Origin of the sequence: Chryseobacterium lactis (genome assembly GCF_003815875.1) — a bacterium.
GTDB classification, from domain to species: domain Bacteria; phylum Bacteroidota; class Bacteroidia; order Flavobacteriales; family Weeksellaceae; genus Chryseobacterium; species Chryseobacterium lactis.
The window spans coordinates 4,728,830-4,786,500 of sequence record NZ_CP033924.1 but is presented as its reverse complement, the minus strand read 5'-3'; the positions used below and the strand labels follow the sequence as shown (position 1 = coordinate 4,786,500).

57 protein-coding genes and 1 tRNA gene (1 of these 58 cut by a window edge) are annotated in these 57,671 nt (G+C 36.2%); 49 read left to right on the top strand and 9 right to left on the bottom strand.

The features are described 5' to 3' along the window. Positions 1-132: 132 nt before the first annotated feature. Complete coding sequence (locus tag EG342_RS21395; RefSeq protein ID WP_103289696.1) at positions 133-1,161, top strand: LamG-like jellyroll fold domain-containing protein; 1,029 nt, start codon at positions 133-135, stop codon at positions 1,159-1,161. A gap of 246 nt (positions 1,162-1,407) precedes the next feature. Continuing rightward, on the top strand, positions 1,408-1,533 hold the full coding sequence (locus EG342_RS25650) for a hypothetical protein (protein WP_260232360.1): 126 nt from the start codon (positions 1,408-1,410) through the stop codon (positions 1,531-1,533). Positions 1,534-1,625: 92 nt separating this feature from the next. On the opposite strand, the gene EG342_RS21390 is transcribed toward EG342_RS25650, so the two are convergent. Then, the gene (locus tag EG342_RS21390) at positions 1,626-2,267 is read right to left on the bottom strand and encodes an isochorismatase family protein (RefSeq protein WP_103289693.1); all 642 of its coding nucleotides are present in this window, start codon (positions 2,265-2,267) and stop codon (positions 1,626-1,628) included. 194 nt (positions 2,268-2,461) lie between these two features. Here EG342_RS21390 and EG342_RS21385 point away from each other — a divergent pair, with 194 nt between their 5' ends. The 5 genes from EG342_RS21385 (at position 2,462) to EG342_RS21365 (ending at position 6,028) form a co-directional block, all read left to right on the top strand. Further along, on the top strand, positions 2,462-3,343 hold the full coding sequence (locus EG342_RS21385; RefSeq protein ID WP_103289690.1) for a pirin family protein: 882 nt from the start codon (positions 2,462-2,464) through the stop codon (positions 3,341-3,343). Between the two features lie 32 nt (positions 3,344-3,375). After that, positions 3,376-3,936 (top strand): YceI family protein, encoded by a 561-nt coding sequence (locus EG342_RS21380; RefSeq protein ID WP_103289687.1) that lies wholly within the window; start codon positions 3,376-3,378, stop codon positions 3,934-3,936. A 118-nt stretch (positions 3,937-4,054) separates the two neighbouring features. Beyond that, a complete protein-coding gene (locus EG342_RS21375; RefSeq protein WP_103289684.1) occupies positions 4,055-4,636 on the top strand; it encodes a Crp/Fnr family transcriptional regulator in 582 nt (193 codons plus the stop codon). Positions 4,637-4,678: 42 nt separating this feature from the next. Beyond that, a complete protein-coding gene (locus EG342_RS21370; RefSeq protein WP_103289681.1) occupies positions 4,679-5,551 on the top strand; it encodes an AraC family transcriptional regulator in 873 nt (290 codons plus the stop codon). A 96-nt stretch (positions 5,552-5,647) separates the two neighbouring features. Then, positions 5,648-6,028, top strand: a complete 381-nt coding sequence (locus tag EG342_RS21365; protein ID WP_103289678.1) for a nuclear transport factor 2 family protein — start codon at positions 5,648-5,650, stop codon at positions 6,026-6,028. 94 nt (positions 6,029-6,122) lie between these two features. On the opposite strand, the gene EG342_RS21360 is transcribed toward EG342_RS21365, so the two are convergent. Further along, positions 6,123-7,160, bottom strand: coding sequence for an Atu2307/SP_0267 family LLM class monooxygenase (locus tag EG342_RS21360; RefSeq protein ID WP_103289675.1), 1,038 nt, complete (start codon positions 7,158-7,160; stop codon positions 6,123-6,125). A gap of 386 nt (positions 7,161-7,546) precedes the next feature. On the opposite strand from EG342_RS21360, the gene EG342_RS21355 reads away from it, so the two are divergent. Together EG342_RS21355 and EG342_RS21350 are read left to right on the top strand one after the other, a co-directional pair. Continuing rightward, positions 7,547-8,422, top strand: a complete 876-nt coding sequence (locus EG342_RS21355; protein ID WP_103289672.1) for a helix-turn-helix domain-containing protein — start codon at positions 7,547-7,549, stop codon at positions 8,420-8,422. A gap of 119 nt (positions 8,423-8,541) precedes the next feature. Beyond that, entirely contained in the window at positions 8,542-9,774 is a 1,233-nt protein-coding gene (locus EG342_RS21350; protein WP_103289669.1) for a TCR/Tet family MFS transporter, read from the top strand. Positions 9,775-9,896: 122 nt separating this feature from the next. On the opposite strand, the gene EG342_RS21345 is transcribed toward EG342_RS21350, so the two are convergent. Further along, positions 9,897-9,970, bottom strand: a tRNA-Arg gene (locus EG342_RS21345). A 59-nt stretch (positions 9,971-10,029) separates the two neighbouring features. Here EG342_RS21345 and EG342_RS21340 point away from each other — a divergent pair. From EG342_RS21340 to EG342_RS21330, 3 genes are read left to right on the top strand one after another with little or no spacing between them, the layout of a single operon-like run. After that, a complete protein-coding gene (locus EG342_RS21340; protein WP_246008680.1) occupies positions 10,030-11,076 on the top strand; it encodes an ABC transporter substrate-binding protein in 1,047 nt (348 codons plus the stop codon). A gap of 41 nt (positions 11,077-11,117) precedes the next feature. Then, a complete protein-coding gene (mtgA, locus tag EG342_RS21335) occupies positions 11,118-11,762 on the top strand; it encodes a monofunctional biosynthetic peptidoglycan transglycosylase (RefSeq protein WP_103289667.1) in 645 nt (214 codons plus the stop codon). A gap of 13 nt (positions 11,763-11,775) precedes the next feature. Further along, positions 11,776-13,806, top strand: coding sequence for a recombinase (locus EG342_RS21330; RefSeq protein WP_103289664.1), 2,031 nt, complete (start codon positions 11,776-11,778; stop codon positions 13,804-13,806). 92 nt (positions 13,807-13,898) lie between these two features. Here EG342_RS21330 and EG342_RS21325 read toward each other — a convergent pair whose 3' ends face one another. From EG342_RS21325 to EG342_RS21310, 4 genes are all read right to left on the bottom strand, one after another. Further along, positions 13,899-14,057: a bacteriocin gene (locus EG342_RS21325; RefSeq protein ID WP_103289661.1), complete on the bottom strand. Its 159-nt coding sequence runs from the start codon at positions 14,055-14,057 to the stop codon at positions 13,899-13,901. A 66-nt stretch (positions 14,058-14,123) separates the two neighbouring features. Further along, entirely contained in the window at positions 14,124-14,417 is a 294-nt protein-coding gene (locus EG342_RS21320) for a hypothetical protein (protein ID WP_103289658.1), read from the bottom strand. A gap of 211 nt (positions 14,418-14,628) precedes the next feature. Then, on the bottom strand, positions 14,629-15,708 hold the full coding sequence (gene recF, locus EG342_RS21315; protein ID WP_103289655.1) for a DNA replication/repair protein RecF: 1,080 nt from the start codon (positions 15,706-15,708) through the stop codon (positions 14,629-14,631). A gap of 3 nt (positions 15,709-15,711) precedes the next feature. Continuing rightward, a complete protein-coding gene (locus EG342_RS21310) occupies positions 15,712-16,467 on the bottom strand; it encodes a UbiA prenyltransferase family protein (RefSeq protein ID WP_103289652.1) in 756 nt (251 codons plus the stop codon). An 18-nt stretch (positions 16,468-16,485) separates the two neighbouring features. Between EG342_RS21310 and EG342_RS21305 the strand changes: the two genes are divergently transcribed. The 21 genes from EG342_RS21305 to EG342_RS21205 all read left to right on the top strand — a co-directional run bounded on the left by EG342_RS21305 (position 16,486) and on the right by EG342_RS21205 (position 39,125). Beyond that, positions 16,486-22,392, top strand: coding sequence for an alpha-2-macroglobulin family protein (locus tag EG342_RS21305; RefSeq protein WP_103289650.1), 5,907 nt, complete (start codon positions 16,486-16,488; stop codon positions 22,390-22,392). A 43-nt stretch (positions 22,393-22,435) separates the two neighbouring features. Beyond that, entirely contained in the window at positions 22,436-22,924 is a 489-nt protein-coding gene (locus EG342_RS21300; protein WP_103289647.1) for an ecotin, read from the top strand. A 414-nt stretch (positions 22,925-23,338) separates the two neighbouring features. Next, entirely contained in the window at positions 23,339-24,757 is a 1,419-nt protein-coding gene (locus EG342_RS21295) for a TolC family protein (RefSeq protein ID WP_103289645.1), read from the top strand. 11 nt (positions 24,758-24,768) lie between these two features. Further along, complete coding sequence (locus tag EG342_RS21290) at positions 24,769-25,725, top strand: HlyD family secretion protein (RefSeq protein WP_103290475.1); 957 nt, start codon at positions 24,769-24,771, stop codon at positions 25,723-25,725. 10 nt (positions 25,726-25,735) lie between these two features. Beyond that, positions 25,736-26,944 (top strand): ABC transporter permease, encoded by a 1,209-nt coding sequence (locus tag EG342_RS21285; RefSeq protein ID WP_103289642.1) that lies wholly within the window; start codon positions 25,736-25,738, stop codon positions 26,942-26,944. A 306-nt stretch (positions 26,945-27,250) separates the two neighbouring features. Then, complete coding sequence (locus EG342_RS21280) at positions 27,251-27,706, top strand: DUF1569 domain-containing protein (protein ID WP_103289640.1); 456 nt, start codon at positions 27,251-27,253, stop codon at positions 27,704-27,706. Positions 27,707-27,716: 10 nt separating this feature from the next. Then, positions 27,717-28,187 (top strand): hypothetical protein, encoded by a 471-nt coding sequence (locus EG342_RS21275; RefSeq protein WP_103289637.1) that lies wholly within the window; start codon positions 27,717-27,719, stop codon positions 28,185-28,187. A 48-nt stretch (positions 28,188-28,235) separates the two neighbouring features. Next, positions 28,236-28,607: a VOC family protein gene (locus EG342_RS21270; RefSeq protein WP_103289634.1), complete on the top strand. Its 372-nt coding sequence runs from the start codon at positions 28,236-28,238 to the stop codon at positions 28,605-28,607. 53 nt (positions 28,608-28,660) lie between these two features. After that, complete coding sequence (locus tag EG342_RS21265) at positions 28,661-29,110, top strand: VOC family protein (RefSeq protein WP_103289631.1); 450 nt, start codon at positions 28,661-28,663, stop codon at positions 29,108-29,110. A 132-nt stretch (positions 29,111-29,242) separates the two neighbouring features. After that, positions 29,243-29,635 (top strand): DUF1398 domain-containing protein, encoded by a 393-nt coding sequence (locus EG342_RS21260; RefSeq protein WP_103289628.1) that lies wholly within the window; start codon positions 29,243-29,245, stop codon positions 29,633-29,635. A gap of 133 nt (positions 29,636-29,768) precedes the next feature. After that, a complete protein-coding gene (locus tag EG342_RS21255) occupies positions 29,769-30,446 on the top strand; it encodes a DUF2490 domain-containing protein (RefSeq protein ID WP_103290472.1) in 678 nt (225 codons plus the stop codon). A gap of 82 nt (positions 30,447-30,528) precedes the next feature. Then, the gene (locus tag EG342_RS21250) at positions 30,529-31,533 is read left to right on the top strand and encodes a bestrophin family protein (RefSeq protein ID WP_103289625.1); all 1,005 of its coding nucleotides are present in this window, start codon (positions 30,529-30,531) and stop codon (positions 31,531-31,533) included. A gap of 119 nt (positions 31,534-31,652) precedes the next feature. Next, on the top strand, positions 31,653-33,269 hold the full coding sequence (locus EG342_RS21245) for a Na+/H+ antiporter (RefSeq protein ID WP_103289623.1): 1,617 nt from the start codon (positions 31,653-31,655) through the stop codon (positions 33,267-33,269). 167 nt (positions 33,270-33,436) lie between these two features. Continuing rightward, the gene (locus tag EG342_RS21240) at positions 33,437-33,862 is read left to right on the top strand and encodes an SRPBCC family protein (protein WP_103289620.1); all 426 of its coding nucleotides are present in this window, start codon (positions 33,437-33,439) and stop codon (positions 33,860-33,862) included. Positions 33,863-33,864: 2 nt separating this feature from the next. Beyond that, positions 33,865-34,368 carry a GNAT family N-acetyltransferase gene (locus tag EG342_RS21235; protein WP_103289618.1) on the top strand — a complete coding sequence of 168 codons (504 nt, stop codon included), beginning with the start codon at positions 33,865-33,867 and terminating at the stop codon, positions 34,366-34,368. Next, on the top strand, positions 34,365-34,745 hold the full coding sequence (locus tag EG342_RS21230) for a VOC family protein (protein ID WP_103289615.1): 381 nt from the start codon (positions 34,365-34,367) through the stop codon (positions 34,743-34,745). Before EG342_RS21235 ends, EG342_RS21230 begins: the two co-directional genes overlap by 4 nt. A 35-nt stretch (positions 34,746-34,780) precedes the next feature. Further along, positions 34,781-35,803, top strand: coding sequence for a glutaminyl-peptide cyclotransferase (locus tag EG342_RS21225; protein WP_103289613.1), 1,023 nt, complete (start codon positions 34,781-34,783; stop codon positions 35,801-35,803). Positions 35,804-35,898: 95 nt separating this feature from the next. Then, the gene (locus EG342_RS21220) at positions 35,899-36,924 is read left to right on the top strand and encodes a glutaminyl-peptide cyclotransferase (RefSeq protein WP_103290470.1); all 1,026 of its coding nucleotides are present in this window, start codon (positions 35,899-35,901) and stop codon (positions 36,922-36,924) included. Positions 36,925-37,156: 232 nt separating this feature from the next. Continuing rightward, positions 37,157-38,047, top strand: coding sequence for a hypothetical protein (locus EG342_RS21215; RefSeq protein WP_246008679.1), 891 nt, complete (start codon positions 37,157-37,159; stop codon positions 38,045-38,047). A 24-nt stretch (positions 38,048-38,071) separates the two neighbouring features. Next, entirely contained in the window at positions 38,072-38,686 is a 615-nt protein-coding gene (locus EG342_RS21210; RefSeq protein ID WP_103289609.1) for a deoxynucleoside kinase, read from the top strand. 88 nt (positions 38,687-38,774) lie between these two features. Continuing rightward, on the top strand, positions 38,775-39,125 hold the full coding sequence (locus tag EG342_RS21205) for an ArsC/Spx/MgsR family protein (RefSeq protein WP_103289608.1): 351 nt from the start codon (positions 38,775-38,777) through the stop codon (positions 39,123-39,125). A gap of 151 nt (positions 39,126-39,276) precedes the next feature. Here the strand turns inward: EG342_RS21205 and EG342_RS21200 are convergent, their stop codons facing one another. Then, positions 39,277-39,582, bottom strand: a complete 306-nt coding sequence (locus EG342_RS21200; protein WP_103289606.1) for a DUF493 family protein — start codon at positions 39,580-39,582, stop codon at positions 39,277-39,279. Positions 39,583-39,622: 40 nt separating this feature from the next. Continuing rightward, on the bottom strand, positions 39,623-40,294 hold the full coding sequence (locus EG342_RS21195) for a DUF4197 family protein (RefSeq protein WP_103289603.1): 672 nt from the start codon (positions 40,292-40,294) through the stop codon (positions 39,623-39,625). Between the two features lie 349 nt (positions 40,295-40,643). On the opposite strand from EG342_RS21195, the gene EG342_RS21190 reads away from it, so the two are divergent. The 16 genes from EG342_RS21190 to EG342_RS21140 all read left to right on the top strand — a co-directional run. Beyond that, positions 40,644-43,484, top strand: coding sequence for a SusC/RagA family TonB-linked outer membrane protein (locus EG342_RS21190; protein ID WP_103289600.1), 2,841 nt, complete (start codon positions 40,644-40,646; stop codon positions 43,482-43,484). A gap of 4 nt (positions 43,485-43,488) precedes the next feature. Further along, positions 43,489-44,940, top strand: coding sequence for a RagB/SusD family nutrient uptake outer membrane protein (locus EG342_RS21185; RefSeq protein ID WP_103289599.1), 1,452 nt, complete (start codon positions 43,489-43,491; stop codon positions 44,938-44,940). 69 nt (positions 44,941-45,009) lie between these two features. Next, positions 45,010-46,401, top strand: a complete 1,392-nt coding sequence (locus EG342_RS21180) for a glucoamylase family protein (protein ID WP_103289597.1) — start codon at positions 45,010-45,012, stop codon at positions 46,399-46,401. Between the two features lie 219 nt (positions 46,402-46,620). After that, positions 46,621-47,316 (top strand): carboxylesterase family protein, encoded by a 696-nt coding sequence (locus tag EG342_RS21175; RefSeq protein WP_103289595.1) that lies wholly within the window; start codon positions 46,621-46,623, stop codon positions 47,314-47,316. A gap of 221 nt (positions 47,317-47,537) precedes the next feature. Beyond that, the gene (gene bglX, locus EG342_RS21170; protein ID WP_103289592.1) at positions 47,538-49,865 is read left to right on the top strand and encodes a beta-glucosidase BglX; all 2,328 of its coding nucleotides are present in this window, start codon (positions 47,538-47,540) and stop codon (positions 49,863-49,865) included. A 96-nt stretch (positions 49,866-49,961) separates the two neighbouring features. Next, on the top strand, positions 49,962-50,351 hold the full coding sequence (locus EG342_RS21165; protein WP_103289589.1) for a hypothetical protein: 390 nt from the start codon (positions 49,962-49,964) through the stop codon (positions 50,349-50,351). 176 nt (positions 50,352-50,527) lie between these two features. Beyond that, positions 50,528-50,941, top strand: a complete 414-nt coding sequence (locus EG342_RS21160) for a hypothetical protein (protein ID WP_103290468.1) — start codon at positions 50,528-50,530, stop codon at positions 50,939-50,941. A 266-nt stretch (positions 50,942-51,207) separates the two neighbouring features. Then, positions 51,208-53,613 carry an outer membrane beta-barrel family protein gene (locus EG342_RS21155; protein WP_123868148.1) on the top strand — a complete coding sequence of 802 codons (2,406 nt, stop codon included), beginning with the start codon at positions 51,208-51,210 and terminating at the stop codon, positions 53,611-53,613. 140 nt (positions 53,614-53,753) lie between these two features. After that, positions 53,754-53,924, top strand: coding sequence for a class I lanthipeptide (locus EG342_RS25265; RefSeq protein ID WP_164465216.1), 171 nt, complete (start codon positions 53,754-53,756; stop codon positions 53,922-53,924). A gap of 89 nt (positions 53,925-54,013) precedes the next feature. After that, on the top strand, positions 54,014-54,184 hold the full coding sequence (locus EG342_RS25260; RefSeq protein WP_164465216.1) for a class I lanthipeptide: 171 nt from the start codon (positions 54,014-54,016) through the stop codon (positions 54,182-54,184). A gap of 89 nt (positions 54,185-54,273) precedes the next feature. Continuing rightward, positions 54,274-54,444: a class I lanthipeptide gene (locus EG342_RS25255; protein WP_164465216.1), complete on the top strand. Its 171-nt coding sequence runs from the start codon at positions 54,274-54,276 to the stop codon at positions 54,442-54,444. A gap of 89 nt (positions 54,445-54,533) precedes the next feature. After that, the gene (locus EG342_RS25250; protein WP_164465216.1) at positions 54,534-54,704 is read left to right on the top strand and encodes a class I lanthipeptide; all 171 of its coding nucleotides are present in this window, start codon (positions 54,534-54,536) and stop codon (positions 54,702-54,704) included. An 89-nt stretch (positions 54,705-54,793) separates the two neighbouring features. Beyond that, the gene (locus EG342_RS25245) at positions 54,794-54,958 is read left to right on the top strand and encodes a class I lanthipeptide (protein ID WP_164465215.1); all 165 of its coding nucleotides are present in this window, start codon (positions 54,794-54,796) and stop codon (positions 54,956-54,958) included. Positions 54,959-55,021: 63 nt separating this feature from the next. Further along, complete coding sequence (locus EG342_RS21150; RefSeq protein WP_103289571.1) at positions 55,022-56,191, top strand: lanthionine synthetase LanC family protein; 1,170 nt, start codon at positions 55,022-55,024, stop codon at positions 56,189-56,191. Next, on the top strand, positions 56,181-57,341 hold the full coding sequence (locus EG342_RS21145; RefSeq protein WP_103289570.1) for a lanthionine synthetase LanC family protein: 1,161 nt from the start codon (positions 56,181-56,183) through the stop codon (positions 57,339-57,341). The genes EG342_RS21150 and EG342_RS21145 overlap by 11 nt, the downstream gene beginning before the upstream one ends. A 3-nt stretch (positions 57,342-57,344) precedes the next feature. Beyond that, on the top strand, positions 57,345-57,671 hold the start of the coding sequence (locus tag EG342_RS21140; RefSeq protein WP_103289569.1) for an LLM class flavin-dependent oxidoreductase. Its footprint extends 627 nt past the window's final position; 327 of the gene's 954 nt are visible here — the first part of the coding sequence; its start codon is at positions 57,345-57,347; its stop codon lies off the right edge, out of view.

The window sequence follows — 57,671 nt, the reverse complement described above, 5'->3', positions numbered from 1 at the left end:
CCTATATTTTTTTACAAATGTATCAATTTATAATATTGAAAATTATAGAACCTTCAATTCAGGGGTTTACCCTTGTATGAATCTCCGGAAGAATGACACAATTTTGTGAGGTAATTAATAAAAATTATTATTATGAAAAGAAAAGTACTTTTAACGCCTTTGAAACTGAATTTTCAAAAAATCTGGTTGGCCTCTTTTTTTATTATTTTCCAATTTGGATTTTCTCAGCAAGGATCAGCGCTGGATTTTGATGGCGTAAACGACTATGTAAATTGTGGGAACATTTTACCTGCAAGTTATACCAAAGAAGCGTGGATCTATGTGAAAAGTCTAAGCACCCAAAACAACATTATCTCTGGTGGTGATTCAGATGCACAGCACGCTTTCTGGATACCCAATAGTTCCGGTAAACTTACTGCGGGGCATAATGGCGCTTGGTTCAGCGTAGAAGACTCTGTCCCATTGTCTATCAATACCTGGTATCATGTTGCCGTAACTTATGATGCTGCTACTACCACACTGAAATTGTACAAAAATGGAGAATTGGTAGATACTAATACTGATGTTGATCCGGTTGATGGGGGAAATATGGTTAGATTAGGCGCTTTTAATAATGCTGCCAATAGTTTTACAGGAACTATGGATGAAGTAAGAATCTGGAATAGAGCTTTGTCTCCCGGTGAAATAGCAAGCCATATGAACTGTGAGTTGCTAGGTCCTGAAGCAGGATTAATTGCGTATTATAAATTTAATCAGGGTATCGCTAATGCGAATAATGCCTCCGTAACAACTTTGCAAGATAGTAGTGGAAATAATTATAATGGAACTCTTAATGGTTTTGCTTTAAACGGAACCTCCTCTAACTGGGTCGGTAATAGTGTTATAAATACCGGAACTATTTGTTCTACTTTAAATGTATCCTCAGTAGAAAAAACGAAATTTAAACTCTTTCCCAACCCTGCTACAAACAAGTTGTTCCTGAGATCCGAACAACCCATTTTACATGTTGAAGTAATTAACTTTCTAGGACAGACTGTTATAAAACAAGAAATAAATAGCGTTGAAGCAGAAATTAATTTGTCATCTCTTACTCCAGCATCTTATTGGGTTAAAGTAAAAACTAAACAAGATCTTGAAACCATAAAAGTCATTAAAAAATAAAGACGGTAGAACTGGAAATTTATTAGAAGTATCTTTAAAAAAATGGCGTCCACTATCTGTAGTTGGCACCATTTGGCTTTTGTGAACTTGACAATATTATTCAAATACTTTTTTTGAAGATCTTGAAGATATTTTAGATGTATGTGCTTGGAAAATAAATGTTTATATGGATGTTGTTTTGGTTTGAATCCTGTTGCGTATTTCATGTTGCCACTGTAGTAAGCGGCTAATCCTGATTTCAAGCGAATGAATTTAGTGGAACGGATTGCAGAGTGGGCAAAACAATATGGATTGGAAAATGATAAAGCCTTTGTCCACATGGATACTGTCGGAAATAATACAGTCCTTATTTCCTATTCATATTGGGAATAAAAGGTATTCCTGATTAAGCTTATGAATAGATAAATATCAGAATCCATCTGACAGTTGTGAGACGGATTCTGATATTTAGTTATAAAATCGAATTATGCACCATTTTCCTTTGCCCATGCTGGTAGTGGCTGTCCTCTCAATTTAGCGGATTCAGTGAGGAATGGAGGATAAATCTCTCTGGCATGTTGCGCTATGGGCGAAGCCCAATCCCGGAACCATTCTGCGGTAAGTGCAATGCTGGAAGTGGGAACTGCACCCGCCTGGATAAGTCTGCGAACAGCATTTTCATGCTCTTCTTTTGATTTATCGCCTACCGCATCTTCTATGAACATGACATCATAACCTTCGGAAAGAGCGTGCAGTGCTCCAAATGTCAGGCAGGTGGAAGTAACGATTCCTGCCATCACAAGTTTCTTTTTTCCGGTGGCCTTAACTGCATTCACCAGCGTTTCGTCTTCCCAGGCATCCATCGATGTTCTGTCGATTTCCTCTATTCCCGGAAGTGCCTCTTTAAGTGCTGCTATTGTTGGAGTACCAACACCCATTTTTACTGCCACGGTACTTAAAATTACTGGGATATCTAGTTTTACAGCCATTTTTGCTACAGTAATAGCGTTCAATTCTACCAATTTTCGATCTTTATCATGAATAAAGTCCATTACTTCTTCCTGGAAGTCAATAAGGATCAGAACAGAGTCCTCGGCGTACCAGATGTATTTTGATTTTGTGTACATAATTTTTGATTTTAATGTTAATATTGAAATTCAGATTTTTATATACCGTAAAATTATCAAGAGGAAAGACTTCAATAGGTTGACCTTCATTAAGAAAAACCATTGACCTATATCATCATTTTTTTATATCCTTTGTCATCGCTTTCTCCTTACCCATGACACGATCTTTGTACCATAATATCAATAAAAAAGTCATGGAAAAACAAATCAATTTTGCCATACACGGACACAGAGCTGATGTAGGCGAGTATACCATTTACAGATTATTGCCTAACAGGTTTTTTGATGCAGTAGGCCCTTTCGTATTTCTGGACCATGCGGCTCCCGTTGTCCACGAGCCTGATGGGCCTTTAAAAAAAGCCAATGGAAGCGGTGCGCATCCGCATCGGGGTATTGCTACCTTAACCTATGTACTGAGCGGAGAAGCGGATCATTTTGACAGTGCAGGGCATCATGCCAAGGTATATTCAGGTGGTGCCCAATGGATGAAGGCCGGAACGGGGATTATCCATGATGAATCTATGAATCCAGACCCTGAAACACAGGATTATACTACCCATGCCTTACAATTTTGGGTAAATCTTCCCAGCAAGAATAAGGCAGAAGAACCTCAATATATTCCTGTACAGGCAAATGAGGTATCCAGGATGGAATTAGCCGATAGCAGCGGGTGGATGAGGGTTATATCAGGAGAATACGGAACCATGAAATCAAAGATCCCCACTTATCTGAAACAGTTTATCTATCATGTTCATCTTGAAGCCGGAAAAGAATTAGTCCTTGATATTGAAAAAGGATTGGAACTGGCGGTGTTTTTACCTCTTAACAAAGCCATCATCAATGAAAATCAGTATCCTGAAGGGCAGTTCCTTTACTTTGACCAGGAAGCTGGCAGTGTAAAAATGAAAAGTCTTTCAGACTCCGCTACAGATATTATACTTTTCGGTGGGCTCCATTATGATGAACCGATTGCTGCACAAGGTCCCTTTGTAATGAATACCATGGAGGAAATAGGAGTGGCTTATAATGATTTTTATGCTGGTAAATACGGTAAGATCAACTATAGTGTAGAATAACACAAAATCAATTAATTTTAAAAAACATATATATGGAAACGACAACTGCAACGTTGACAAAATGGATCATTGATCCGATGCATAGCCAGATAGGTTTCAAGGTAAAGCATCTGATGTTTACCAATGTAAGAGGAATATTCGATGAATATGATGCTAATATTCACACCGTCGGAAATGACTTTACCACAGTCAGGATCAACGTCCGCATCAATACTGCATCTATTAATACCAGCGATGAGCGGAGAGATGAACATCTTAGAAGCGCTGATTTCTTTGATGTGGAAAATTTTAGCGAAATGACCTTTACCAGCACTTCCTATGAAAAGACAAAAAAGAATGGAAATTACAGTTTATTTGGTGATCTGACAATAAAGGGGATTACAAAGCGGATCCGTTTGGAAATGGAATCGGGAGGTATCATTAAAGATCCATGGGGTAACGAGAAAGCGGTATTCAATATTACAGGACGAATCAGCAGAAGAGACTGGGGGCTCAATTGGAATGCAGCACTCGAAGCCGGTGGAGTACTGGTAAGCGAAGATGTCTGGATCAATTGCGAAGTTCAGCTGACAAGAGATACAGAAACAAAATAAAAAATAAATGCATCCGGATGTAGTGTATTGTATCTGGATGCACTAAGTTTTGGAGCCAATTTGACGGCTTCATAAGAGAATCATTATATTTGTTATCATCCAAAATCCTAAATGTTTTATGCATGAATCATTGATCAATTATATTCAACGACATTCGGCGCAGTCACTATCAGAAGCTGATATTGAATTTATCAAATCTGTTTTCATTCCGAAAAAGATAAGGAAAAGACAGTATTTTTTGCAGGCAGGTGAAGTGTGCAAATATTCAGCATTTATTGTTAAAGGTGCAATGAGGCAATACAGTGTGGATGAGAAAGGAGTGGAGCACGTTGTGCGGTTGTCTCTGGAAGATTGGTGGGTGGTTGATCGTGAAAGCTTTACAATGTTGATCCCTTCTGCCTTTAATATTGATGCCTGGGAAGATACTGAGGTATTGCTAGTTTCCAAAGCAGACTCTGTAGAACTGATGAAGATTCCTGCCTTCAACGAAATGGCCAGAGTTTTAGATGATAAGCATTCTTTTTCCTCTCAAAAAAGGATCAATGCCTTTATCAGTCAATCAGCAGAACAGCGATATATTGATTTTTTAACAACTTATCCAGCTTTTCTACAGCGGTTTCCGCAGCATTTGGTTGCATCCTATCTGGGGATTACCAAGGAAACGCTAAGCAGAATCCGGACGCAGATGGTCAGAAAGTGATGCGGACTAAGGTTGAATAATAATTAGAAACTTCTACAGATTATGAAGCAAGTAATTAAAATACCTGAAAGCCCGGATATTGTCTCTGCAAAGGAAAATAGTTTGAAATTTGATGACTATTCTGTACTGCAGCATAGCTTTCAAGGGAAGGAAGAAAAAGGGATGATGTATATGGAGAACCATGCGCTGCTCTTCGTTCTGGAAGGACATTCAACGCTTTCACTCGGTGAGGATCAATACGAGGTAGGGAAAAATGAAATGACGCTGCTCAGGAAGGCGACGGGTGTTCTGTATGAAAGGCATGGAAACCTTGAAAATAATGGAAAATATTGCGAAATGATGTTCAGCATCAGCGAAGATATGATCAGTACTTTTTTAGCAACTACCGAAAAAATAATTCCAAAAGGTACAAATGGAAAAATCCGGACAGGGGTACACCGTATGAGCGAATGCCTTATTACCTTCACGGATTCACTTCGTGTTTATTTTGACGATTCCCAGGGCGTCTATTCAGGGCAGCTGCGATTGAAGATGACGGAAATGCTCTATCATTTGGGGATAGGAAATGATGGTTTGTTTCAGGAATTATTGCAGTTGCGTAAACCTGTACAGAAAGAAATTCAGCACATCGTAGAACAATACTATACCTCATCCATTTCTATGGAGGATCTTGCCTCTCTTTCGGGAAGAAGTATTTCCAGTTTCAAAAGGGATTTCAAAGCTATTTATAATATGGCACCGGCAGCCTGGATCAGGAAAAAACGTCTGGATAAGGCCAGAGAGATGCTCGAATCAACTCAACTACCTGTAGCGGAGATCTGTTTCTCACTTGGTTTTGAAAATATCTCCCATTTTTCACGAATTTTCAAAGAATATCATGGGCAGGCACCCACATTTTACAGAACTTCACTTTAAAATTGAGCTAAATAGAAAAGTAAACTGAACGATATAGAAAAACAAAGTGAAACAGCTTGCTATACTTTTGCATTAAGTAATCAATAAAAAAGAAATATGGCAACGTCAGAAAAAAATACTGTTCAGGATTATGTAGCAATAAAAGCAGTTCTGGAAAACTACACAGAAGGATTGAGAAACGGCAATATTGAACAACTGAAACAATCATTCCATACCGATGCTATCATGTATGGGTATTGGGATGAGTTCCTTGTGGAGGGAAGCATCACTAATTTATATGATTCAGTGGAAAAGCACGGAATAGCACCAAACATTAAGGTGAACATTGATGTGCTTCATAAAACGAATGATATTGCTCTGGCACGTATAGGATATGAAAACAATGCAGCAGGGAAGGATGGGGTTGATTATCATTCATTGATCAAGGTTAATGAAGAATGGAAAATTGTATCCAAATTATTTCAGACACTAAGTTAATGCTTAAAGTAAGCTTTTCTTTTAAATAGCTTAGGACCTTAAATGAATCAGCCATTCCTGTAATTTTAGCTCAGGAATGGCTGATTTATCTTATTTAAGCTTTTTCGGATTCCTTCAGTAATGGAATAACTTTCGAACCGATAAGCTCAATGGATCTATATACCTGTTCTTTGGTTAGCCCGGGGTTGTCCATCTGGAAGGTAAACCTTGAAATTCCTCCCAAGGCCTTGCTGTGACGAAGGATTTTTGCAGCTACTTCCTCAGGGCTACCCACTACATAAGCACCGGTTAATCCGGCCTGAGCCTCAAACTGAGCACGTGTAGGAGTTGACCACCCTCTTTCTTTGCCCATCTTTCCCATCATTTCCTGATATCCAGGGAAATATTCATCCTTTGCCAGTTCGGTGGTATCCGCTACATAGCCCAAAGAGTGTAAGCCTACCTTCAATTGATCAGGAGAATGACCGGCCTTTCTTCCTGCTTCATAATACAAGTCGATCAAAGGTTTGAAACGATGGGTTTCCCCACCAATGATAGCCACCATGAGGGGCACACCTAAGGTGCCGGCACGTACAAAAGACTCCGGAGTTCCACCCACTCCAATCCATATAGGAAGTGATTCCTGTAAAGGACGGGGATATATCGGTTGTTCATGTAGAGAAGGACGGAATTTGCCTTTCCAGGATACTGTTTCCTGATTGCGGAGTGTTAACAATAATTCTATTTTCTCAGCAAAGAGAGCATCATATTCGTTGAGATTCAGTCCGAATAAAGGGTAAGCATCTACAAAAGAGCCTCGTCCCGCAACAATTTCCGCTCGGCCTCCGGATATGATATCCAGTGTAGCATACTCCTGGAAAACGCGTACAGGATCTGCTGCACTCAGTACGGTTACGGCACTGGTGAGACGTATATTTTTGGTACGGGCTGCGGCGGCTGCTAATATAACTGCTGGTGCCTCATCCAGAAATTCCTTCCTGTGATGTTCTCCCAGTCCAAATACATGAAGCCCCGCCTTGTCAGCAAACTCAATTCTGGCGAGCAAGGTTTCCATTGCTTCCTGATTCTCTTTTGGATTAAGAGGACCTTCATAAGCGCCTGTAGCTATAAAGCTGTCAATTCCTATTTCCATATTTCATTTTTTGTGAGTAATTGTTCACATAACAAATTTGGACTATTTCTAATAGTTTTAGCAATGATAAAAGGTAAGAAAATCCATTGATAAATGTCAATGGATTTTTATACTCAATGTGATCGTTACAGTATTACCGAAAGAATTTATTTGAAAGCTTTTGGAATCGGAGCTTGAATGATGACTATATTGCAACTAAACGGGATAAATGAATAAAGGATTTAACCTATACATTGGATGATATTGCCTGTAATTGACATGTATTTTTGTAACTCGCTTTACTGTATATTGGATTTATATTACTGATAATGAGATGAATTATCTCATGTTGCTGATTTAGTACCTTATTAATTTAATAGATGATTTCATTTTTTAGATATTTGCACATGGCTCTATTGATAACTTTGGATAATGTCTATAAATTGTACAATCTTGATTCTTCAAAAAAGACGGAAGGAATAGTTATTCTCAATCAACAAAATGATCCTAAAAAGAAATATACAAACAATAGCCGTCTATTTGATGGTTTATTGCTAGGATTCCTGATACAAGGATCCATGAAAGCACAGATTCATTTTTTGGAATATGAAATGAACGCAGGTGATATTGCTGTTTTACAGCCGCAATTGATGATGGACACAAAAGCATTGAGTGACGATGCCCAAATTGTAACCATTGGTCTTTCCTTAGATTTTATTACAGCATTTCCAATTTTACGTGAGTTTATAATGAACAACCAAATTAGATGGCAGCCAGTTATCAGACTTCAACCTGAAGAAATAAAGTTGCAAAATGAATTATTGACGCTTATACAGAATTTCTACAATAAAAAACCTAGCCATAATAAAACAGAAATGCTTCGACATCTTGTTATGGTTCTGATTAGTATGATTTCTGAAGTATATTCTTCTTTACCGAATAACAAAAGCTTGGTGAAAAACCGCACACATGAGATTATAGATGATTTTTATCTACTCATTTCAAAGCATGCTAACCAAGAACGAAGTGTTGCGTTTTATGCTAAAAAGCTACATTTAACACCACAATATCTTTCCACTTTCCTGAAACAGAGAACGGGGAAATCTGTATTACAGTGGATTGATCATATCACAATTCTACATGCTAAAACACTATTGAAATCTTCTAATTTATCAATTAAAGAAATTAGCAATGAGCTTCATTTCGAAGAAACAAGTGTCTTCTGCAGATACTTTAAAAGAATAGTAGGAGTGTCGCCAAAAACCTATAGAAACGAATACTAATTTATGTTCTTTTATGTCTAAGCTATTTACAGATTGCTGAACATGATTAGCTTTCAGATTGTACGTAAACACCATTAAATTGTTAATACCTGCTTTTTATCTCTGTTTAATTTTACAACATGAAAAAAACAGGTAAAAAAGCAGCTATTGGATTTATATTTATCACTTTGTTGATCGATATTACAGGTTGGGGAATTATACTACCCGTGGTTCCTAAACTCATTGGAGAACTTATCAATAGTGACCTTAGTGAAGCTGCAAAATATGGAGGTTGGCTTGGCTTCGCTTATGCTATTACGCAATTTATATTTGCACCTATAGTGGGTAATCTTAGTGATAAGTATGGGAGACGCCCAATTATTTTAATTTCTCTTTTCGGATTTGCTATTGATTATCTACTATTAGCACTAGCACCTTCTATTGGGTGGTTGTTTTTTGGAAGAATCATTGCCGGTCTTACTGGGGCTAGTATTTCAACAGCTAGTGCATATATAGCCGACATCTCCACCGATGAAGATAGAACTAAAAATTTCGGCTTAATCGGTGCAGCTTTTGGATTAGGGTTTATTATAGGTCCGGTAATAGGTGGTTTACTTGGACATTATGGAGCAAGAGTTCCCTTTTATTTCGCGGCAATATTATGCATGGTGAATTTTCTTTACGGCCTGTTTATACTACCGGAAAGTTTAGGAAAAGATAAACGTCGGTCGTTTAGCTGGAAACGTGCAAACCCTATTGGAACAGTTAATTTTTTGAGAAAACAGTCAAAAATATCAAATCTCGTCATCGCTTTAATTTTGGTCTATGTTGCCCTCCACGCTGTACAAAGCAATTGGCATTTTTTTACTATGTATAAATTTAATTGGACGGAGAGAACTGTAGGTCTGTCGCTTGGTTTGCTTGGCTTATTGCTTGGCTTAGTACAAGGAATTCTAATTAGGTGGACAACTCCAAAATTAGGAGAACATAAAAGTGTATATTTTGGGTTGCTATTTTATGCATTAGGTTTAATGCTCTTTGCATTTACTAATCAAGGATGGATGATGTTTGTTTTTCTCGTCCCCTATTCCTTAGGTGGAATCTGCGGGCCTGCACTTCAATCAATAATCAGTAAAAATGTTCCTGCAAATGAACAGGGGGAACTGCAGGGAGCATTATCAAGTTTAGTGAGTGCTACCTCTATTTTTGGACCTCCAATGATGACAAATTTATTCTATTATTTCACTCATGATAAAGCGCCATTTCAATTTTCAGGAGCTCCATTTTTTCTAGCATCCATTTTAATGTTTATGAGTGTAATTATTGTATATTTTGCTTTTCGACAAAAAGGTGAAAAAGAAGCTAAAGATTAAAAAGATGCAATAATGTGAAGAAGTAAGGGTGAAGATTTAGCCTTAGACCGGTTTTTGTGGCAATTCCAATATATTTATGCGTAAAAAAATAGAGACAACTATAAAATAGTTGTCTCCTTCAGTGACCTCGACAGGATTCAAACCTGTAACCTTCTGAGCCGTAATCAGATGCGCTATTCAGTTGCGCCACGAGGCCGTTTGTTATCTTGTTGTTTAACGGTTGCAAATATACCACTTTTTTCCGTTCTTTGGAGAATGAAACAGAAAATTTTACTTTTATTCACGGTATTTTCGCTAATTGCCTGTAAAAGAGAAACAAAAATTTCGTCCTCTGAATGGACAAATATCTCGGCCCGTACTCAATTTAAGGAACATGATGGAGTGGTGGATCTGAAATCCGGAAATTTCACCTATAATTTTAAGCAGAATCAAATTCCATTTAAGAAAATTATCCTTTTAAATGCAAGTATGGCGGGTTATATTTCAGAGCTGGGAGCAGAAAATCTAATCGTAGGAATTTCAAGCCCGGAATATATTTACTCGGAAAAAATCCAAAATATGATCAGGGAAGGAAAAATTCAGAATGTAGGAAGTGATCAGAAGTATGACGTGGAAAAAATTATTTCTCTGAAACCGGATGCCATTTTCACCAATCATATTGCAAGTTTTGACAATACCTATGAGCTATTAAAAAACAATGGGATCCAGGTGGTATTTCTGGATGAATATATGGAACAGCAACCATTGGACAAAACTGCCTATATAAAGCTATTTGGAGAATTGTTAGCAAAAGAAAAAGAAGCAGATACTAAATTTCAGGAAATTGAGAAAAACTATAATGAATTAAAACAATTGGCTTTAACAGCAAAAGAAAAGCCTGTTGTTCTGGCTAATGAAATGTATGGCGACATTTGGTATCTTCCGGGTGGAAATACTTCCGTAGCCCATTATATTGCAGATGCCAATGCTTCTTATATTTTAAAAGATAATAAAGATGAAAAAGCTTTAACTATGGGCTTTGAAGAGGTATATGCAAAATCAGGAGGAGTTCAGTACTGGGTGAACGCCGGAAACCATGCTTCTAAAAGTGAAATGCTGAAAATGAACGGGTTTTATGGTAAACTTGACGTATTCAATAAGGGGAAAATCTATACGATCAGTGGTAAGGAAAGACAAAAAGCCAATGATTTCTTTGAAAGCGGTGCTGTAAGAGCTGATCTTATCCTGAAAGACTATATTAAAATCTTTCATCCGGAACTTTTACCAAATTATCAGTTGACTTATATGAAAGAGTTGCAGTAAGCCGGACTATTGCTTATTTTTGCCTTTCCTTTTATAAAGTTATGTGGAAAAAAATTAAACAGCTTATCTTTATCATTCTAGTAATGAATGTTGTGTTTATCATCTGGGGTCGATTTTTTAATCCGCCAATCACGATCACTCAGATAGGAGGACTTTTCGAATACGGAAAGCTGCACAGAGACTATATTTCCTACGATGAAATGGGAAATAATGTGAAGAAAGCAGTTATTGCATCAGAAGATCAGAAGTTTTTTGACCATAACGGATTTGATTACACCGCAATCGAAAAAGCGATGAAGCATAATGAACAAGGGAAAAAAATAAGAGGCGGAAGTACCATTTCCCAACAGACGGCAAAAAATGTTTTCCTATGGCAGGGCAGAAGCTGGGTCAGAAAAGGACTGGAAGCCGTCTACACTTTTATTATCGAAAAGGTATGGAGCAAAGACATTATTCTTGAAAGATACCTGAATTCTATTGAAATGGGGAAGGGTGTTTTTGGAGTGGAAGCGGCCGCTCAATATTATTTTGGAAAATCATCTAAAGACTTAAGTGCTTCAGATGCTGCCTGGATTGCCGCAGTATTACCGAATCCAAAGAAGTATGATCCAAAAAATCCTTCACCTTATTTAAGAAAGAAACACAATTGGATCATGAGACAGATGAGGAATGTGAGTTTGAAATAGTATCTTTGTACTAATGAAATTCTTTAGTTCCAGCACAAATTTTGAGTCAGTTCTTAAAAAATATTTTTCTTTTAAGAACGAAACGCTTTCTTTAGAACCATTTGCAGAGTTTTTGGAGAGTGTAAAAAAAGCTGATTTTACAGATGTGCTCAATTTTCTCAGAAGCAATCCTAATTTTGCCGATAATTTTAAACATTACATCCACAATATTTTTAAAGGAAGGCCTTTCAATTTGTCTTTGACAGAGGCTAATATTCTTTCTGAAAATGCCTTCTTTCCGGAACTTAAAAAGAGAATATTAAACAAGGTGCTGCCACCCGTTGAAAATGAAAAGACCATATGGTACATGATCGACAACGTGTGTTTAAGACCAAAAAAGGATTTACAATACCTTCACAACCTTCCTGAAAATGAAATTGATGAATTTCTGAACCTTATGGGAGCTTCAGATTTTATTATCAAACCAAATGTAAAAAAGGAGCTTATTTTCTCGATGAATATCCTTTCCTGGAGGGTAACAGGAATGGCCATGGAAGTAGAAGTGGTAAGAATGGCACCTCAATACAGGAATCTTGATAACCCGTTCCTCGCCCTTCAAAATGAGCTTGAAACTTTGGCAGAAGACCTGGTAAAGGATCCTGAAATGCAGCTGCATTCCAAAGACAGCAGATATAAGCAGATCAAGATTTATGCAGAACAATGTCAGGAGTTTGTTAATATCGCTTTTAAAAATTCCGCTAAATATGGGATTTCAGGGAAGATTAATCAATCACTGCTGAAGATTCGTCAGCAGACAGAAAGAATCTACGAAATCATACAGCTGCTGGTGATTGATACTGATGAAGATGTTCTGATTAAATCCAAGCAACTGGTCTTTAATATATTAAATTACAAGTCTCATAAGAACAATATTGCAGACCTGATTAATGATAGTACAAGGTTGATTTCTCACCTTATTACCAATCATACCGCAGAAGCCGGAGCACATTATATCACATCAACCCGAAAAGAATATATGACCATGTTCTATAAGGCAAGTGGTGGTGGGATTATTGTAGGAGCGCTTTGCGTATTGAAAATGTTGTACGGATATATTCCGGGAAGTGATTTCTCACATGCATTTTTGTACTCAATGAATTATGCGATGGGATTCGTGATGATTTATCTGATGGGATTCACATTAGCCACAAAACAGCCGGCGATGACCGCTGCTACAATGACTAAAGTTTTATCCGAGGAAGGAAACAGTAAAAGACATAATACTGAATTTGCCCATCTTGTTTCAAAACTGTTCAGAAGTCAGTTTATTGCCTTTGTGGGAAATGTTTTGCTTGCCTTTCCGATCGCACTTGCCATTATCTATGGACTGGATGTATTTTTCTCACAAAACCTGGCGGTTGATCGTTCTGATAAATTATTAAAAGACCTTGATCCTTTTAAATCCAAAGCTATTTTGCATGCCAGTATTGCTGGTTTCTATCTGTTTATTTCAGGGATTATTTCGGGAAATATCGGGAATAATTCCGTGTTCTATCAGATTCCGGAAAGAATTGCAAAAAACCTTTCAATCAGAAATTTCTTTGGGAAAAAGTTTGCCAAAGGATTATCAAAATATTATGCTAAAAACTGGCCGGGAATCGTTTCCAACTTCTGGTTTGGGGTTTTCCTAGGTGCTACGGCACCTGTAGGTCTATTCTTCGGACTTGATCTGGACATCAGACACATTACCTTTGCAGCCGGAAACTTTGCCTTAGGATTGTACGGAAAAGACTTTTCGGTTGATTCCTATACCTTTTGGATGTCATTTTTTACAGTATTTTTAATAGGATTTTTCAACTTTCTGGTGAGTTTTAGTTTATCGATGTTCCTTGCATTCAGGTCAAGAAAAATGAACTTTGGACAGGTAAGCGAAATTTATAAAGAGATTTTCAGATACTTCATAAAACATCCGTTGAAGTTCTTCTTACCATTACGTTCAGGTTTAGATAAACAAGCCGATGACCTGATGAGTAGTACGATTTCTAATAAATCGGAAGAGCATTAATTAGATCTAATAATATAAATAAAAAACAGACTGCCTCAAAGCCAGTCTGTTTTTTGTTATCCCAAATGTCGCATTACTGCAACAGTTTATTATTATCTACAATCAGTAATAGGGCACAATGTTGGAAATGATCCCCATTCAATACATTCATCTGTTGCGCAATCTCTTTTACAACATACTGGCCGATCTCCGCCGCTGATTTGTTTTAACTCTTTTTTTGTTAGCTTTTTTAAAGCAAGTACTTTTTTCATGGTAATTTGATTTTAGTTTTAGATTCTAAATATATCAATTATCCTTGAATTATCTTGCGTTTTTTTTTAAAATATTTGCAGATCATCAAACTTATCCTCACCGAATTTGTCCTGAAACTTTTTTAAATAAAAGCTTTTACGCATTTTAAAATCATGTTTTAGTAATGGTGAATCAATTCTGATAATAACGCACCCGTTTTCTATATTTACACTTCTGATCTCTTTGAAAAGGCTCTCGTCAAGATAATCTTCAAGAAAATCTTTAATTTCAAATGCAACTAGTTTTCCCTCAAAACCGTGGATTCTGGCAAAAGACTTTACCAGTTCAGAGGATTGATATTCACGTTTTTTCTTCTTCATAATTGTGTTGTGTGGGTTCGAGGTTTTAAGTGATTTGAAAGGAGTGCAAAAATGTAAATTATTTATTTATATTCCAATTTTCTTGTACCCATTTTTTAGATAAATTGATTTTACCTTTTTTTGTTATTAATACCTTTTTTATTTTATGAAATAGGATGTAATTGTCTTTAAATCATAGCTTTAATTCTTGATTCAGAAACTCATATCCCATTTATATCTCAAAAATAATACTTTCCTCATTAATTTTCTTTACCACACTTTCCGTACGTTCTCTATGAGTATCCGTAATAAAAATCTGTCCGAAATTTTCTTTATTTACGAGTTCAATCAACTGTGAAACTCTGGTATCGTCAAGTTTATCAAAAATATCATCAAGTAAAAGAATTGGTGTTTTGTTGGTGAGCTCTTTTACAAGGTTCATCTGAGCTAATTTTAATGAAATCAGAAACGACTTCTGCTGTCCCTGAGATCCTATTTTTTTAATTAAAACATGATCCATCTCGAAAAGAAGATCATCTTTGTGAATGCCTTTCGAAGTGTAGGTAAGCATGCGATCTCTTTCGATGCTTTCTTTTAAAAGTTCCCCGAAAGAATTTTCCAGTAAATGAGATTCGTAAATAACCGATACGGTTTCGTTACCTCCTGAAATAATCTGATAAAAGTTCTTAACGATAGGATTTAACTGTTCTACGAATTCCTTTCTTTTGTTGAATATCTTTGTCCCGAATCGGGTGATCGGATCATCATAAATTTCAAGAGAATCTTTATCCCAGGTTCTGTTTTTGGCAAAATATTTTAATAAAGCATTTCTCTGCTGTATTGTTTTCTGATATTGTATAAGGTCATAAAGATACTCAGAATCGGTCTGCGAAATCATGGCATCCAGAAACTTTCTTCTGCTTTCCCCGGAATCCGAAATAAGATTTGAATCATACGGCGAAATCATCACGCTCGGTAGATAACCGATATGATCGGCAAGTCTGTCGTAGCTTTTATCATTTTTCTTAATGACTTTTTTTGCTTCTTTCGGTTGGGTAATTCTGATGATATCTTCGCTGTCTTCATTCTGAATTTCAGCATCAAGAGTGAAAAAATCCTCCTCTATTTTGATATTATTCAGATCTGTATTTCCCAAAAAACTTTTTCCTACCGATAAATAATGAAGAGCATCCAGAATATTGGTTTTTCCTACCCCGTTATTACCTACAAAGCAGTTGATCTGTGGGGAAAATTCAAACTTTTTTTCTGAATGGTTTTTGAAATTGTAAAGAGAAAGCTTCTTGATAATCATTCGTCAAAAATACTCCATTATTACTAAAAATAAAAAAGGAAGTGCGGAACAAGTTTCCACTCCAAATGAAAAATAGGTGTCATCTCTTTTATTTTCAGCGAAATAAATGAAAATATAAGTAATAATACTGGAAAGAAAAAAAGAAGCCGCATACAGAGGTTTAAGATAAAAAACGGCAATAATACTGCTTATAAAAACCAGGGCATAGGCAATATATTTCGTATTCTGAACTCCTATCATCATTGGAAAAGTCTTTACCGTATCACTGTTCATATCCCTGATATCAAAAGGAAGTACAAGGGCTGTAATAAAGAAAAAGCTGATCAGGAAAATAGGCAGATTAAATTCCGGTAAAGTAAGCCAGCAATTGACCAATGCCCAAACGAGCCCCACATAAAAGACTTTCAGAAGGGGAATTTTCCGAATGTAAACATCCAGAAAAAAACTATTATACAATAATCCCAGGACTACAATGACAAACCATTTCAGAAGTCTGATCTCATTATGATTGTGAATAATCAGAAAAGCACATATGATTCCGGCTACTGCATTTAAGACTAAAATTTTAAAAAAATGTTGGGTGTATTGATACTTAGTATAAAGATAACCACTGAAATAAGTGATGAAAATAAGCAGCATAGTAGGGAAACGGAATGTGTTTTGCTCCTTCATAAAAAATACTGCAAAAAGAGTTCCCATTAAGGAGACATAAATCTGACTGTCTATAAAGAATTTTTTCAGTATTTTTAAGATGTTCATTTATCAAAATTAATATATATGAAAAGATTTTCCAAGATTTTTATGCTTTTGCTTTTAATGCTAAGCTTTTCAACGGTTTTCGGGCAAAAATATTACGATGACCAATGGAAAAAGATTACTGAAAACAGCAAAAAAGGAGCTTACAAATCTAATCTTCCGATTATTTTAGATATACAAAACCAAGCAATGAAAGAAAATAACGCCCTTCAGCTGATCCGCTCTCTAAAGGCGGAATTCAGTGTTGTCAACCAAACTGCAGATGATGATCAGAATGATGCTGCTTCAAAATTTTTCAGTAAACTTCAGGGGGCAAAAGCCAAACTGAAAGGCGAAGAGAAATTGGTCTATGATGTTTTGTTGAATGGCTTTTTCCTTGATTATTACAATCAGAATTCATGGAAAGTAAACGGGAGAACCAATATCAATTCACAGGATATTTCCCAGATTGAAACATGGAGTAAGCTTGACTTTAAAAACTACTTAACCAAAAGTTATCAGGAACTTGATCAGCAAAAATCAGAGATGAAGAAAGCCTCTCTGTCCAAATACAAAGATCTGTTTTCAGACACTAAGGATCTTAGCTATTTCCCTTCCTTATTTGATTGGTATGCCTTGAAGAAAATAGGTTTTCTTTCTGAAAATAATTTATTTACCAAAAATGAGCTTACGGAAAACCGTACTGTAATCAATGCCACTTTTGATGAACTAGTTGCACAGAATACCGGAAATCCGAAGTTGTACTTTATGAAGGAGAAATTGGTTAATAACTGTAATTTTAATCAATGCAAAGACAAACTGGAGCAATTGCAGAATCTTCTGAAATCTGGCCCGGAAGGAGACTATAAAGTGCTTATCATGGAAGATATCATGAATGAGCTGATTGCTAAAAAGAAAGACAAAGAAGCTATTGCTGTAGCTGCACAGGCAAAAAGTCAATATCCAAAATCTTCTTTCCTCGAAAATATTAAAAACAAAGAGGAACAGATTACCAATCCATTACTGAACATTAAATATGAACAGCAGACACAGAACAATCTGCCGATTCATTTTGTCGCTGAATATAAAAATGTAACCAGTTTTTCTTTAAATATTTATGAGGTAAAAGATGATTTTACTTCACTGATGCAATATATTCAGAATTCATATGGCAATACCTATGGGAAAGTTAAAAAGAACTTAGTAAGAAAAGAGACCTATCAGCTTGCTGACCAGAAGGATTATCAGCTTCACAAAACATCATTGGAGATTAAGCCGCTTCCGTCAGGAATTTATATTGCGGAATATCTTGTAGACGGAGCAGATCTGAAAGACAATGACTCGAGACAGAATTTCCACTTCCTGGTTTCAGGAAACAGAATCGTTTATCAGTCTAAGACGGACAGAAATGCACTTTCAAACGAATTGAAATTAGTCAATAGTGAAAACGGAAAACCTGTAGCCAATGAAAGCCTTGCATTTTATGAGTTTGTATCCAACAAAACCTTAAATAAGCTAGATGGGAAAACCAATGAAAAAGGAAGTTTTACATTCCCTTCCTCGGCAAATAACGAATACTACAGAACTTTTCTGATTCAACAGCCTAAAACCAACGATTTTCAGATCATGCAGGTGTACGGAGCCAGAGGAGCAGCAGAAGAGTATAATCCCAACAAAGAATCCCGTACCGCAGCACAGATATTTACAGACAGAGCAATCTACCGCCCTGGGCAGACTGTATATTTTAAAGTCATCAATACGAAAATAGATAAAGAAGTAGAATCGGTACTTTCGGGGTTAAAACAAAAAATAACGTTACTGGATGCCAACAGTCAGGAAGTAAACTCGCAAAATTTTACCACCAACGAATTTGGATCTTATCACGGTAGTTTTGTCCTTCCAAAAGGACAATTGAACGGTATTTTCTACATAAGAACCGATGGAAACAGCGGATATAAAGATATCAGAGTTGAGGAATATAAAAGACCTAAGTTTGAGGTAACTTTTGATCCGGTAAAAGATGAATATAAATATGGGCAGACCATCGAATTAAAAGGAAAAGCAATGATGTTTTCAGGGGTTGCCCTGAGCAATACCACAGTGAATTATGAAATTAAAAAACATAATATCAGATGGAGGTATTTCTGGTGGTATCCACAAGGAAATGATAATGAGAATTCAATCCTGGGAGAAGCTAAAACCAATGAAAAGGGAGAATTTGTAATTCGTCTTGATCTTAAAAAAGATGAAAAATTAGATGGAATACAGATTGACAACTATGAAATCAATGCTTCCGTAACAGATATCAACGGAGAAACACAATCCGGAAATACACAACTTAAAGTAGCTTCAGTATCCCACTACATCAAGGCTGATGATATTAAAAATACTTTCAGCGATGAAAATGTTAAGATAAAAGTTGAAACAAAGAATTATAACGAACAAAACCTTAAGAAGTCCTATCAGGTGAAGTTATTAAAACTGACAGCTCCTAACAGAATTTTCAGAGATAACTTTAAAACGGAAGTTCAGAATCTTCCCCAGTACTCAAAAGATGAATTCATCAGCAAGTTCCCGCATGATTTGTTTGACAAAAATGATGAGATCAAAAACTGGAAAACTGAAAAAGTAGTGGTAGAAAAGCAACAGCAGCCTTCTTCCGATAATGCCCAGCTTTCTACAAACTTAGACTTAGGTAAACTTGAAGCAGGCGATTATCAGCTGGATTTGTTTAATATCGAAGGAAAAGATACCATCAAGTCTTCACAATATTTCAGTGTCTGGGACAAAAATTCTTTGAAACCGACTCAGAAAACATTCCTGACAGTGATTGCCCCAAAAGATGAGGTGTCAAGAGGAGAGAAAACTAAAATGTATGTATACTCGGCAATTCCTGATGCTTTGGTGAATGTTTTCGTTCAGGATGGCTTAGGAAAGACCATCACGGAATCTTATCAGTTGAAAAAAGGATTATTAGAATATACAGCGGATATTCCGAAGGACAAAAAAGTATCACAACTGAATATCCAGTTTCAGATTGTAGCATTTAATGATGTAAGTACCGAATCCGTTACCTTGAAGATAAAGGATACGGAACAACCTTTAAAAATTGAAACTGTAACATTCAGAGATAAACTGGAGCCTAATTCAAAAGAAAAATGGACGGTAAAAGTAACGGGTAATGAGAAAGAAAAGATCAATGCTGAAGTGTTGGCCAACATGTACGATATGTCTCTCGACCAGTTTGCTGCCAATACTTATAGTTGGAATAAACTATATGTACCGATCAATATGATCAGTTCTTATACATTGAAAAATTATCTGGTGCAAAAAAGCTATCAGAAAAGATTAAAATATATCAACGGAAATTATGTTGATGTACCGAATTTCAATTGGTTTGATGGTGCGTTGTATTATGCTACTGTAAGAGGTTTAGCTGGAAATGGCGGAGGAATAGAAGTAGGTAATAAGATATCTGCTTACTCCGTACCGCCAGCGCCAACAGCACGCGCAAAAAACAATGTGATGATGAGGAAAGCAGCCGTTGCAGAAGAAGCTGTGGCTTCAGAAGCAACTGTAGCTGATGCTGATGGGGTAATGGATCAGGCAGGACAAAAAGAAGAGCTTGAAAAAGTTCCGGTACGTCAAAACCTGAATGAAACCGCATTTTTCTATCCCGATCTGAAAACTGATGCCGAAGGAAATGTAAACTTCGAGTTCACATCACCTGAAGCATTGACAAAATGGAAACTGATGTTCCTGGCTCATACAAAAGATGCCAGAGCAGCGACCTTAGAAAAGCAGGTGGTTACTCAAAAAGAATTCTCTGTAACGCCAAATTATCCTAGATTCTTAAGAGAAGGTGACGAACTGAACCTGCAGTCAAAACTATCAAACCTTACCGATAAAAAACTGAATGGTTCCGCCGAGCTTAAGATTCTTGACGCATTTACCAATGAAGATATTTCTTCAAAATTTGGAGTTACCGGATCAACTCAAAACTTTAATTTAATTGAAAACGGAAACGGAGCCTTAACATGGAAATTAAAAGTTCCGAATAATGTTTCTTCAATCATTTTAAAAGTCGTTGCCAAAGCAGGCGCTTATTCCGATGGAGAACAACAGGCTGTAGCCGTATTGCCAAACAGAATGCTGGTTACCGATGCCGTTCCGGTTTTTGTGAAAGAAGGGGAGACCAAAACATTTGTGTTGGATAACCTTAAAAACAATACCTCTACAACGGCTTCTAATGTTTCCAATACGTTGGAGCTGACGACCAATCCGATCTGGGAAGTGATGTTTGCTCTTCCAAGTTTGAAAAATGATCAAAATAGCTCGGCAGATGTGATCTTCAACAAATGGTTTGCAGATGTGATTGCTTCTGAGATATTTAAAGCAAATCCAAAAATGAAAACTGTTTTTGAAGAATATCAGAGCAAAGGATTATTAAATTCAAACCTTGAAAAAAATCAGGAATTAAAACAACTCTTGCTGGAAGAAACACCTTGGGTGCTGGAAAGCAAGAATGAAACCGAACAAATGCAAAAACTGGCATTGTTGTTTGATACCAACACCATGAGAAATTCGATTACTCAGGATTGGGATGAGTTCAGAAAATTACAAAACCCTGACGGTGGATTCTCATGGTATGCAGGCTATCCAAGTTCTTACGGAACATCATTGTATATCCTTAAAAATCTAGGGAAAATCAACGATTGGTTAAAAGATAACGTAAAAGATTATCAAAGCTCAGAACAAAAAGAACTGGTAGCAAAACTGATTCAATATGTGGATAATGAGATTGATAAATACTGGAATGTAAAAGACAAAAATATCTGGAGCAACTGGGTACTGGATTACCTTGATACCCGAAACTATTGGGAAAAACAATATCCTTTGAAAGGAAAAGGAGCTGGCTTGAAATCTTCAGTAAAAGAAAAGGCAAAGACAGCAAAAATTACAGATTTTACATTCTTTGGACTTCATCGTGCGGCTTTATTAATGAATGATTACGGATTAAAAGATGTTTCCGATAAATTGATGACTTACCTCAAAGAAACCTCTACAGATACCAAAACGCAAGGAGTTTACTGGAAACAGAATTTGAACGACTGGGGATGGTTCGGATCAAAAGTAGTAAATCACGCAGGAGCGCTGGAAGCTTTCAATAAGCTTAAATCCAATGATCAGAACTTTATTGAAGATATGAAAATATGGCTGGTAACACAGAAAGAAGTAAACTCATGGGGAAGCTCAAGAGGAACTTCAGAAGTAATCTTTACCATTCTGAATTCAGGGAAAACATGGACAGGAGCAGAAAGCGATAAGGCAACCATTGTTTGGGGCGGAAAAGAACTGACTCCTCAGACTCAGGCAACAGGATATGTGAAGTCTACCGTAAAAACAGACGCCGTAGATAAAAACCTGGGAACTGTTACTGTAACCAAGCCTGGTCCGGGTATTGTTCAGGGAGGATTATTCTGGCAATATTATGAAGATCTGGATAAAATCAAATCTTCTGAAAATTATATCTCCGTAACCAAAGAACTTTATAAAAAAGTAAAAACAGTAAATGGGGAAGAACTTCAGAAAATTTCAACTGAAACTCCACTTAAAGTAGGAGATAAAGTAACCGTAAGAATGATTCTGAATACGGACAGAGCTATGGAATTTATTCATATTAAAGATATGCGTGCTGCAGGATTTGAGCCGATTGATGCACTATCCGGATACCAGTGGAAAAATAATTTAGGCTATTACCAGTCGACGAAAGATGCTTCTACCAATTTTTATATTCAGTATATGCCGAAAGGTAAATATGTATTTGAATATGATGTGGTTGCCAACGCATCCGGTAAGTTCTCTAATGGAATTACCACGATGCAGAATTATTATGCTCCGCAGATGAATGCCCATACAAAAGGAACCGGTGTTCAGATTTTGGAATGATTTTTGGCTATAGGGAAGTAATTAAATTGTAAAACCAAATAAAATGAAATTTTCAAAAACTTTAATTACAGGATTGGTATTGATGGCTGGAGTAAGTGCTTTCGCGCAAAAGAAAGCAGAAAAGTTTGAAAAACTACAGATTGAAATGTTCCCAAAAGCTAAAGATGGATATAAGCAGGTATATATTCAGCTTCCGGTTGCAAAAAACGAAAAAGATTTAAAAGTCGAGGTTTTTGTCGGAGCCGAAAAAATGTTAGACTGTAACAACTACTTTTTGATCGGTGAGATGAAAAATCAGGATCTTCAGGGATGGGGATACAACTATTACGAAGTAGAGTCTAAAGGGGAGACAGGAGGTACGTTAATGGCTTGCCCGGGGCAAAAGTTAACCAAGAAATTTGTAACCCTTAAACCGGAATTAGTAGGATACAACAGTAAATTACCATTAGTATTCTATGTGCCGAAAGATATTGAAGTTCGTTACAGAGTTTTACGTCCCGACGCTGCGATGAAAAAAGCAGTTCAGAAATAAATCAGCTTATTATAACATAGAAAACTCCTCGCAGTGATGTGAGGAGTTTTCGTTTTTTATCAGTTTATAGTTTCTTTGAAATTTCAACCCAGCCAGGTTTTACCTGTCCATCTGTTACTATGAGTTCCTATAAAATATTAAACTCATCTTTTAGTAAAATTTTCAGTAAAACATTCATCAATACAATAAAAATTTAGGTTAAAAAGACAGTGCAAAAGTAGACTTATTATTTTTTTTTAAAATTTTTTAAAATTTTTTAAGATTTAATTAAGACTTAAACAGTTTGACTAAAACTTTATTTTGAAGTGGTTTATGCTTAAACACATTTTAAACATATTTTAAATTCACTGGTTTGTAGAATTATCTTTGAGGATCGTAACATTTTTTGCATTATATTTGTTATAAACATAAACCATGAAAAACAATTTATTGATTTTTACGTTTAGTTTTTTTGCTTTTCCTGCTTTGGGCTGGGCACAGTCTGCGCCGGATTTTAAAGAACTTTTAGATAGTGCAATGGTTCGGGACTCGAACCTGAAAATGCAGATTACCCAGAATAAACTTACCGATCTTGACGAGCATAAATTAAAAGATATCTTTCTTCCTACGCTGGAAGTAAGTGGTAAAGTTGGCTATCTGAATGGAACAGCAAGACTGACGTCTCCGGAAATTAATTTAGCCCCTTTCATTAATATTCCCGAAGGAACTTTCAACAATAATTTTAATGTCTCCGGATTTTCAGGCGTTGCCAAGGCAGATGCCAAAATGCTTTTGTACTCCGGCGGAAAAGTGAAATACCTGAAGAAAGCGGTTGAAGAAAAGAAAAAGTCGGAAGATATTCTGCTGGAGAAAACCAAAGATGATGTTGTCGCCAGTATTTCTAAGGCCTATGATCAATTGGCGCTGATCCATCAGTCAAAAAAAGTGCTGGATGAAAGTAATAAAAGACTGGATATCAACAAGAAAACAGCTGATAAAGCTTTAGGATATGGCTTGATTACTCCTTATGATCATAAAAAAATAGAACTGGCACAAGCGACCTTAAATGCCAAAATGGTAGAATATGAGGGAAAAAAAGAACTGCTTTTAACCCAGCTTTATGTTCTGACAGGTATTAATAAAGAACGTCTTAGAATGATTGATCCTACATTGTCTCCGGTAGATTTGCTTGCCGCAGAAAACGGGATTGAGCAAAGAGCAGAAATCAGAGCCTTAGAACATGGAATCACTGCCTCAGATTATAAAATTAAAGCAGAAAGGACATGGATGATTCCAAAAGTACAGCTGATGGCTTCTGCGTATTATATCGGATTGTACGGAAACCGGATCAAAAGCTCTGAAAATGTAGTTCCGGCAGTTCCATTATTAGGGTATGAAGGAAGAAAACTCGACTGGAGTCCCAATAACATTAATGTTTTTCCATTGATTACTGCAGGAGTTGGATTTAAATGGGAAATTTTTGACGGAAAAGAAGGGAAACACGCTGAAGAAACCGCCCGCGTTGGAAAAGAAGTTCTGCAAAACCAGAAAGAAGATGCTTTGAAAAAATTAACGTTGAACCTGGCCAATAATCAAACCAATTACGATATTGCCACAGCGCAGATTACATTGAAAGCAAAAGAAAAAGAGCTCGCAAAAAACGCACTGGTGCAGGCTGAAAAAGAATTCCGATACGGAATGAGCAAATCTTCTCAGCTTATCGATGCTGAAAATGACCTTGAAGTTGCCGAGCTTGAATATCAGAATACAATTTTCAACCAGAGAAGAGCGGGAATAGAACTGATGAGGGCTACCCAGGAGCTGGATATTACCAAATTTTATTTAATCCCTTAAAAATTAAAATGATGCATAAAAATATATCTATACTCTTTGCTGCTCTGCTTTTATTGGGGAGCTGCGGCCAAAAGAATGAAAAGGTGAAGGAATCGGAAGGAAAAACGAAAAAAGATGTTATTTCTTTCGCTCCGAAGGTAACCGGAAGAATTTTAAGAATATACGTTTCTGAAGGTCAGACGGTGAAGAAAGGAGATACCCTTGCACAACTTGATGTACCGGAAGTTTCTGCGAAAATAGCTCAGGCACAAGGCGCAGTAAGTGCGGCCACAGCACAGGAACAAATGGCTAAAAACGGAGCTACGGCAGATCAGCTGAGACAACTTAATGCCAAATATAAAGGGTTAAAAGAACAATATGACTTTGCCCAGAAATCTTACCGAAGAGCAAACAATATGTTCCGCGACAGCCTGATGTCTCCGCAGGCACATGATGAAGTATATGCAAAACTTCAGGGAGCAAAAGCACAATATGATGCAGTGGTAGCTGAATTGGATGATGTAAAAAGAGGAACCCGTTTCGAAAAAGTAGAAATGGCAGCAGGACAAGCTTCACAGGCCAAAGGTGCTTTGCAGGAAGCAAATGTAGCCTATTCTGAAAGATATGTCATTGCCACCAATGATATGGAAATAGAAACCATTAGTCTTAATGCGGGGGAATTGGCAACAGCAGGATTTGCCCTATTCAACGGATATATTCCTGAAAGTACCTACTTCAGATTTACCGTTCCTGAAAGTGCTATTTCAAAATATAAAAAAGGCCAGGATGTAACGATGCAGGTGGTTTACAATAAAGAAAATCTTGAAGGGAATGTTGTTTATATCAAACAGCTGACAAGATATGCTGATATTACGACGGCTTATCCGGACTATCAGCTGCAAGATGCGATCTACGAGATCAAGGTAAAACCAAAAGATAAGAATAAGGCTAAAAGTATTTTAGTCAATGCGAATGTTATCCTGAAATAAAAATATACAGATGAAAGAATTTTTCCGTCTTTTACAACGTGAGTTCAAACTTTTTATCGGCAATTCAACCTTAAGGACGGTGTTCTTTTTGGCACCGGTCTTTTATGCTACCTTGCTGGGGTTTGTCTACAAAAGCGGAAAAGTTGAGAACACACCGGTACTGGTGGTGGATAGAGATAATACTCCGTTATCAAACCAGTTGACGGAAATGCTTGGTGACAATAAGAGTATCAGGGTGATCAAATACTTGCAGGAGCCCCAGAGCATTAAAGATGAGGTGATCAGGAATGAGGCGGCGGCGGTCGTTATTATTCCGTCCCGATTTGAAGGGGATATGCTGCAGAAAAAATATCCCGAACTGAATGTGTATGTGAATACAGGAAATGTCCTGACTGCTAATTTCGCCTCTAAAGCACTTCAGCTGACTATCGGAACTTTCTCTGCGGGAGCATCGATCAAGGCTCTTCAGAAAGCAGGAATGCCGGCAGCAAAGGCTGTGACACAATATGAACCTTTCAAAACCAATTATATTACCCTCTTTAATACCACCAGTAATTATCTTATTTTTATGTGGCCGGCTATGTTGGCGGTGGTTTTACAACAGGTGATTTTATTGGCAATGGCTGTAAGTTTTGCCGCAGAATTCCAGGGAGGCACTTTTGTAAGAGAATATGCTAAAATGAAAAAATGGGCATTTCCAACGATGCTTATTAAAGTCATTCCGATTTGGGTATTTTCAATCCTTATTGTAAGCATCTACTACCTCATGCATATGATTTTCAGGGTTCCGATGCCGGAAGGAATATTTAACTTTATTTTACTGACCGCGGTCTTTGTAGGATCAGTTTCTTTTCTGGGAGTATTTATCAGTATATTAATTCCGGATGCTTTGAAAGCGACTCAGATTCTTATGGTAATTGCTTCACCGGCCTTTATTATTAGTGGATTTACATGGCCCTTAAGTGCGATGCCTGCTTTTGTCCAGTTTATTGCTAATATCATTCCTTTGACTCCTTTCTTACAGGCCTTTAAAATTTTATTGATTCAGAAAGGTTCGGTAGAACTTACTTTTCCTTATCTGGAACATTTAACGATTCTTTTAATCATCTACGCCATTATAGGATGGATTGCTTTGAAAATCAAGCTTTGGTTTATATTTAAAAAAGTAACTCCACAGGAAGTTCCGGTAGAAGAAGGCTCAAAAGAGGAAGGGGAATAATTTGCTTGATGTTAAATGTGGAGTTGGTGTGTATTACCACCCCGTCAAAAATTCTTTGAATTTTTGCCACCCCTCCAGAGGAGGGGAATGGTCGCATGTACGATGGCTATCAGAGTAGGATTGTTGTGGGATAAATAAAATGTATAATAAAAGCTCCAAATTTTCATACCTTAAAACCTTAATACTCTAAGACTCTCCAACTCGTACCCCGAAACTCGAATCCCGCACCTTACAACAAAAAATCTCTCCACCATAAAAATCAAACAAAAAAACTGATATATTTGTCTGTAGTAAAATAGAGAAAGTATGGAAAACGTATTTGACACAAAAGATGCACAGAACTATATCGACAGGATTAATAAATTAGTGGAAGATACCCACGGATTATGGGGTAAAATGACAGTAGATCAAATGCTGGCTCACTGTTGTGTAACGTATGAAATGATTTATGAGCCGGAAAAACATAAAAAACCGGGAGCTATCGCCAAATTTATCCTGAAAAATTTTGTAAAGCCTAAAGTTGTTGGTGAGAAAGCATATCCAAGAGATTCTCCAACGGCACCACAATTTTTAGTGACGGGAAGAAAGAATTTTGACGAGGAAAAAACAAGATTGATTGGTTTTATTCAAAAGACTCAACAATTGGGAGCGGATGCTTTTGATGGTAAAGAATCTTTTTCTTTCGGAAAATTAAAAGCACAGGAGTGGAATAATATGTTTGCCAAACATCTGAACCACCACTTGTCACAATTTGGCGTTTAAAAACAACACTATGAAAAAACTTTTATTACTCTTCCTCTTCGCGGCCAACTTTGTTTTGGGGCAAATGCCGGATATCTCAACGGTGTGGCTGAATAACAGCAATCCTTATATCGGAACGATAGGCAGTAAAGGCCAGGAATTAAAGCTTAAAATTAATACTTCAGAGCAGAATAAAAAAAACGACCAGGAATATTTTATTTCAGGCTATTCTCTTGTGGATAACAATTATGCAAAATTTGAAGGTAAAATAACCATATCAAAGTATAAAGATGCCAAGAAGCAAGGGACCATCTTTGGGGAATATGAGCTGGCAGAAGAAAATAAAGGCAAGCATTCAGGACTTTTTAAAGGAAAGTTTGTGTATAATTTCAAGTGGAACAGACAAACTGAAAAAGTAGAAGGACAATATATCGAACTGATAGGAGACTGGAAAAGCTATGACGGGACTTTGGATTTTAAAACCCGTTTGAAAAATCACTAATAATATTTTAAAAGGCTCAGCCTTAGCTCTCAATCTTAATACATATATATGAAACTAGGAGTATTCTCATTAAGCTTAAGTGTGAAAGATCTTCAAAAATCCAAGGATTTTTATGAAAAGCTAGGTTTCTCTGCGATGGGCGGAAGTATGGAACACAACTATCTGATTATGAAAAATGGCAGCACTTTGATCGGTCTGTTTCAAGCCATGTTTGACGGAAATATGCTTACTTTCAATCCCGGATGGGATGAAAATGCACAGAACCTTGAGTCTTTTAAGGACGTAAGGGATATTCAAAAGCATTTAAAAGAAAATGGGGTGGAGATTGACCGGGAAGCTGATGAAACGACTTCCGGGCCTGATCATATCTATCTTAAAGATCCGGATGGAAATATGATTTTAATTGATCAGCATCGTTAATAAAGCCCCAGGAAAGCAAAAACTAATTAAAACTTAACTAATAAAAAACAATCATGGCATCAGTAAACGTTTATTTAACATTTAATGGAAACTGCAGAGAAGCGTTCGATTTCTATAAATCAGTTTTCGGAGGGGAATACCCTTATATCGGAACTTTCGGAGAAATGCCTCCAATGGAAGGTAAGGAAACTCCTGAAGAAGATAAAGATAAAATCATGCATGTAACGCTTCCGATTTCTAAGGAAACCATGTTGATGGGAAGTGATACGGGTGGAGAATGGGCTTCGAATTTCAAAGCAGGAAATAATTTTGCAATTTCTGTCAATGCAGAATCTAAAGAAGAAGCTGGTAAAGTTTTCAATGGACTTTCGGCCGGTGGGCAAGTAACAATGCCTATGGCAGATACCTTCTGGGGTGCATATTTCGGAATGTTTACGGATAAATTCGGAATCAACTGGATGGTTAACTATGATGATCCGGCAAAAATGCAACAACATCCTTAATACCAGTTTATCTGGAATTATAATGTACAATACACCGGCAGTTACTCTGTCGGTTTTTTTTTGATATGATTTACATTCCAAAAAAAATTAAATTTGAATATTTATTATTATTAATTTTTTAAATACAAAACGATGAAATTTACAATCAAAGACATTCAAGCTGAACACAAAAAAGTAAAAAGCGGGGCAGACTTTCCTCAATATATTCAAGCTGTAAAAAATTTAGGGGTGTATCAATATACAGTCGGTGTTTCTGATGGCAGCACGGAATATTTTGATGTGGACCACAATTCAGAGCAGACGGAAAGTAAATATGATGTTCTGACTATTTCCAATGAATTAAATCTTGATCAGTTTAAAGCAAGATTAAAACTTCACCAGCAGGGAGGCACAGATTATATGACATTTTGCAATGACTGTGCAGAAAACGGAATAAAAGGCTGGAAAATGGATTTAAATATCATGACCTGTACGTATTTGGATCAGGATGGAAATGAAGTTTTGGTAGAGCAGATTCCTGGTTAAAATGAATAAAAACGCTGGATTTAGAATTATTTACTTTGATGATTTCTTTTGTTCAGGGTAAAAATATTGTTTGTGATTATTGATTTAAATTATTAATTTTGTTAAAAACGATAGATAATAGTAATTGATGAACATGAGAAAGGTTTTTACAAAATTGGCACTTACGGCACTAAGTTTAGGATCGATATCGGCATGGGCACAAAAGAGTGATCTGGGGGCCTGGTATATGTATTTTGGAAACAATAAAATCAGTAAAAAATTAAACTGGCATAATGAAATTCAATACCGGAACTTTGATGGAATCGGAGATCTGGAGCAGCTTTTAATCCGTACGGGGATTGGCTATGATCTTACAGAGAACAACAACAATGTGTTGCTGGGCTATGGTTTTATTTTGAGCCAACCTTATGTGAATGGAGAAAAGAAGGAGAATATTGAACACCGAATTTTCCAGCAGTTTATTACCAAGCAGAAGTTCGGACGTTTTAACCTTCAGCATCGCTATCGTTTAGAAGAACGTTTTCTGGAGGATGATTTTAGAATGAGATTCCGTTATATGCTGGGTGTAACAATTCCGATTACCCAAAAAGAAATGTTACCGAAAACCTTGTATGCTTCAGTATATAATGAGATTTTCCTGCATTTCAACAGTCCGGTTTTCGATAGAAACAGAGTGTATGGAGCCTTAGGATATGTTATTAATAAAAATATGAGGATTGAAGCGGGGTATATGAATCAACTTCAGGAAAATAAAAACAGAGGACAGATTCAGATTGGTTTTTATAACAATATTCCTTTTACCAAAAATTAAAAATAACCGTTTCTGCTGAATGTTCCGATGAAATTGAAGATCGTTATTTTGTAAAGAAAAAAATAAAAAATAAACACAACATATGCATTCAGGAAAAAGATTTGGGGCGCGTGAGTTCATGACATGGACGAGGCGCAGTATTTACGTTTTAACAATATTTTCGGCCATTCCTACGGTATTGTATTTTTTAGGATGGAAGTTTCTTTCCATTCCGTGGCAGCCGATTGCGATTTTGGGAACTGCCGTTGCTTTTATTGTCGGATTTAAAAATAATGCAAGTTATAGCAGACTTTGGGAAGCTAGACAGATTTATGGCTCCATTATTAACGACAGCCGGAGTTTTGGATACATTCTAAGGGATGCACTCAACGCAACAGATTCCGGAAAAGTAAAAGAGATGTTCCTCCGTCATTATGCCTGGTTAACGGCACTTCGCTTTCAGCTTAGAGAGCCAAGAGCCTGGGAAAATATGGGGACAGCACAATTCGATGAATATTCACGGAAATATGATATTCCCGAAAGACTGACAAAGCTTGATGAGGAATTGAAAAACTATCTTTCTGAAGAGGAACTTCAGTATATTCTGAGCAAGAAAAACAGGGCTACACAGCTTATGGCAAGCCAGAGTAAAGAATTGTCTGAAGTCTATAAGAAAGGGCAAATCAATGATTTTCAATGGACGCAGATCAATCAGCAATTGATAAAGTTTACAGATGATCAGGGAAAAGCAGAGAGAATTAAAAACTTTCCGTATCCGAGAAACTTTTCTTCAATTACGACTTATCTTTTGTTGTTATTTATTCTTTTTGTTCCTTTCGGATTGTTGAAAGAGCTTGATAAGCTAGGTGAGGGAACGAACCTTGAAGGTTGGACATTATGGTTTAATATTCCCTTTTCATTGCTGGTAACCTGGTGTTTTCATACCCTGGACAGTGTAGGAGAAGCTTCTGTAAACCCTTTTGAAGGAAGTCCGAATGATGTTCCGATTACACAGATCAGCCGCACTATTGAAATTGATATGAGAGATATGCTGGATGAATCTGACCTTCCGCCGGCCATTAGTCCGAAGAATAATATTGTACTTTAACATAATATAAAATTAAACATCAATAAATCCCATAGATTCCAACGTTGCAGCGATGTACCAAAGGACCAATCTGTGGGAATTTTATTCAAAAAAATAACACTTAAAAAAACTAAATCAAAATGATTCACAGTTATGTTATAATATCCATTGCAGTACTGCTGTCTGTGATGATATTGGTGATGATCGGGCAGAAATTAAGAGTTGCCTATCCCATTTTTCTTGTGATTGCAGGACTTTTGATAAGCTTTGTTCCGGGAATACCGACGATCGAAATAGAACCGGATCTTGTTTTTCTTATTTTCCTGCCGCCTATTTTGTTTGAAGCTGCCTGGTTTACATCATGGCAGGACTTTCATAAATGGAGAAAGCAAATTTTTTCCATGGCTTTCGGATTGGTATTTCTGACCTCAATTGTTGTTGCTTACCTTTCGTCCTCTATTATTCCGGGGCTTACAGTGGCTATGGGATTCCTGTTGGGTGGGGTAAATTCTCCGCCTGATGCGGTAGCGGCTACTTCGGTGCTGAAACACATGAAAATCCCTAAAAAAATCACCAGTATCCTTGAAGGAGAAAGTCTGATCAACGATGCATCCAGTTTGATTGTATTTAAATTTGCTTTGGCAGCCGTTATTTCTGGCCAGTTTATCTGGAGAGATGCTATTCAGGATTTCTTTACGATGGCTGTTGGAGGAGTTGCTGTAGGAGTTGCTGTAGGTTTCCTTTTTGGAGCATTGCTGAAAATCATACCGTCCAATTCTAATATTGATACGGTAATTACCCTTATTGTGCCGTACATCATGTATGTAGGTGCCGAACATTTTCACTTTTCAGGAGTGCTGGCTGTGGTTGCCGGAGGGTTGTTGATGTCATACAATTCGCATTGCTATCTGAGCCATACCTCACGAATTCAATCCGGGAACGTGTGGAGTGTGCTGATCTTTTTGATGAATACCATCATCTTTATTTTAATTGGTCTTGAATTACCTGTAGTGGTTGAGGCCATGGAAGATTATACAATTTCCGAAGGGATTTTCTATAGTGTCATAATTGGCGGTGCCATTATCGGAACAAGAATATTGTATAGTTATGCATTAATGTACTTTCCAAGACTGTGTTCAAAAGAATTGAGATTGAAAGTTCCTAAGCCGGATTGGCGGGAACCTTTTATCATCAGTTTTGCTGCGATGAGGGGAGTGGTTTCATTGGCCGCAGCGTTATCAATTCCTGCATTTTTGCCAAATGGAGAGGCATTTCCACATCGAAATATTATTTTATTCGTAACTTTTGTTATCATATTGATTACCCTTGTTGGTCAGGGATTATTGCTGAGTCCGATTCTGAAATGGTTAAAAATAAATGATACGGGGAGTGAGCTTCCGGAGGAGAAACAGGAAGTAATTCTGATGCGTAAATTAAAAGAAACGGCTTTGCATAAGCTCGATAACGATTTTTCAGAACTCGCAGAAAGAAATAGTCTGGTACGTCATCAAAAACATAAACTGGAGAATGAAATGATGCTTATGGCTGATAAAGTTCAATGTATGGCATCTACCAACGGTGATTATGTGACAGCCATTAACGAAAACAAAGATGTGCTGCGACAGGTTATCCAGGCACAACGGAACGAGCTACACAGGATGAAAAGAGAGAAAATATTTGATGATCATGTGATGAGAACGATTGAAATGCAGCTGGATTTTGATGAAGCAAAAATTACAGGATTCTCACACGGATAGTCAACTTATTTAAACAAATTAATAAACCAGAAGAGTCACAAAAGTATATAGCGCTATTTGGAACTTTCTAAATGATGCTTAAGTGTTTGAAAATAAAAGTTATTTATGGCTTTTGTGACTAAAGTATAAAGACTTTGTAATATCATCAATCTGTAAAAATTAAGACAATGAGCCTACCAATCATCGTACAGTATAAAATAAATGCACCGGTTGAAAAAGTCTGGAGAGCATTAACGGATAAAAATGAAATGAAATCCTGGTATTTTGATATCGGGGATTTTGAACCCGAGGTTGGTAAAGAATTCAATTTCTATGAACCGGGAGGAGAGAATAAATTTCATCATCAATGCAAAATTGTTGAAATTGTACCTAATCAGATATTAAAATATAGCTGGTCCTATCCTGATTTTTCAGAGGCAAAAACAATAGTAACTTGGGAATTGCTTTCTGATAACGGCGCCACTCTAGTGAAAATTACTCATGAAGATATTGAAAACTTCAACGATTTGGGTGATGGCTTTTCAAGAGAGAGTTTTACAGGAGGTTGGAATTCAATTTTGGGCGAAAGTTTAAAAGAGTATTTAGAAAAATAAAAATGATAGAATTACAGCTTTTTACCATAGATGATGCTCCGGAATTAATCACAAGGATTCTCGATGAAAAAATGCTTCTCCAATTTGCAGGACCTAAGTATCATTTTCCTTTGACAGAGGATCAACTGAACGCTGACCTGGCTGATGAAAACAGAACTTTGTTTAAAATTGTTGATCAGACAAATACCATTGGACATGCTCAGATTTTTTTAAAAGAACAAACATTTCTGCTCGGAAGAATTCTGATCTGGGATGAAAATAACAGAGGAAAAGGCTACGGAAAGAAGGTGATGCAGGAGCTTCTGAAATACGGGTTTACTCATTTTGATAAAGAAACGGCAGAACTCAACGTATACGATTGGAATACCGGTGCCATTGAATGTTATAAAAAGGTAGGTTTCACTTTTGATCCCCATGTAAAAAGTGAGGCAAAGATTGACAAAGAAACATGGGTTTCTCTTAATATGAAAATCCATAAAAATACTTTTCAATTACAGGAATCATGAAATTTGCAGGACTTCGCCCAATGCTCTGGACAAAAAATATGGATGAAACGTTAGGGTTTTATATGCATATTCTCGGTTTTGAACTGATAAGCAGAAACGATGACTGGCAATGGGCTTCGATCCGTAAGGATGAAGTTTATATTATGATTTCTCAACCCAATGAAGAAGAGGACTTGAGTAAAATTGGTTTTTCCGGGTCATTTTATTTTAATGTAAATCAAGTGGATGAATTGTGGGGAGATCTTAAATCAAAAGCCAGAATCTGTTATGAAATTGAAACTTTTGAATGGGAAATGAGAGAATTTGCCATCTATGATAACAACGGATATATCTTACAATTTGGTGAACCTGTGGATAATATTGGTAATACGGAATAAAATTTGCTATTTTTGGGGAAATATTTAGAAAGTAAATGAAAAAAAATATCATAGCGGGGTTCGCAGCAATTTTACTATTGGCATCATGTAATAAGGATAAAGAGATTCTTAATACACTGAATACTTATAATAATTCAATGGAATCAAAAGGATATCACTTCGGAGATAAACTTCAGCTTCCCAAAGAGGTAACGGAAAATGCAGAAAGTGTAACCATCAGTTTTGGAGATAAAGAAACTACAGATTTAACCATCGATCCCAAATTTTTTACATTGGGAGATAATGCGGTTACTTTTAATATCAAAACAAAAGGAGGCGAAGTACTGAATCAGGATGCAACGATCAATGTATTTGCAAAAAATCCTGAAAAAAATATCGCTTATCAGATTGTTGCAGAATATCCCCACGATCCTAAAAACTTTGTACAGGGATTTCAGATAGAAGGCAATACGATTTATGAAAGTGATGGTCAGAACGGATCTTCTCAGATATTGAAATATACATTGGGAACAACCACTCCGCTTGCCTCTACCAAACAGGCTCCTGAAGATTTTTCAGAAGGAAGTACTATCGTTGGCGACAAAGTATACCAGTTGACGTGGCAAAGCAAAAAAGGATACATCTATGATAAAAGTTCTCTGAAACTTCTTTCTGAATTTGCTTATCCGAATGTATTGGGAGAAGGTTGGGGATTAACCTATGACGGGAAAAGTCTGATCGCATCAGATGGAAGTAAATTGTTATATTTCCTTGATGTAAATGACCCTTCAAAATTAATCAAGTATATTGCAGTAGCAGGAAGTTCTCAGGCATATGACCAATTAAATGAATTGGAATATCACAATGGTTTCATCTATGCCAACGTATGGCAAAAGCCGGTTATTCTTAAGATTAATCCTGCGAACGGTGAAGTGGTGGGAACATTTGATTTTACTGATATTGCCAAGCAGAATACCAAAGGAAGTGATGATGTGTTAAACGGAATTGCTTTCAAAGGAGATAATATGCTGGTGACGGGTAAAAACTGGTCAAAGATTTATGAAGTGCAGATCAAATAATTGTAACTGATTTTGAAAAAACAGCGTTCCTTTTGGGGCGCTTTTTTTATGTAAAAACTAAATTTTAGTACTTTTGAAGAATGGGTAGGAATTTTATAACACAAAATATCAAAATACTAAGTTTTGCAGCAGCTCTTTTGCTGGTGTCTTGTCATAATAATGAAAAAATGCTTGATTCATTGGCGGACTATAATAATTCAAAAGAGAAAAAAGGGTATCATTTCGGCGATCAGCTTGAGCTTCCAAAAGAAGTCACAGATAATGCAGAATCCATTACCATTACTCTTGATGATAAAGAAACTTCCAGCTTAACGATTGATCCTAAGTTTTTCACGCTGGGAGATAATAAAGTGGTATTTACCATTAAAACCAAAGGCAGAGAAGTTCTGAATCAGGATGCGACAATTAATGTTTTTACCAAAAATTCTGAGCAGAATATTCCGTACAACATTGTTGCAGATTATCCTCATGACCCTAAGAACTTTGTTGAAGGATTTCTGATCGAAGGCAATACAATTTATGAAAGTGATGGATTGCTGAATACTTCTCAGCTTATAAAATATACTTTAGGCTCATCAACCCCTGAAATCATCAAAAAACAACCTGCAGATATTTTTTCTGAAGGATGTGCCATCGTGGGAGATAAAATCTACCAGTTGACCTATCGTAATAAAATTGGTTTTATTTATGATAAAAAGACACTGAATGAGATTTCAAAATTCCCTCTGGCAAATGCTATCGGAGAAGGTTGGGGATTAACCTATGATGGGAAAAATCTTGTCGCCACAGACGGTTCTAAGAATCTCTATTTTTTGGATGTAAATGATCCTTCAAAAGTGGTGAAAACGGTTGCTGTGGCAGGAAATACACAAACCTATGACCAATTAAATGAAGTGGAATACCACAGTGGCTTTATCTATGCCAACGTCTGGCAGAAGCCGATTGTCTTAAAGATCAATCCCGTTACAGGCGAAGCTGTGGGAGTATTTGACTTTAAAGATATTGTAAAAGAAAATAACAAGGGAAGTGATGATGTGTTAAACGGAATTGCTTTCAAAGGAGATAATATGCTGGTGACGGGTAAAAACTGGTCAAAGATTTATGAAGTGCAGATCAAATAATTGCGCCTGAATTTGAAAAAACAGCGTTCCTTTTGGGGCGCTTTTTTTATGTAAGGACTAAATTTTAGTACTTTTGAAGAATGATTAAAAACTTTAGTTTAAAGTATGTAAATTGCTAAGGTTCTGTTCATAGAAATTTCCTTTAATAAAATAAAATTTGAGAGTACTATATTTACTGTGCGTTTTCATTTTCTGCTCATCCGCTGCGCAGAAGGTACTTCCTTTAGACACTTTGAAACTCAAGGAAGCCAAAGATATGCTTGCTGATGACTATGGTAATTTGTACATCTACAAAAACAAAGATTTCAGCTTTACCAAATATGATTCCTTGGGAAAGCAAATCGGGAGAATGATGCTTACTGTTCCCTATAAAGTACAAAATGTACAAAACCCGTTGAATATTCCTTTATTTTCTGAAAATGCTCAGGAAATGAAATTCATTGACCAAAATATGAACGAAATCCAGAAAATTGATTTCAAACAGAAGTTTGGGTTTATCAGAATGGCATATGCAGAGGATTTACAGCAGTTATGGCTCCTGGATGACAGTACAAAAAGATTGATACAGTATAATTTCAGAAATGACACGACTATCAATTCATATCCTTTTGATATTAGTTTTGAAGATCTGATGGATATATTGGTATATGAAAATAAAGTCTATATTCTGACTAGAAAACACATCAGGGTGTATACTCTAAAATTCGAAAAAATCTTTGAAGCCCCTTTGGATAACGGAAAACGATTCCGAAGGGAAAATGATACGATTCTGGTTATTGCCAATAATTCTATTTTGAAATATGTTCCTGAAAAAGGGATGGCCATTGTTTTTGAAGATAAGGATGCGCAAATTGTGGATAAAAACATTCTTTCTTATTTTGAAATCAACGGGAACAAACTCTATCTTTACAGCCTTGAAAAAGTAAAGAAACGCAAACAGTCAGATGAGCCCGAATCTCAACCGGAAGTTCCTCCACAATCCACAGAAAAACCGGTGGAAAATGCCGATGGAAAGCCGAATGAGACAGAAGTTAAAAAACAACCTTCAGACAATACATTGGGAAAGTTGATTGAAGATGCTTCTGAAGTTCAGACTGAAGCGGTAGAAAAACTCATCAATTAATCAGTAAATACAAGGAAAAAGAATATGCATATTGCGGTTACAGGAAACATTGGAGCAGGAAAAACAACTTTAACGACGATGCTTTCCAAGCATTACGGATGGGATGCACAATTTGAAGACGTAGATCACAATCCTTATCTGGAGGACTTTTATTCAGACATGAGCAAGTGGAGTTTTGCCCTGCAGGTATATTTCCTGGGAAGTAGATTCCGTCAGGTAAAAGAGATCAGAGAAAGTGGTAAAAATATTATTCAGGATCGTACTATTTATGAAGATGCCCATATTTTTGCTGAAAACCTTAATGATATGAATCTTCTTTCGGACAGGGATTTCAACAATTATTCGTCAGTTTTTGACCTGATGAAAACTTTTGTATCAGCACCCGATCTATTGATTTATCTGAAATCGGATGTTCCTAATCTTGTTAAGAAAATCTACAAAAGAGGACGTGAGTATGAAGCATCAATCAGTATTGAATACCTTTCAAAACTGAACCAGAAATATGAGAAATGGATTTCGAACTATACAGAAGGAAAACTATTGATTATTGAAGTGGATGACCTGGATTTTGTAGAGAAACCGGAAGATTTTGGTTTAATTCTGGAAAAGATCGAAGCTGAACTGCACGGTTTGTTTTAACAAACTTTTATCAAATGATTAAGACAAAATCTATAAGTTTTTGATTAAATTTGGATAGACAAGTTTAATTTTTTTTAAATAATTAAAAATGCTAGTTAAAGTTTTACATAACGGAAACTGTTCAAAGTCAAATGCTGTATTAGAGTATCTTGATGAAAACGGAGTATCTTTTGAGATCATCAACATCGTTGACGATCCGTTAAGTATTCTGGAAATTAAAACAGTGTTGAAGAAGCTTAATCAAAGTGTTTTCCATATCATTCGCAAGACCGATAAACTGTATACAGAAAATTATGCGGATAAAAACTATTCCGAAGAAGAATGGATAAAGATTTTATCTGAAAATCCATCGCTGATACAGAGGCCTATCATTGTAAAAGGCTCAGTAGCGATGCTGGGAAGACCTATTGAAAATGTAAAGTTCTTTATTGAAAAATAAATAAATAACAAACAGAAAACGACCGTTTCAACTTGTGGAGCGGTCGTTTTTTTTTATTTTAAACGGTATATGTTATAAATAGTTTGAATTATGGTAGTTTCATTCCGGATCAAAAAATAAAGACTGCCAAATCCTGACAGCCTTTTATTTTTTACAATAGAATAACGCCTTCTATTTTTGCTACTTCTTTATAAATATGCACAACCTGATCCGCATCCAAAACAAATGCATTGATGTTGCAGGCAGTGTATTTTCCATTTTTGCTTTCGCGGTTTCCTAATGTAAATTTGATGTTATCAAAAACTTTGTAAATTTCAGTAAGTTTTGATTGGTCTGTAGGAATAATAAATTTAAATAAATAATCCTCTGGAAAATCATGATGACCTTCCAGTTTTTCCTTTAAAGACTTATAAAAATCTTCAGGACTTGCGTGTTGATTTCCTTGTAATATATCCATCTGCAATTGTTAATATAATATAAATATAGCGAAAATTTTCCTATTTTCCAAATGGCCCCAACAGGGATTTGGAGTTCTGATGCTCGTAATCTTCGATAATATTGAACAGTCCGTTAACCAGTTGTTCAGAAGCCAGTTGGCTTAATCCACCTGCATTTACCGTATTATTATTTCCTCCTAAAAGACTTCCCAGAAAATTGCTTCCTGATAAAGCTGTATTAATGGTTTTAACGATTCCATATTCATTGAGCTTCTCATCTACTTTTGGTGCAATGGCAGAAATAAGTTGTTGGGAAGTTTTTTCTTTCAGAATTTGTGTAGCAGTTGTACCCTGAATGATTCTTGAAACATCTTGTGCGTTCAGGCTGTTGACCGCACCCTGAAGTATAGGCTTTGAGGTGTTCACTGTATACGCTGCTGCCTGAGCAATGAAATCTCTTTCCTTGGCAACCAGGGAAGGAGCCACTTTTTCCAGCATAGAATTAATATCTCTGAGTTCCTTTGGCAGGGCTTTGTCTACCATATTGTTCTGAAGAAATGCTTCTTTACTTGTATAAATGCCCACTCCTTTATCAATTCCGTTGAGTAGGATTCTTTTAATAATAGAAAGCCCCATATCAGAAGTAGCCAGCGTTGTACAAGACTGCACAGTAGTTGTGATAACTGCACCGGTTCCGATAATAAGAGCGGCTGCAATGATATATTTTTTCATTGATCTTTTTATTGCTTTTTTCAAAAACTGCACCAAAGGTAGATACTATTCTTTATTTAACAAAATATTAAATTCAAGAAGGGTATTTGGTGATTTTTTTTGTTAAAAACATCGTTTTCCCGTTAGTAATATGATGGTAAATTGGTGAATATTTTTAATATAAAATCATAAAACGTGATTGATTTTCATTTTTTAAATAATAAAATGTTATTGTTTTTAAATTTTTAAGATATTTTAACACCGTTCGATATTTTTTATATTTTTGACTAATGTCTTTTTTTGAGAAATTAATTTGCCTCAAACAGAGCCATTAAACTGAATTTGATTGTACGAATAAAATTGAAACTATATGAAACAAAGTAATTTAAAGTATTCTTGTCTCATCGCCGTGTTATATTTCGGCATGAACGTGAATGCGCAGGTTACATCAGACTCTGCCAAAGTTCAGAAAATTGACGAAGTGGTCATGATCGGGTACGGGAGTCGTAAGAAAGTAGATAATACTACTTCGATAAGCTCTATCAGTGCGGAGGAAGTTACCAGAACTAAGGTATTAAACGCTTCACAAGCTATTCAGGGTAAAGCAGCGGGGGTACAGGTAACTGCATCAGATGCGCCCGGTTCAACACCAACTGTTATGATCAGGGGGCTTGGGACTGTTTTAGGAGGAAGAACACCACTCTATGTTGTTGATGGAATGTTTACTGATAACATTAATAATATCAATTCCAACGATATTCTTACGTATGATATCCTAAAGGACGCTGCTGCTTTAGCGATTTATGGTAACAGAGCTGCCAACGGAGTTATCATCATTACAACAAAATCAGGAAAGGGAAAATTAAGTGTTTCCTATGATGGTCTGGTAGGATTCAGAACTCCGTTAAAGACGATCAAAATGGCTAATGCTTCGGAATTTGTAAATTATAATAATGCAGGTTCTAAAAGCGATTTTATAAGTCCTAATCAACCCTATAACACAGATTGGTTCAAAGAAATAACAAGGACAGGGGTTTATAATCAACACAACCTTTCCATTTCCGGTTCTTCAGAAGCTGCAAAATACTTTTTAAGCTTAGGGAATTATGATGAGCAATCTATTCTGAACGGAACCAACTACAACAGAACTACCGTTAGAACAAATAACGAGTTCAGAATTACTAAGGGAATCAGATTAGCTCAAACGTTAAGTGCTACGTTTACAAATGATACCCCTAAATCATTCGGAGCATTTACCAACGCTTATAAGCAGGCTTCAGTAGTTCCGGTATATTACCCGAATGGAAAATATGGACAGCCTATTATTAATAAAGCTACCGGTGAACTGGGTTATGAGGGAGGAAGGTTTAATAATGTGGCAAATCCTGTAATGCAAATGGCCTATGACAATCAAAGAGCTAAAAACTTCTTATTGCAGGGCGGATTGAAGCTGGATATTGATATTATTAAAGATTTAAAGTTTACTTCTCAGTTTAGCGGCGAATATGGTAACTATAAATATTATAATTTCGTAAATTCAAGAGCTCTCTGGCTGGATAGTGATCCAATGAGAACGGAGGCTCAATACTCAGCAACATCTCCAAAAACAAGATTAACCAATAAGAGTCAGAATTACTATAATTGGTTAATTAATAATTATCTTACCTACACCAAGAAAGTAGGAGATCATGATATTGAATTGGTGGCAGGTACGGAAGCATCCGTAAAAAGTGGTCTTGAGACAACAGTTATCAATAGAAAAAATGTTCCTGTTTCACCGGATTACTGGAACCTTAGCGGAGTTGATTATTATGGAGACTTGTTCAGCGAGGGCGATACAAAAGCTATTGAATCCATACAAGGAAACAGAAATACAACCATTTCATATTTCGGAAGATTTCAGTACAAATTTATGAATCGTTACCTGTTAAGCGGAACAATCAGAAGGGATGGTTCTTCTCAGTTTGCAGCGGGTCAAAGATGGGGAACATTCCCATCATTCGGTGCAGGTTGGATTATTTCTCAGGAGAACTTCATGCAGGACGGATTCTTTGATATGTTGAAGTTAAGAGGAGGATGGGGTAAGATTGGTAATCAAACTGTACCTCTGAACTATTTACCACTTTCGCTTGGATCATCTTACAATTATGGATATGGAAACCCTTCTGTAAGTAATGGAGTCACTGTAAACAAAGGATATGATCCGGACTTAGGTTGGGAAGTGACAGAGGAATCTTCCTTAGGACTTGATTTTGGAATCCTGAATAATAGATTAACCGGTACTTTTGATGTTTACAACAGAAAGACCAAAAACCTTATTTTAGGTGTAGTGCCGTACATGTCAACGGGAATTTCCGAGCTGAACTATTCTCACATGGGAAGTGTTGTGAACAAAGGTTTTGAAGTAAGTTTAAATTGGGCAGATAAAGTAGGACAGGATTTTTCATATTCCATTGGTGCTAATTATTCATATAACAAGAATACACTTGCCAGTATGGATACCTCTAAACCTGTTTCCCAAATCGTAGGAGGAAACCTGGGCAACGGAATAGATACTAAACTTTTCAACGCTTCTGCAGTAGGATATGCATTAGGTAGTTTCTACTTATATGAGGCTGATGGTTATAATGAAAAAGGAGAATTGAAGTTTAAAGATTTAAATGGTGATGGAGTTATAGATGCTAAAGACAAAAGCTTTTTAGGTTCTTACATTCCGAAATCAACTTTAGGTGTCAACGTTTCTATGTCATACAAAAACTGGGATTTTGCACTTAATGGATACGGATCTTTCGGATTTAAAGTATATAATGGTAAGAAGGCTCAAAGAAACGGTGGTGAAAATGTAGAGGCTTCCGTGGCCAATAATTTCTGGACACCCAACAACACAAATGCTGCAAACCCCGTAAACCCCGCAAATATTCCGGTGGCGTCGACATTCTATCTTGAAGACGGGGATTTCTTCAGAATTAATAACATTTCAGTAGGATACACATTTAAAAATGTAACCGACTACATGAAATCAATTAAACTGTATGTAAGTGCAATTAATCCTTTTGTATTCCAGAAATATTCAGGATACTCTTCGGAATTATCAGGTTATAATCCTACAGATACTACAACGGAAGGAGATCCGTATAAAAGAGCAGGTATTGAATTGGATGCATACCCTACCTTAAGATCTTTTGTATTTGGTGTTAATCTAAACTTTTAAAAAAATGAATAAGAAATATATCATAGCAGCTGCATTCCTGATTTTAGGTGCTGTAAACCAAAGCTGTAGTAATGACTTTATTGATGTGTCACCTACGGAAGCAATTCCAGAATCGGCACTTGGTGAAATATATAATAACGATGAAGGTGCCAATAGTTTAGTAACAGCTATCTATGCTAAATTTTTAGATTGGAATATGAGTACATTTGCCTGGATTGGCGTAACATCCATTGTTTCGGATGATGCTGATAAAGGTTCCAGTGCAAGTGATTCCGGTTCAGATAAAGATATCCTGGATGCTCTGAATTTTACAGCAGCAACTCCATCATTTAAAGAATTATTTGCTTCCAATTATCAGGGGATCAACAGATGTAACCAGGCATTGAAATATCTTCCTTTGTTGGATAAAGCAAGTCCGGATTTACGTAAAAGACTGGAAGGTGAAGCTAAATTTTTAAGAGCATTCATGTACTTTACGCTTGTAAGGTCTTTTGGAGGAGTTCCTTTAGTAGACCATATTTCAGTAACAGGAGTTGAAGCTGATAAAATCATGGCACTTACAAGAAGATCAAAAGAAGATATTTACGCTTTCATCGAAAAAGATCTTAAAGAAGCTGCAGAAGTTCTGCCAACAAAAACCGGAGGAGAAAGAGCAACAAAAGGTGCTGCACATGCTCTTTTGGCTAAGGTTTATCTTTATCAGAAAAAGTGGCAGTTAGCAGTAGACGAATCTAATTTGGTTACAGGATATTCACTTACAGCTAATTTCCAGGATATTTATAAAGTTTCCGGAGAAAATAATGCTGAATCTATCTTTGAAATCAATGGTTCTGGGGGAACCGGAGGAAGAGCTATTCAGCAATACAGTCAGGTACAAGGCGCAAGAGGTACTACCGGATGGGGATGGGGATTTGCAACTCCTACGCAAGGATTATATGATGCCTATTCAGCTGGTGATACAAGAAGAGATGCTACAATCATCCATAGAGATATGACTTTGTACGATGGTTATTATGTAGGTCCAAATACAGATAATAAATTCTACAACTATAAAGCCTATTCATCAAATTACAGAGATCAGGCTTCAACAGATGTAAATATCCGTTATCTGAGATATGCGGAAGTTTTATTAATCAAAGCTGAAGCAATGAACGAACTGGGTCAGACTTCTTCAGCTATTCCTTTCCTGAATCAGGTAAGACAAAGAGCTGGGATTGGAGGTACTACGGCAAGCTCACAAGCAGATGTAAGAACAGCAATCTGGAAAGAAAGAAGATTGGAACTTGCATTTGAGCATGACAGATGGTTTGATTTGGTGAGAACAGGTCAGGCGGCAGCTGCCATGGCTGCAGATGGCGGAAAAGTATTCAAGGTTGGAACCCATGAATTATTCCCACTTCCTCAAGACTTTATCATGGAAGCCGGAGGATTGTCTCAACAAAACCCTGGTTATTAATATAAAATCATAAATTGAGAGGAGAGTGAAAATTCTCCTCTAATTTTATAAACCCGTAAACAATTTTCAATGAAAAGGACTCTGCTTTCAATGGGTGTAACCTCTTTACTCTTTGCGTATTCATGCAAAAACACTCAGATTTCCAAACAGGAAATGACCCCGGATAAAACGATTAGCAACAGCATTACCGATGAACAGCTCATGGATAAGGTTCAAAAAGATGCCCTGAAATATTTCTGGGACTATGCCGAACCCAATTCCTTTCTGGGAAGAGAACGTTATCATGAAGACGGTATTTATCCGGATAACGATAAACATGTAATTACTACCGGTGGTTCCGGGTTTGGATTAGCAACGATATTGGTTGGCGTTGAGAGAGGGTTTATTCCAAGAGAAGAAGCCGTAAAAAGACTTTCTCATATTATGAGTTTCCTGGCAAAGGCTGATCGCTATAAAGGAGCCTGGTCACATTGGATTAATGGTGAAACTGGAAAAACAGTTCCTTTTGGTAAAAAAGATAATGGTGGGGACCTTGTAGAAACTGCATTCCTTACTTCAGGAATTCTGATGGTTCGTGAATATTTCAAAAACGGAAACAGAGACGAAAAGTTTTTAGCTGCAAAATGCGACATGCTCTGGAGAGAAATAAATTGGAACTGGTACACAAAAGGAGGTGAAAAAGTCCTATACTGGCACTGGTCACCGGAATATCAATGGGAAATGAACTTTCCGTTGGAAGGATATAATGAATGCCTGATTACCTATATTTTAGCAGCTTCATCTCCAACCTATTCCATCGATGCTGAAACGTATTATAAAGGATGGACGAGAAACGGGACTTATCTTACAGACAAAACAAAATACGGGTTGCCGCTTTATGTAAAACACAACTACGCAGAAGAATACGGTGGACCTCTTTTCTGGTCTCAATATTCCTACATCGGGCTTGATCCTACAGGATTATCCGATAAGTTGGTGAAAAATTATTTTGATATCAATAAAAACCAATCGCTTATCGATTATAAATATTGTGTCGAAAATCCAAAACAATGGAAAGGTTATGGTAAAAATTATTGGGGGCTGACAGCCGGATATACCCGAAATCAGGACGGAACCACAGGATATACCGCTCACATGCCTACCAATGACAACGGAGTGATAACACCGACTGCCGCCTTAAGCAGCTTTCCGTATACTCCAAAAGAATCAATGGATTTTCTGAGATTTATGTATACAAAAAAGCCCCAATTCATTGGGACTGCAGGACCTTACGATGCTACCTCCATCCATTATAATAATTGGTTTACTCCAAGATACCTGGCAATCGATCAGGGAACTATTGCTCCCATGATTGAAAACTACCGAACAGGATTTCTCTGGAGGTTATTTATGAATGCTCCGGAGATTCAGCAAGGATTAAAAAAACTGAGTTTCCAATCTGCAAGATATGGGATAAAGTAAATCAAATAAATCTCGCTGCTGTGTCTGATAAAGCAGGTCTCTGATTTTGTTTACACATAATAATCTGCTTAATCTGTAAAACCTGCGAGAGAAAAGACAATATACAGAAAGATGTATTTTCAATAGAAATGGTAAAGTGCTGAGCTTAGTCTAAGGATAGCCCATTTAAAATAAACAAAAAACCAATTCCAAAGGCTTTAGCCAAAATCTAAAAGCATAATGAAATTAAAACATATTCCCCTTTTATTGCTGCCATTGTCCTTACCGCTTAATGCCCAGGAAATAAAAGCAGAACTTAACAAAGAAATTAAAAGGTCAGAAAAGATATCTTATATCCTGGATTATCCCCAGAATGCAAAAGGGAACGTTCCTTTGATTGTCTTTCTTCACGGTTCAGGAGAAAGAGGGAATAATCTTGAAATGGTTAAAGCACACAGTCCTTTTACTTATAAAGAACTAATCAAAGAACCGGTTGCCATTTTGGCTCCGCAATGTCCGGCCGATAGGTGGTGGGATACCGTTACCATTTATAATCTGATCAGGGAAATTCAGAAAAAATATAAGATTGATGCTTCCCGAATTTATCTTACAGGACTTTCTATGGGAGGTTGGGGAACTTTGAAACTGGCAATGGAACATCCTGAAATGTTTGCTGCGGTGGCTTCAGTTTGTGCACCTACGGATCAGGTGATGACCGCCAACATTCAACAATATAAAAATTTGAATATGAAAATATTCCACGGAGGAATAGATGATGTTGTATTGCCGGAGAATGCTTTTAAATTTTATCAAAAGCTTCATCCCGTAAACCCATCAGCAGAATTGGTGATTTTCCCGAACGATAATCATAACTCCTGGGATTCTGCCTATTCAGATCCTAAGCTATATGAGTGGATGCTTTCAAAAAAGAAATAAAATGGGAAGACATGAGTCGAAAATGACGGATGTCTCCTATGTAATGAGTCATTATTCAGGATATGTAAAACCTTGAAATGATGTAATAATATTGAATAATTTTCCTATTTTTGATTATTGTCTTTTTTGGAGACAATAAAAAAGTGAAGATTTGAAATAAATCAGTTAAAAAAAATGACGCTTTTTGCGTTAATCAAATAGAACAATAAGAAGTTAGATTTATGAAAAAACTAATCGTACTTGCCGCCTTAGCCCTTTCACCGGTATTTTCGGCGCAGGAAATGGTAGATAAACCCGTACAGTCTTATCAGACAGCTCAATATCAGGCAAAAAAGAAAGCTTTTGTAGATAATCTTTTATCTAAAATGACATTGGACGAGAAGATCGGTCAGCTCAATTTGCCGACTTCCGGAGATTTTACGACAGGACAGGCTCAGAGTTCAAACATCGGAAAGAAAGTAGAGCAGGGATTGGTAGGTGGATTGTTCAATATAAAAGGAGCAGATAAAATAAAAGCCGTGCAGAAAGTAGCGGTTGAAAAAAGCCGCTTAAAGATCCCGATGATTTTCGGAATGGATGTTATTCACGGATATGAAACTACTTTCCCTATTCCATTAGGATTAGCCGCTTCATGGGATATGAATCTGGTCCAGCAATCTGCAAGAGTGGCCGCTAAAGAAGCCGCTTCTGATGGGATCAACTGGACGTTTTCGCCAATGGTGGATATTTCCCGCGAACCAAGATGGGGAAGGGTTTCCGAAGGTTCCGGTGAAGATCCGTATTTGGGAAGTGAAATTTCAAAAAATATGGTATACGGTTACCAGGGAAAAGACCTTGCAAATGGTACAAACATTCTGGCATGTGTCAAGCATTTTGCATTATACGGAGCAGGTGAGTCGGGAAGAGATTACAATACGGTTGACATGAGCCACGTAAGAATGTTCAATGAATATTTTCCACCTTACAAAGCAGCAGTCGATGCCGGAGTAGCTTCTGTTATGGCTTCTTTTAATGAAGTGGATGGTGTACCTGCAACAGGAAACAGATGGCTTCAGACGGAAGTCTTAAGAAATCAATGGAAATTTAAAGGGTTTGTGGTAACAGATTATACCGGAATCAATGAAATGGTAGACCATGGAATGGGAGATCTTCAGCAGGTTTCTGCTTTAGCCCTAAAAGCCGGTGTAGATATGGATATGGTAGGCGAAGGATTTTTAACCACTTTAAAAAAATCTTTAGCTGAAGGAAAAGTTACCCAAGCCGAAATCGATACCGCAGCCAAAAGAATTCTCGAAGCAAAATACGATCTGGGCTTATTTGATAACCCCTACAAACATGGTGATGCAAAATTGGCAGCCAAAGAGGTTTATAATATGGAAAACCGCAACATCGCAAGAAATGTTGCCGCTCAGTCAATGGTTTTGATGAAAAATGAAAACCAGGTATTACCGTTAAAAAAATCAGGAACCGTGGCTGTAATCGGTCCGTTGGTCAATAACTCAATGAACATGGCGGGAACATGGAGTGTAGCAACTAAACATGCTATTTCCGTAAATATGATGCAAAGCCTTCAGGCTAACTACGGTAAGGAAGTGAAATTCCTTTCTGCTAAAGGCGCGAATATTGATTATGATGCCAAATTAGAAGATATTTATGCGGCTCATGGTAAAAAAACAGACCGTGATAACCGTTCAAAGGAGGAATTATTAAAAGAAGCCGTTGAGGTAGCCAATAAAGCGGACGTAATTGTGCTTGCCATCGGAGAATCTGCGGAAATGAGTGGTGAATCTTCATCAAGAACCGAAATTACAATTCCTCAGTCGCAGGTTGATTTATTAAATGAATTAAAAAAGACAGGAAAGCCAATTGCAATGGTGCTTTTCACAGGTCGTCCATTGGCTTTAACCAACGTGAAAGATACTCCTGATGCCATTTTAAATGCATGGTTCCCCGGATCTGAAGCTGGAAATGCAATTGCAGATGTTCTTTTCGGAAAAGTAAACCCATCAGGGAAACTTCCGATGACCTTCCCAAGAAGTCTGGGGCAGGTTCCAATTTATTATAATGCTAAAAATACGGGTCGTCCGTTAAGTCAGGATAAAGTTGAAAAATGCACCTACGAAAGGTTCCGTTCCAATTATATGGATGAATGTGTTACTCCGTTGTATGCTTTCGGATACGGATTGAGTTATACAAAGTTCAATTATTCTGATATCAGTGTTTCTAATGCCAATCCAAAAGGAGATCAGACGATTCAGGCATCTGTAACAATTACGAATAGTGGAAACTATGACGGGGCAGAGGTTGTTCAGTTGTATATAAGAGATAGAGTAGGAAGTATTACGAGACCTGTAAAAGAATTAAAAGGTTTCCAGAAAATATTTTTGAAAAAAGGAGAATCTAAAAAAGTAACCTTTGATATCAATCCGGAAAGTCTGAAATTCTACAACGGAGATCTGAAATATGACTGGGAATCAGGTGAATTTGACATTATGATCGGTACAAGTTCAGATGAAGTGAAGCTCACGAAAATCAATTGGACAAGGTAATAGAGAGAAAAAGTTTTTCACAGAAATGTGTTTTATGTTTTTTTTGGCATGATTTTTTATAGTACCCACGCAGTAATATAAATAATACAAAACAACATGAAAAAAACAATTTTACTTAGCGCAATGTTCCTTGGTACTTTAGTATTTGCACAAAAAACACCGGTATTAGGTGGTGACAGAGATGCACACGGATGTATTGGATCGGCAGGGTATACGTATTCACAGATCAAAAAAGACTGTGTAAGAACTTTTGAACAAAAAATAAAGCTCAAAGAAGTTTCTACCAACGGAGACTATATGGCTGCTGTTATTTTCAGCAAAGACATGAAAAAAGCTGAAGTTTTTGTGAAAGATGCAGAAGGAGGAAGTGTAATTCTTACCAGAGCGGGAAAAGCTAAAGCGTGGAAAAATGAAGGTTACGTACTGGTTCCTTTCAAAAAAAGCGGATATCAGCTTAAAAAGGATAATGTCGTGATTTATCAATAAAATCAGGTTTTAAAAAAATCAGACCATTCATTGGAATGGTCTTTTTTTTGTGCAAGCCGGCAAATTATTTTGACAAATAAAATCTCCTAATTATGGTTTTTTTGTAACTAATAATGAAATTAATATCTTTATTGTCGAAATACTTTTACCAAACTGAAAACATTAATAATTTAAATATGAAAAAAACAATTTTATTTAGCGCTATGTTCCTGGGCTCTTTGGCTTTTGCTCAACAAAAAGCTCCGGTTTTAGGAGGTGATAGAGATGTTCATGGCTGTAAGGGTTCCGCAGGGTATACCTACTCACAAATCAAAAATGATTGTGTAAGAGTTTTTGAACAGAAAATCAAATTAAAAGAGGTGAACTCGGATAAAAGCTATACTACGATGACAGCAGTCATTTTTAGTAAAGATATGAAACGAGCTGAAATTTTCATTCCTGATGGAAATGCAAAGAGTATTATTCTTGAAAGGGAAGGGAAAAATAAAATCTGGAAAAGCGGAAGCTACATTAAGGACAATTATCTTTTGGTTCCTTACAAGAAAACGGGTTACCAAATTAAAAAAGATGATGTTGTGATTTATCAATAAAATCAAGTCTTCAAACGACTAAAAGCCACTCGGAAGAGTGGCTTTTTTTGTTTTGTATTTTTCATTTCAATGGTGATGATTGTTAATTAAAAACTATAATGTTTTGATATTGGAGTAAAATTTTAATTTCATTTAACATAATAAAAAAAAATAAAAAAAATATTGCTGAGTCAAAAATATCCCTATATTTGGATTTAATTGTTTTTCAATAAATAGAGAAATACATTAAAATATACATAAGTATATGAGTAAAAACTAGTATAATCGTGAAACGAAAGAAGATGAGATGTAGAGTACCAAGGCTAATTTTATTGGTGATATTTTTTTGTTTCGGAGCTGTTAGCCAGGCACAAAGCATTACGGGAAATGTACTGAATGCAGGCCACAAAAAACTTTCAGATGTAGAAGTCATTGCTATGTCTGAGGCTAACGAAAAATTTTCTTCTATAACGGATATTAATGGTCAGTTTCAGATCAAAGTTCCTAAAGAAGGGAATTATACTATTCAAATCATACAAAACGGAGAGCAACTTATAAGTGAAAAAACATTAATAAATAGTGATCTTCATAAAGATTTTAAAATCGAGGCTGTTCAGAATATCGAGGGTGTTGTAATAAAATCTGAAAAAAGATTAATAGATCGGAAAATAGACCGACTCGTTTTTAATGTTGAAAAATCAGTATCTGCGCAGGGAGGTGATATTTTGGATACCTTAAGGGTAATCCCCGGAGTTCAGGTAAAGAATGATGAGATATCAATTATAGGGAAAAGCGGAGTTTCTGTACTGCTTGATGACAGAATTGTTCAGCTTAGTGGAAATGATCTGGTGAACTATCTGAAATCGATTTCATCTGATGATGTCAAATCTATTGAAATAATCACTACTCCGCCTGCAAAGTACGATGCTCAGGGAAATAGCGGACTTATTAATATTAAATATAAAACAGGAAAAAATAATAACTGGAATGCTTCGATAAGAGGTTCTTATACCCAAAAGACTTATGCATTGGGTGCTGTTGGGGGAAACTTTTTATACAAAAAGAATAAGCTTGCAGTAAGCAGCAATTTTAGTTATTCGGAGGGGGCACAAAAAAATATTGATCAGAATGTGATGGGTTTTTCCAGCGAAACATGGGTTGGATACCAGCCGAGAAAAGTAACCTACGACCCGTCATTGGGATTTAGGGTTGGCGCAGACTATGATATCAGTAATAAAATTTCATTAGGGGCAATTTTTTTAACGCAAGTCAGCAATATGAAAATTAATAACAGGAATAATGTAATCTCAGTATTTGATAATTCGATGCTTAATAAGCAGTACGATATTATTACAAATGCTCAGTCAAATTCAAAATCACCTGCCAACTCACTTAATTTTCATGCGTTGTATAAAATAGATAGTGTAGGAACAAAACTGAGTCTGGACGTTGATTATTTTAATTATAAAGAAAAATCAGATTATAGGTTTACTTCGGGAAATTTTTACAACGACGTTGAAGATATTTCAACCCAACAAAATGGCTCTAATTACGGAAAACTGAATCTCAACAATACGTCTGTGAAATCTGATCTGGAAATTCCAATGAAAGGCTTAAAATTAAGCATGGGAGCTAAAATATCGTTTTCCAATACCACGAATGATCTGAGTTTGTTTAATTTGAACCTTGGAGAAACGGATCCCGGATACAGACAGGTAAATAATTTTGATTATAAGGAAAATACTCAGGCAGGCTATGTTTCTGCAGAAAAGGCAATTGATAAATGGACTTTCCAGCTGGGATTAAGAGCTGAAAATACCAATATTAAAGGGAGTAACAGTAATGAGACATTTACCAGAGACTATATCAAATTTTTCCCTACGGCCTATGTATTATATGCTGTGAACAAAAATAGCAGTCTTTCCGCCAATTACAGTAAAAGAATCAACCGGCCTTCATTTGAGTTTCTTAATCCGTTTAGAACAGTTACAAACCAATATACCTATATAGAAGGAAATCCTTTTTTACAGCCTTCATATACTGATAATGTAGAAGCCAATTATACCTATAAAAACTGGGCGAATAAAATTTATTATACAAGATTAAGTGATGGTTTTCAACAATTACCGGTTATTGATCCTGTTACCAATATTCAGATCGTACGACCTGAAAATTATTTTGAAACCAACACTTTTGGTATTAATGAATCTTACACATTCAAAGCTTTCAGCTGGATAGAAACGGTAGCTTCAGCCGATGCTTTTTATTCGGATTCGAAATCTTTAGTGAACTTCACGAATCCTAGTTTAGCAGGATGGAATCTCGGGTTTTCTGTTTACAATACTTTAAACCTGAACAAAAGTAAAACATTGCAGGCGGGCTTAAATTATGAATACAGCTTACCAGGCGTTCAGGATATTTATAAATCGACTTCAAGATCGAATATGAGCATTAGCTTTGCTTACAGTCTGCTCAATAATAATTTGCGACTCGGATTGGTAGCCAATGATCTGTTTGATGGTCAGAGAACTACTTATTCCGCTTATTCAAACGGTGTGAAAATATCATTCAAAAATTATTACGATACCCGGAATTTCAGAATATCGATAACATACAAATTTGGAAACAAAAAGGTATCTGTAGAACAAAAAGATTTTGGAAATGAAGATGAAAAAGCAAGAGCATCAAGCTAAAAACTGATTGACTTACTGATTATTTCTTAGTGCGCAATAAGAGAGAAAAGTATCAATATATTATTTGCAAATAAGGTCCAGTAAAGAGTTTTATGACAATAAAAGATAACTCACAATTACAAAACATTAAATCAACTATCATGAAAAAGTTAAAACTAAACAAAGGTCTTCAAATCAACAAAGAAGCAATCAGCAAATTACAAGACGAACAAATTAAGAGCATCAAAGGGGGAGCAGCAGCTTTTTCTTGTGTAGGTGGATCTTGTAATAACAATACAAAAGAAGCTACTAAGCTACAAGACCCTTCATAGTCTATTAAAACTATTATTTAGAAAGGGGTTGACTTCTCAATCTCTTTCTTATTTAAATAAAACCATTTTAAATCATTAAATCAACCATTATGAAAAAGTTAAAATTAAACAAAGGTCTTCAAATCAACAAAGAAGCAATCAGTAAATTACAAGACGAACAAATTAAGAGCATCAAAGGGGGAGCAGCAGCTTTTTCTTGTGTAGGTGGATCTTGTAATAACAATACAAAAGAAGCTACTAAGCTACAAGACCCTTCATAGTCTATTAAAACTATTATTTAGAAAGGGATTGATTTCTCAATCTCTTTCTTGTTTAAATAAAACCATTTTAAATCATTAAATCAACCATTATGAAAAAGTTAAAATTAAACAAAGGTCTTCAAATCAACAAAGAAGCAATCAGCAAATTACAAGACGAACAAATTAAGAGCATCAAAGGGGGAGCAGCAGCTTTTTCTTGTGTAGGTGGATCTTGTAATAACAATACAAAAGAAGCTACTAAGCTACAAGACCCTTCATAGTCTATTAAAACTATTATTTAGAAAGGGGTTGACTTCTCAATCTCTTTCTTATTTAAATAAAACCATTTTAAATCATTAAATCAACCATTATGAAAAAGTTAAAATTAAACAAAGGTCTTCAAATCAACAAAGAAGCAATCAGTAAATTACAAGACGAACAAATTAAGAGCATCAAAGGGGGAGCAGCAGCTTTTTCTTGTGTAGGTGGATCTTGTAATAACAATACAAAAGAAGCTACTAAGCTACAAGACCCTTCATAGTCTATTAAAACTATTATTTAGAAAGGGATTGATTTCTCAATCTCTTTCTTGTTTAAATAAAACCATTTTAAATCATTAAATCAACCATTATGAAAAAGTTAAAATTAAACAAAGGTCTTCAAATCAACAAAGAAGCAATCAGTAAATTACAAGACGAGCAAATTAAGAGCATCAAAGGAGGAGCAGCTGCTTTCTCATGCGTTGGTGGATCTTGTAATAACAACACTAAGGTGCCAACAAAATTACAAGACTAAGAATACTTTTTAAGTTTCCTGGAAGAGACTGTCTAAGAGCAGTCTCTTTTTTATAAATATACTATGGATGTAAGCTCAGATAAATTGTACGATAAAATAAGCAGCATTAAAAGCTGTCTGGAAAAAAGTAAGGAAAAATTACAAGGCATTGGCCTTTCCAATGGGATTTTGGGGTTGTCATTATTTTATTATTACTGCTTTTTGGATTCTAAGGATGAATACTCTTTAAATCTTTCTTTGGAAATAGTAGAAGAATGTATAGAGAAATTAGATGGAGATTATACCAGTTTTACAACCAAAACAGATATCATTCAGCTAGGACTGTATCTTCAATTTCTTACCCATCATAATGTATTGAAAGAGGATGAATTTATGCTGGAATTTGATCAGATCGTTCTTGAAATTACCAGATTAGAAATCAACAATAAGAATCTTGACAATATTTCAGGTGCATTGACCGGGGGAACCTATTTTTTATCACGTTCAACAGACAGTGACCAGACTGAAATATTATTGGAAATTTTCAATTTGATTGAGCAAGAAAGTATCAGATTGAATGAAGATATGATCTACTGGGAGTTTGATTTAAGAGGTGAAAAAAATATTGAACTCAACCTTCATCATGGTAGTGCGGGAATTGTATCATTTTTATTGAAACTTTATACCATCACTGCTCTTCATAAAGATAAATGTAAGGAAATGATCTACTCAGCCATCAATTTCATTTTATCTCAAAAAAAATATGGTCAGATTAATATGTTTCCTCAAAATGCCTTTACTGAAGACATGTTGGGATATCATAATTTTACTTACGGTGATATTGGGATTGGCTATATCATTACAGAAACAGGAAAGAAATTTGAAGACGATTTTCTGATTAGTGAAGGATTAGAAATATTAAAAAATGCAGCTCTTTACAGGGATCCGCACAAAGAATTTATCAAAGATGCCAATATTATCTATGGAGCTTCAGGCCTGAATTTACTTTTTGCCCATTTTCATGAAATATATGGAATGGATGTATTTAAGCAAGCTGAAGTTCATTGGTATCATGAGATCCTCAAATTAGGAAATGAGAATAGTCAATGGGCGGGCTATAATACCTACTTTAACGGAACATATGATTTTGCCCAACTTAGTCTTTCTCAGGGATTAGCCGGTATAGGTATAAACCTGCTGAATAACAAGAAATCTACCCCTTCATTTTTAAGATTACTCGGATATGATATATGATAATTTATTGCACACAGATATTGCAGATATTTACAAAGAAAAATTTTTAAACTTCGATTTTTCAACATTGAATGACGATATATCTCTTGGAAAACTAAATGTTGCCAATTACTTTCTAGTATGCTATAAACATACGAAAGACGAGATTTATCTTGATAAAATTGTTGAATTACTGGAAGTAATCTTTACCAATCTGGAACATGAAACTAAAGAGAATTTATATAAAAAATCAACTTTTATTGACGGTTTAACGGGGCTTGCGTTTACCTTAAAATTATTGATCGCGGAGAATATTCTGGATGCAGAAGACTTTGAAGATCAGTTAAACACTATTGATGAGATCATTTTAGAAAATAGTCTGGAGATGATAGCCAATAATTATTTTGATTATCTGGGCGGACCTTTTGGAAACCTTCAGTACTTTTTGCATTGGCAGGCTACTCCGGAAAAAGCAGACCGGATTATACAATCACTACAAAAATTTAATAATTCATTCTACACTATATGTGATAACCCATACACACAAGGATATAATTTGGGATTAAAACATGGGTATCTAGGAATTATAAAAACATATATCGATTATACTCTGATCTTTGGAGAGAATCCTGTAGTTCGCAGAGGTATAGAAAATCTTTTAGACTATATTATCGATAATTTAAATGAGGACTACATCGCTGAAAATGTACATATTTATAAATACCATTCTATCCATATCAAGGATGATCAATTCATTAAACATCAAAACAACAGGCTGGCATGGTGTAATAGTGATCTTACTTTCGCTTACTATCTGTTGAAAGCAGGAAAGCTTTTAGACAATGATAAGTATATAGGTCTTTCTCAAAAAATAGGATTGGAAACGACTAAAAGAAGCCCTTCGACTGTGACAGGGGTAGAAGATGAGCATTTTTGTCATGGCAGTTCAGGTCTTGCATTTTTATATCACAAACTTCATCAGCTAGATCCTCTGGACATTTATAAAGAAAAGTGTGAAGAATGGAAAAACAAGACGCTGGAGTTTCTTGAGGAAGCTAAAGATCAGGAGTTTGCTATAAGAGATTTGTCCTTGTTATATGGGAAAACAGGAGCATTAGTGGTTCTCGAAGGAACTTATGAGAATAGTAATTATTTTGAATTTTTAACATAAGAGATGGAAGATTTACAAATTAAATTAGGCATTATTGATTTAGGGTATCGGGAAACTTCTGATTCTGTAACAAGTATCAGCGAGATTATCGATTATGCAGTTGAAGCAGAGAATTACGGATTTTCAAGATTTTGGCTGGCAGAACATCATTATACCCACATTCAAAATCATCCGTATACCAATCCTGATATTCTTATTTCTTTAATTGCAGGATCTACAGAAAGAATAAAAATTGCATCAGCCGGCACATCGATCAATTTGTATACTCCTTATGCAACGGTTTCTACTTACAAGCTGTTGAATAATCTGTTTTATGATCGTATCGCATTA

What these genes read in the sequence shown, in the direction of transcription:
- EG342_RS25250 (WP_164465216.1), top strand. Translation starts at nt 54,534, where the DNA reads ATGAAAAAGTTAAAATTAAACAAAGGTCTTCAAATCAACAAAGAAGCA.
- EG342_RS21290 (WP_103290475.1), top strand. Translation starts at nt 24,769, where the DNA reads ATGCATAAAAATATATCTATACTCTTTGCTGCTCTGCTTTTATTGGGG.
- EG342_RS25265 (WP_164465216.1), top strand. Translation starts at nt 53,754, where the DNA reads ATGAAAAAGTTAAAACTAAACAAAGGTCTTCAAATCAACAAAGAAGCA.
- EG342_RS21260 (WP_103289628.1), top strand. Translation starts at nt 29,243, where the DNA reads ATGAAATTTACAATCAAAGACATTCAAGCTGAACACAAAAAAGTAAAA.
- EG342_RS21205 (WP_103289608.1), top strand. Translation starts at nt 38,775, where the DNA reads ATGCTAGTTAAAGTTTTACATAACGGAAACTGTTCAAAGTCAAATGCT.
- EG342_RS25255 (WP_164465216.1), top strand. Translation starts at nt 54,274, where the DNA reads ATGAAAAAGTTAAAATTAAACAAAGGTCTTCAAATCAACAAAGAAGCA.
- EG342_RS21160 (WP_103290468.1), top strand. Translation starts at nt 50,528, where the DNA reads ATGAAAAAAACAATTTTATTTAGCGCTATGTTCCTGGGCTCTTTGGCT.
- EG342_RS21235 (WP_103289618.1), top strand. Translation starts at nt 33,865, where the DNA reads ATGATAGAATTACAGCTTTTTACCATAGATGATGCTCCGGAATTAATC.
- EG342_RS21270 (WP_103289634.1), top strand. Translation starts at nt 28,236, where the DNA reads ATGAAACTAGGAGTATTCTCATTAAGCTTAAGTGTGAAAGATCTTCAA.
- EG342_RS21250 (WP_103289625.1), top strand. Translation starts at nt 30,529, where the DNA reads ATGCATTCAGGAAAAAGATTTGGGGCGCGTGAGTTCATGACATGGACG.
- EG342_RS21360 (WP_103289675.1), bottom strand. Translation starts at nt 7,160, where the DNA reads ATGGAAATAGGAATTGACAGCTTTATAGCTACAGGCGCTTATGAAGGT.
- EG342_RS21370 (WP_103289681.1), top strand. Translation starts at nt 4,679, where the DNA reads ATGAAGCAAGTAATTAAAATACCTGAAAGCCCGGATATTGTCTCTGCA.
- EG342_RS21385 (WP_103289690.1), top strand. Translation starts at nt 2,462, where the DNA reads ATGGAAAAACAAATCAATTTTGCCATACACGGACACAGAGCTGATGTA.
- EG342_RS21390 (WP_103289693.1), bottom strand. Translation starts at nt 2,267, where the DNA reads ATGTACACAAAATCAAAATACATCTGGTACGCCGAGGACTCTGTTCTG.
- EG342_RS21150 (WP_103289571.1), top strand. Translation starts at nt 55,022, where the DNA reads ATGGATGTAAGCTCAGATAAATTGTACGATAAAATAAGCAGCATTAAA.
- EG342_RS21200 (WP_103289606.1), bottom strand. Translation starts at nt 39,582, where the DNA reads ATGGATATATTACAAGGAAATCAACACGCAAGTCCTGAAGATTTTTAT.
- EG342_RS21280 (WP_103289640.1), top strand. Translation starts at nt 27,251, where the DNA reads ATGGAAAACGTATTTGACACAAAAGATGCACAGAACTATATCGACAGG.
- EG342_RS21275 (WP_103289637.1), top strand. Translation starts at nt 27,717, where the DNA reads ATGAAAAAACTTTTATTACTCTTCCTCTTCGCGGCCAACTTTGTTTTG.
- EG342_RS21175 (WP_103289595.1), top strand. Translation starts at nt 46,621, where the DNA reads ATGAAATTAAAACATATTCCCCTTTTATTGCTGCCATTGTCCTTACCG.
- EG342_RS21295 (WP_103289645.1), top strand. Translation starts at nt 23,339, where the DNA reads ATGAAAAACAATTTATTGATTTTTACGTTTAGTTTTTTTGCTTTTCCT.
- EG342_RS21240 (WP_103289620.1), top strand. Translation starts at nt 33,437, where the DNA reads ATGAGCCTACCAATCATCGTACAGTATAAAATAAATGCACCGGTTGAA.
- EG342_RS21285 (WP_103289642.1), top strand. Translation starts at nt 25,736, where the DNA reads ATGAAAGAATTTTTCCGTCTTTTACAACGTGAGTTCAAACTTTTTATC.
- mtgA (WP_103289667.1), top strand. Translation starts at nt 11,118, where the DNA reads ATGTGGAAAAAAATTAAACAGCTTATCTTTATCATTCTAGTAATGAAT.
- EG342_RS21245 (WP_103289623.1), top strand. Translation starts at nt 31,653, where the DNA reads ATGATTCACAGTTATGTTATAATATCCATTGCAGTACTGCTGTCTGTG.
- EG342_RS21185 (WP_103289599.1), top strand. Translation starts at nt 43,489, where the DNA reads ATGAATAAGAAATATATCATAGCAGCTGCATTCCTGATTTTAGGTGCT.
- EG342_RS21230 (WP_103289615.1), top strand. Translation starts at nt 34,365, where the DNA reads ATGAAATTTGCAGGACTTCGCCCAATGCTCTGGACAAAAAATATGGAT.
- EG342_RS21395 (WP_103289696.1), top strand. Translation starts at nt 133, where the DNA reads ATGAAAAGAAAAGTACTTTTAACGCCTTTGAAACTGAATTTTCAAAAA.
- EG342_RS21300 (WP_103289647.1), top strand. Translation starts at nt 22,436, where the DNA reads ATGAAATTTTCAAAAACTTTAATTACAGGATTGGTATTGATGGCTGGA.
- EG342_RS21320 (WP_103289658.1), bottom strand. Translation starts at nt 14,417, where the DNA reads ATGAAGAAGAAAAAACGTGAATATCAATCCTCTGAACTGGTAAAGTCT.
- EG342_RS25650 (WP_260232360.1), top strand. Translation starts at nt 1,408, where the DNA reads ATGAATTTAGTGGAACGGATTGCAGAGTGGGCAAAACAATATGGATTG.
- EG342_RS21355 (WP_103289672.1), top strand. Translation starts at nt 7,547, where the DNA reads ATGGCTCTATTGATAACTTTGGATAATGTCTATAAATTGTACAATCTT.
- recF (WP_103289655.1), bottom strand. Translation starts at nt 15,708, where the DNA reads ATGATTATCAAGAAGCTTTCTCTTTACAATTTCAAAAACCATTCAGAA.
- EG342_RS21145 (WP_103289570.1), top strand. Translation starts at nt 56,181, where the DNA reads ATGATATATGATAATTTATTGCACACAGATATTGCAGATATTTACAAA.
- EG342_RS21195 (WP_103289603.1), bottom strand. Translation starts at nt 40,294, where the DNA reads ATGAAAAAATATATCATTGCAGCCGCTCTTATTATCGGAACCGGTGCA.
- EG342_RS21210 (WP_103289609.1), top strand. Translation starts at nt 38,072, where the DNA reads ATGCATATTGCGGTTACAGGAAACATTGGAGCAGGAAAAACAACTTTA.
- EG342_RS21340 (WP_246008680.1), top strand. Translation starts at nt 10,030, where the DNA reads ATGAAACAGAAAATTTTACTTTTATTCACGGTATTTTCGCTAATTGCC.
- EG342_RS21190 (WP_103289600.1), top strand. Translation starts at nt 40,644, where the DNA reads ATGAAACAAAGTAATTTAAAGTATTCTTGTCTCATCGCCGTGTTATAT.
- EG342_RS21255 (WP_103290472.1), top strand. Translation starts at nt 29,769, where the DNA reads ATGAGAAAGGTTTTTACAAAATTGGCACTTACGGCACTAAGTTTAGGA.
- EG342_RS21180 (WP_103289597.1), top strand. Translation starts at nt 45,010, where the DNA reads ATGAAAAGGACTCTGCTTTCAATGGGTGTAACCTCTTTACTCTTTGCG.
- EG342_RS21265 (WP_103289631.1), top strand. Translation starts at nt 28,661, where the DNA reads ATGGCATCAGTAAACGTTTATTTAACATTTAATGGAAACTGCAGAGAA.
- EG342_RS21225 (WP_103289613.1), top strand. Translation starts at nt 34,781, where the DNA reads ATGAAAAAAAATATCATAGCGGGGTTCGCAGCAATTTTACTATTGGCA.
- EG342_RS25245 (WP_164465215.1), top strand. Translation starts at nt 54,794, where the DNA reads ATGAAAAAGTTAAAATTAAACAAAGGTCTTCAAATCAACAAAGAAGCA.
- EG342_RS21310 (WP_103289652.1), bottom strand. Translation starts at nt 16,467, where the DNA reads ATGAACATCTTAAAAATACTGAAAAAATTCTTTATAGACAGTCAGATT.
- EG342_RS21325 (WP_103289661.1), bottom strand. Translation starts at nt 14,057, where the DNA reads ATGAAAAAAGTACTTGCTTTAAAAAAGCTAACAAAAAAAGAGTTAAAA.
- EG342_RS21165 (WP_103289589.1), top strand. Translation starts at nt 49,962, where the DNA reads ATGAAAAAAACAATTTTACTTAGCGCAATGTTCCTTGGTACTTTAGTA.
- bglX (WP_103289592.1), top strand. Translation starts at nt 47,538, where the DNA reads ATGAAAAAACTAATCGTACTTGCCGCCTTAGCCCTTTCACCGGTATTT.
- EG342_RS21330 (WP_103289664.1), top strand. Translation starts at nt 11,776, where the DNA reads ATGAAATTCTTTAGTTCCAGCACAAATTTTGAGTCAGTTCTTAAAAAA.
- EG342_RS21305 (WP_103289650.1), top strand. Translation starts at nt 16,486, where the DNA reads ATGAAAAGATTTTCCAAGATTTTTATGCTTTTGCTTTTAATGCTAAGC.
- EG342_RS21350 (WP_103289669.1), top strand. Translation starts at nt 8,542, where the DNA reads ATGAAAAAAACAGGTAAAAAAGCAGCTATTGGATTTATATTTATCACT.
- EG342_RS25260 (WP_164465216.1), top strand. Translation starts at nt 54,014, where the DNA reads ATGAAAAAGTTAAAATTAAACAAAGGTCTTCAAATCAACAAAGAAGCA.
- EG342_RS21380 (WP_103289687.1), top strand. Translation starts at nt 3,376, where the DNA reads ATGGAAACGACAACTGCAACGTTGACAAAATGGATCATTGATCCGATG.
- EG342_RS21375 (WP_103289684.1), top strand. Translation starts at nt 4,055, where the DNA reads ATGCATGAATCATTGATCAATTATATTCAACGACATTCGGCGCAGTCA.
- EG342_RS21365 (WP_103289678.1), top strand. Translation starts at nt 5,648, where the DNA reads ATGGCAACGTCAGAAAAAAATACTGTTCAGGATTATGTAGCAATAAAA.